Below are 54,576 nucleotides of genomic sequence, written 5' to 3'. Positions count from 1 at the left end.
CCCAGCGCCGGAACTCGTCCCGGTGCGGGTCCGCGTCCGCCCAGGTGTAGCCGTGCTCGGTGAAGGCGGCGACGAGGCGCGCTACCTTCAGATCGCAGTCCTCCCGGGCGAGTTCCTGGCTGTCGCGGCCGAGCAGCACGAGTTGTTTGCCGTCCGGGAATGCCAGCCGGATCTCGTCCCGCGCGAATTCCCGGGATGTGTCCCGGACGGTGAGCACCACACGGCTGTCGGAGACGCTGACGGAAAGCGACTCGTGCAGCGCGATGAAGGCCAGCAGCAGGCCCAGCAGCGCGCCGGCGGACACCGCACCGATGGTCAGTCCCGGCTCGGGGATCGATTCCAACAGCTTGGCCGGTCCTTTGAACGGCGCCCAGCGCAGGGTCACGAGCCAGCCCGCGAGCAGCCTGACCAGCTCGCCGAGTACGGCTCCGCACCCGACACAGACGGCCACGATGAACCAGGCCGATTCGGCGAGCACGGTTGGCTGGTCCGCCTGTGCGTCCGGCTCTTTCCGCATGTCCACCCTCATACGCCCTCCACCCGTGTTCTGCTGCGCAGCCCTCAGTGTGGTGAGCGGCGGGGCACCCGTCATCAGCCGATGGTCTACGGCGCCTGTGACTTTGGTATGCGGGTTTGTTTGTGGCGGCTACGCGTCCAGCGCCGCCCGCCACTCCCGGACAGCGGCCGCGGAGACCGGTCGTGTCCAGCCGCCGGGGCGGGCGGCGCCGCCGATGTGGAAGCCGTCGATGCCTGCGGCGCGCAGCTGCGGGACATGGTCGAGGCGGAGGCCGCCGCCGACCAGGAGCCGCGGCTCGTAGCCGGGTTCGCCGCGGCGGGCCGCCTCGGTGAGCAGTGTCGGCAAGCCGTCGTCCACGCCCGTGGCCGAGCCCGCCGTGAGGTAGGTGTCCAGGCCCGGCAGGTCCGCGAGCTGTTTGCGCAGGGCGTCACGGTCGGCGGCGCGGTCGATCGCGCGGTGGAACGTCCAGCGGCAGCCGTCCAGTTCGGCGACGATCCGCTCCACCGCGGCCACGTCCACGCCGCCGTCCGCGTCGAGGAACCCGAGCACGAACGCGTCGGCGCCCTCACCCCGCAGCTCCCGGGCCGCACGCACCAGGGCGCCGACGTCACCGGCGGCGAACCCGTTCCCGAGCCGCAGCATCACGCGCAGCGAGATGTCGACGGCGGCACGGATCTCCGCGAAGGTCCCGGCCGACGGGGTGAGCCCGTCGGCCGCCATGTCGGTGACCAGCTCGAGGCGATCCGCGCCCCCGGTCTGGGCGGCCACCGCGTCCTCGGCATCGAGGGCGATCACCTCCAGGACTGCACGCTCGCTCATGGGACCTCTTCTCTTGGGCGGCACAGGTCTAGTCCAATCCAAGAGTACGCCCAAGAGTCAGCCGAAGATATTGAGCTCCCCCTCCCTCGCCCCGGCCAGCTCGTACCGTGTCCCCACCAGGGGGCGCCCCGCATACAGCCGTACGAGCGTCGCCGCATCGCCGATGTACCGGGCCGGCGGCCGTTCACCGGAGACGTCACCGAGCCGCAGCGGCTCGTCCGTGTCGTCGAGGTCGGCGTGCAGCGGCAGATGGCCCCGTTCGCGGGTGAGGCGGGCGAGGAGGGGCAGAGCGTACGGGAGGCTTTCCCCCGCGTAGGCCCCCGGCTCACCGAAGGCTTCCCGTACGTCGCCGGCGTGCACCCACTCGCCGAGGGCGACCCCGTCGAGGACACCGCCCGCCTTGGCGATCACCGGGCCCGCCTCACCCATCCCCCGTTCCAGCTCGTCGACGACCCGGGCCACGGACCAGCCGTCGCGCTCGGCGATGTCGCGGTCGTTCGACTCGGGCGAGAAGACGCCCTCCTCGAACCGCCCCTCCACCACCCGTCTCAACGCCGCCCCGCAATGCGTCAGCACATGCCGCACGGTCCATCCCGGACAACAGGTCCGCAGCGCGAAATCGCTCTCCGGGCGGGCCCTGAGCAGCGGAATCAGCACGTCGCGTTCCGCCGTCAGCAGCTGTCCGGGCAGTTCGGGGTCTCGTTCGTCCGTGGCGCGGGCATCGGCAGGAGTCATGCGCTCACGCTAGGCGCGGTGAAGAACCGCGACAATGACCCCATGGCCGACTCCGACGCCCTGCGCACCCGCTGGCTCAACGCCCTGCGAGGGGCCCGCGGCAACACCCCCGGCACGAGCACCCCGGACCCCGTCCAGTACGCCGAGAACCTCCTCGCCCGCTGGTCGGAGCCGCAGCGCCGCTACCACACCCTCGACCACCTGACGGCGGTCCTGGACCACGTCGACGTGCTCGAGAAGTACGCGGACGATCCGGACCTGGTGCGCCTCGCGGCGTGGTTCCACGACGCGGTGTACCTCCCCGACCGCTCCGAGAACGAGGAACGCTCGGCGCGCCTCGCCGAACGCGCGCTCCCCGAGGCCGGCCTCTCCCCCGCCGCCACGGCCGAGGTCGCCCGTCTGGTCCGCCTCACGGTCACTCATGACCCGTCGGCCGACGACCACAACGGCCAGGTCCTCTGCGACGCCGACCTGGCGATCCTGGCGGCGCCCCCGGGGACGTACACCGCCTACACGGCCGCCGTCCGCGAGGAGTACTCCTTCGTCCCGTCCGAGGCCTTCCGCGAGGGCCGCGCGGCGATCCTGCGTCAACTCCTCGATCTCCCACGGCTGTTCCGCACCCCTTACGGGGCGGCGGAGTGGGAGGCGCCGGCGCGCCACAACATCGGCGCCGAGCTGGAACAGCTGCTCGACACCCCCAAGTGACCGACCGGCGCCGGGAATGCCGCCGTATTCCCGGCGGTTGCCCATGAATATGCCTTCCCCCTCCCCCTCCCCCTCCTCCCCCCGCGCCCCCGCTCGCACCGGTATGCCCGTAGCCGTCTACGTCCTCGGCCTGTCCGTGTTCGCGCTGGGCACCAGCGAGTTCATGCTCTCCGGTCTGCTGCCGGCCATCGCGGACGACATGAACGTGTCGATTCCACGCGCCGGTCTGCTGATATCGGCCTTCGCGATCGGGATGGTGGTGGGGGCGCCGCTGCTCGCCGTGGCGACGCTCCGCCTCCCGCGCCGTACCACCCTGATCAGCCTCATCACGATCTTCGGCCTGGGACAGATCGCGGGCGCCCTCGCCCCGACCTACGCCGTGCTCTTCGCGTCACGCGTCATCAGCGCTCTGGCCTGCGCCGGCTTCTGGGCGGTCGGCGCGGCCGTGGCCATCGCGATGGTGCCGGTGAACGCCCGCGCCCGCGCGCTGGCCGTGATGATCGGCGGCCTGTCGATCGCGAACGTCCTCGGCGTCCCGGCGGGCGCCTTCCTCGGCGAGCACCTGGGCTGGCGCTCCGCCTTCTGGGCGGTGGCCGCCGCCTCCGCGATCGCCCTCGTCGGGGTGGTCACCCTCATCCCGGCTATTCCCGTTCCCGACGAGAAGCCCCAGCTGGGGCGTGAGCTGCGGATCTACCGGGACCCCCAGACCTGGCTCACCATCTCGCTCATCGCGTTCGCCGCGGGCGGCGTCTTCTGCACGTTCAGCTATCTCGCGCCGCTGTTGACGGACGTGGCGGGCCTGGCGGAAGGCTGGGTGCCCACCGTGCTCGCGCTGTTCGGGATCGGCGCGCTCATCGGTACGACGATCGGCGGCCGGATCGCGGACGCGCACCTCTTCGGGGTGCTGCTCTCCGGCATCTCCGCATCGACCGTCCTGCTCATCACCCTGGCCCTGTTCGGCCAGTACGCGTTCGTCGCCGTCGCCCTCTCCCTCCTCCTCGGCGTCTCGGCCTTCTACACGGCTCCCGCCCTGAACGCCCGGATGTTCAACGTGGCCGGAGCGGCTCCCACCCTGGCCGGCGCCACCACCACGGCCGCCTTCAACCTCGGCAACACGGGCGGCCCCTGGCTCGGCGGCGCCGTCATCGACGCGGGCTTCGGCTACGCCTCGACCGCGTGGGCCGGTGCGGTCCTGATGGTCACGGCCGGGGCGGCCACTCTGGTCTCCCTGCGGCTTCATCGGCGTACGGCCTCCCGGGTCGTCATCGGAGCCGCGCCCGCCCCGGCCGGGGAGTCGGTTAATCAGTCCCATTCCGCGAACTGATCACCTATCGTCACCGCCATGCGAGACATGGGTGGGGATCAGGTGGAGGAGGCCGTCGCGGGCGCCGTGGCGTTACTGCGGACAGCGGCCGGGGAACGGGACTGGAGCGTGAACGCGGGCCGTCTCGACTGGAGTTGTCGCAGGACGGCGGAGCACATCGCGTCGGACCTCATCGCGTACGCGGGGCAGTTGGCGGGGCGCCCCACCGACCGGTACGTACCGTTCGACATCACCTTCGACGAGTGCGAGGGCGTCGAGGACGTCCTGGACGTGATCGAGGCGACCGGCGCCCTGCTCGCGGCCGCCGTCCGCACCGCACCGCGCGAGGCACGGGCCTTCCACCCGTACCCCTTCCGCAGCGCGAACCGCGAGGGCTTCGCCGCGATGGGTGTCGCCGAAGTGCTCCTGCACACGCATGACATCGCCGAGGGGCTGGGGATCGCGTACGAGGCCCCGGCCCAGCTGTGCGAGGACGTCCTCACCCGGATCTTTCCGCACATCCGGCCCGGCCCCGACCACTGGCGCACGCTCCTGTGGGCGACCGGCCGCGGCGAGCTGCCCGGCCGCGCCCCGGTCACCGAGTGGCGCTGGAACAACAATGTGGTGATCCCCGCCGAGCGGCTCACCCTGCAGGGGGTCACGCCCGCCGCCGCGGCCGATCTGCAGGCCGGCGGCACGGGCGGCTTCGAGTGGATCGAGGGCGGCCCCTGCGAGGGCACGCGCTTCGCCGCCGGGATGGTCGTGAAGGCGTACGAGACCGGAGTGCACCGCCCTCAGTGGGGCGTGTTCGTCCTCGTGCGCGCGGAGGACGGCCGCGCCGTCGGCGGCATGGGCTTCCACTCCGCCCCCGACGAGATGGGCCATGTCGAGGTCGGCTACGACGTGGTGGAGGCGGCCCGCAACAACGGCTACGCCACGGAGGCGCTGCGCGCGCTGTCCGCGTGGGCGCTGGAGCGCGACGACATGAAGCGGCTGATCGCGACCGTCGACCACGACAACACCCCTTCCCAGGGCGTGGTTTCGCGTGCGGGCTTCACCCGGGTGAGCGAGGGCGACGAGCAGTACGTGTACGAGCTCCGCAAGGACTGACCAGGCTCTGGTCCGGTTCCGGCTCTGATCCGGATCCGGGTCTGATCCGGCCGCTCAGCGGGATTGCGTGCGCCCCTTGGGTCTGCGCAGTCCCGCCTCGTTGAGCAGCCGCACCACCTCGCGGCTGCTCACCTCGACCGCTCCGGCCCGCACGGCGTCCGCGTACCGGTGCGAGGGAATGTCGTAGTGGTCCCGCTCGAAGGCCCGGCTCGGCACGCCCAGCTCCGCGGCGAACCGGTGCAGTTCGGCGTACGAGACGTCGCTGATCAGGTGGGACCACATGCGGCCGTGGCCCGGCCAGACGGGCGGGTCGATGTAGACCGTCACGAGGAGGGCGCCCCGCCGGCCGCGGTGCCGAGCGAGCCCACGGCGGAGACCTTCACGCCCGCCTTGTGGCACACCCAGTGCGGATCGGGCCCCAACTCCGGTTCGACGTCGAGGGCGTGCGGGTCGCCGGCGCCGCAGACGGGGCACAGGGGCCAGCGCCCGTACCGGTCGAGCAGCGCGTCCTGTACGTCCTGGGCGACCAGCCCCGCCACGTACGCGGCACCCTCCGGCCACTGCTCCACCCACCAGCGTCGCTGTACGACCGACTCCTCGACGAGCGAGACGACATCGGCCTCGGCGACCTGGCCCGCGACGAGATCGGCGAGCACGAGCGCGCGGGCCGCGTGCAGCGCCTGTTCCAAGGGACCGACAGGGGGCGGGGAGTCCGGGAAGTCCATGGGACCATTGTGCGCCAGGCGCACAACTCGGGCACGAACCTGCCCTGGCCCCTACCGACACCCTTGCCGAAAATGGATGACACTTTCCCGGAATGTGTCATCCACTCGCGTCGGGTCCCCCTCTTGACCGGGTGCGTGGGCGAAAATATCTTTCATGTGTGACACCAGACGTGAAGGAAATTTTCGCAGGTGAGGCGCCGCCCGCCCCGGCCGCCCTCGCGGCCAAGGTGCGCACGCTCGCCCCGTCGATGACCCGCTCGATGCAGCGGGTCGCCGAGACCGTCGCCGGGGATCCGGCCGGCTGCGCGGCCCTCACGGTCACCGGCCTCGCCGAGCTCACCGGCACCAGCGAGGCGACGGTGGTCCGCACCGCCCGCCTCCTCGGCTACCCCGGCTACCGCGACCTGCGCCTGGCCCTCGCGGGCCTCGCCGCCCAGCAGCAGTCCGGCCGGGCCCCCGCCGTCACGGCCGACATCGCGGTCGACGACCCGATCGCGGACGTCGTGGCGAAGCTGGCGTACGACGAGCAGCAGACCCTCGCCGACACCGCGGCCGGACTGGACACGACCCAGCTCGGTGCCGCCGTCTCCGCGCTCGCGGCCGCCCGCCGCATCGACGTCTACGGCATCGGCGCCTCCGGACTGGTCGCCCAGGACCTCCACCAGAAGCTCCTGCGCATCGGCCTCATAGCCCACGCGTTCAGCGACCCGCACCTCGCGGTCACCAACGCCGTGCAGCTGCGCGCCAAGGACGTGGCGATCGCGATCACGCACTCCGGATCGACGGGGGACGTCATCGAGCCGCTGCGCGTCGCCTTCGAGCGCGGTGCGACGACGATCGCGATCACCGGACGCCCCCATGGACCCGTCTCCCAGTACGCCGACCACGTCCTCACCACGTCCACGGCCCGCGAGAGCGAGCTGCGCCCGGCGGCCATGTCGTCCCGTACGAGTCAACTGCTGGTCGTGGACTGCCTGTTCATCGGAGTCGCCCAGCGGACCTACGAGACCGCGGCGCCGGCCCTGTCCGCCTCGTACGAGGCACTGGCCCACCGGCACCATGCACGCGGCGGCTCCCGGCGCTGAGCGGACACCGGAACCGACACTTGAACGCGCACCGGAAAGAGCCACCCCCCATGACCTCCACCGCCGACGCCTCCTCCCACCGCCGTGATGTGCGCGCGGAGTTGGAAACGCTGACCACCGAGGCGTTCCGTCCCGAGCTCTCCGAGATCGACCGGCTGCCCACCCTCGCGATCGCGAAGATCATGAACGGCGAGGACGCGACCGTACCGGTCGCCGTGGCCGAGCGGCTTCCGCTCATCGCCGCCGCGATCGACGCCACCGCGGACCGTATGGCGCGCGGCGGCCGTCTGATCTACGCCGGTGCGGGCACCGCGGGCCGCCTCGGCATCCTCGACGCCTCGGAGTGCCCGCCCACCTTCAACACGGACCCGTCCGAGGTCGTCGGCCTGATCGCGGGCGGGCCGAGCGCCACGGTCAACTCGATCGAGGGCGCCGAGGACTCCAAGGAGCTGGCGGCCGAGGACCTGGACGCCCTGGACATCACCGCCGACGACACGGTGGTCGGCGTCTCGGCCTCCGGCCGCACCCCGTACGCGATCGGCGCGGTCCAGCACGCCCGCTCACGAGGGGCGTTGACGATCGGACTGTCCTGCAACGCGGACAGCGCGCTCGCGGCGGCCGCCGACCACGGCATCGAGATCGTCGTGGGCCCGGAGCTGCTGACCGGCTCGACACGGCTGAAGGCGGGCACGGCCCAGAAGCTGGTCCTCAACATGATCTCGACGATCACGATGATCCGCCTGGGCAAGACGTACGGGAACCTGATGGTCGACGTCCGCGCCTCGAACGAGAAACTCCGGGCCCGCTCGCGCCGCATCGTCGCCCTGGCGACCGGAGCGTCGGACGACGAGATCGAACGCGCCCTCGCCGCGACGGACGGCGAGGTCAAGAACGCCATCCTCACCATCATCGGCGGAGTGGACGGACCCACGGCGGCTCGCCTCCTGGAGGAGAGCAAGGGGCATCTGCGGGCGGCGCTGGAGGCGGCGACCGCCCGCTGACTACTGTTGCCCCCTTGACCAAGGGGGAGGAGAACGGCGGATGACACCGACCACGTTCCGCATCGGCGGGGATCTGGAAGTGCGGCGGCTCGGATTCGGCGCCATGAAGCTGCCGACCGAACCCGGCGACGCCCGCAAGGCCTCCCTCGCGGTCGCCCGGCGGGCCGTGGAGCTGGGCGTCACACTGATCGACACCGCCCATATGTACGGCTGGGGAGCGAACGAGGAACTCCTCGCCGACGCCCTGCACCCGTACCCGGAGGAACTGCTCGTCACCACCAAGGTCGGCGTGACACGGTCGCCGTCCGGCGAGTGGGGGCTGGACGGGCGGCCGGACGTCCTGCGCGCCCAGGTCGACGAGGCCCTCCGCCGGCTCCGCGTCGACCGCGTCGAACTGCTCCAACTGCACCGCATCGACCCCGAGACGCCGCTCGCCGACCAGCTGGGCACCCTGCGGGAGCTGCGGACCGAGGGCAAGATCGGCCGGATCGGGCTGTCCGAGGTCACCGTCGCCGAACTCGACCGGGCGCGGGAGATCGTCGACATCGCGAGCGTGCAGAACCGCTACAACCTGCTCGACCGCGAGCACGAGCCGGTACTCGAAGCGTGCGCGGCGGCGGGCATCGCGTTCCTGCCGTGGCGGCCCGTCGCGCACGGAACGGCGGGTGCGACGGCCGAGGTCGCCGCCGTGGCGGCCGAACTCGGCGCGACGCCCACCCAGGTCGCCCTCGCCTGGCTCCTCGACCGCTCACCGGTCGTCCTCCCGATCCCGGGCACCGCCCGGACGGACCACCTGGAGGAGAACCTCGCCGCGGCCGACCTGCGCCTGACCCCGGCCCAGCGCGCCCGCCTCGACGGGCCGGCCGAGACCGGCTGACCCGGCGGGTGCGGCCCCGCTGTCAGTGGCACGTGCGATGCTCGTCCATGTCCGTACGGCACCGCCCGGGGAGGAGACCGACCACGGTGAACCACGCTCAACTGACCGCCCTCGGCCGCGCCCTGCGCCTTCTCGGTGAGCACGGCGAGTCCCTGACGACCGCCACGCCCGACGCGAAGCTGCACGAGGCCAAGGCCGACCTGAAACGCGCCCTGGACCTGCTCGACGAGACGGTCACGACCGCCGCGCCCACCACACGCTGCGCCGAGCACCCGAACGGCCCGGTCGACGAGGACGCCCCCGACCTCTGCCTGCTCTGCGAGACCCGCCGCCGCGCCGCCCGCCGCACCGAGGTCAACAGCACATACGGTTCGCCCAGGCCCACCGGCCCGGCCGCCCCCACCCCGTCCCGCTACGGGGTACGCGCCGACCGCCCCCAGCCCCAGCAGCGCTGGCTCCCCGAAGCCTGGAACGGCCAGGCCTGGCAGCTCTGCGGCACCCCACGCCGCGACCGCCACGAGGCCGAGCTCTACCTCGCCGCCCGACGTCGGGGCCCACGCCCGGCGTCGGCGTACCGCCTGGTCCACGAGTTCACGGACTACGAGGTACTGCGGGTGTGGGGCGAGCCGGTGCGGATCGACATCGAGCCGATGGGAAATCTGTAGCCGCACACGGCCGCCACGGGATCCTCCTCGTCAAGCGGCGGAGTCTGCCAGCAGCGCGTCGATCTGGCCCATGGCCGCGGTGATGCCCTCGACCATGCCCATGGACACCAGCTGCTCCATCGCCTCGGCGGTGGGGAAGGTGCTCTCGACCGTCATCACGGTGCTCGTCTCACCGTCCGCGGTGAGACGCACGCGGACACTCATCGTGGGCATGTCGGGGTTGGGGCGGCCGGCGTCGTCGGCGAAGCCGTCCTCGAACTCCAGCCCGTACGGGGCTTCGACGGACCGGACGCGCCACCAGCCGTGGTGCTTGTCGCCTTCCGGCCCGGTCATGAAGTACGTGACCGCACCGCCGGGCTTCAGTTCATGGTCGACCACGGTCGCGGGATAGGTCGGCGGGCCCCACCACCGCTCGAGCTTGCGGGGGTCCTGCCAGACCTGCCACACCCTCGCCGGTGGCGCGTCGAACCGCGCGGTGAGCGTCAGCGTGAGGGCTTCAGGGTTCTTCTGGACGTCGATCACGGTCATGCGCTTGCTCCTTGCCGTCTTCTGGGTCGGGATCGGCGAGGATCTCGCCGATCCGGTCGATGCGCCCTCGCCACACGGCCGTCAACTGGTCCAGCAGCCGATGAACCTCGCTCAGGGCGTCCGCGTTGCCTCGCACCCGCTGCTCCCGTCCCTGCCGCTCCTTGATGACCAGCCCGGCACGCTCCAGCACCGCCACGTGCTTCTGGACGGCCGCGAAGCTCATCGGGAACCGCCGGGCGAGCTCGGAGACCGAGTGATCACCGGTCAGGGTGAGGGCCACGATCTCGCGCCGCGTCGCATCGCCCAAGGCCTGGAAGAGGCGATCGGCGCGGTCGATGGATTCCTGACGTACAACCATTGAGTTGTACGTTACCGAGCACCACGACCCCCCGCAACCCCTCAGGGCAACCGCCCGGCCCCGCCGATCCGCGTCTGCCGCTCGGCGTGCCGCAGCCGCGCCCGCAGTACCTCCCCCGGCGACGCCTCGCGCAGCGCGTCCGGCGGACAGTCCCACTCCCGCCCACCCCCGACGGGCCGCAGCCGCACCCCGCCGCCGACATGCCCCACCACCTCGCCGATCCGCCCGTCCCGTACGTCCACGACGTGCGCACCGACCGCCGGCCTCTCCCCGCGCAACACCGAGGCCAGCCGCTCGGCCGTACGCACGTTGCAACGCCCCAGGTCGACGAGAGCGAACGGCTCGTCGCTCGCGCCGGTCACCGGATCCACGCCCAACGACGGCAGCGCGACACCCACACCCACGAGTGCCTCCCGCAACGACTCCACGACTTCCTCGGTCGATCGCACGCCCGTACTACCTCCACGTTGAGTTGATGATTCGCAACACAGCGTGTCGACAGCACGCCTAACCTGGCCAGACAGGGCGTCCCAACAACCTCTGTTGTGAGACCGGGAGTTGCCATGCCAGGACCGAAGGACCTCGATCCGTCGTCGTCACCGCGCGCCCTGCTGGGCGCGGAACTGCGCCACGCACGCGAGAAGGCCGACCTCAGCCAGGAGGAGTTGGGCCAACGACTTTTCGTGAGCGGCTCGTTCATCGGCCAGTTGGAGGCGGGCACGCGGCGGATGCAGCGGGAGTACGCACGGATGCTGGACGAAGTCCTGGGCACGGAGGACTTCTTCCAGCGGAACTGTGGGGCGGCGGCCAAGTCCAAGTATCCGGAGCACTTCGCGGAGGCGGCGGAGGCGGAGGCCGCCGCCACGGCGATCAGGCAGTACGCGCCACTCCTGATCCCCGGCCTGCTCCAGACGCCGGCGTACGCACGGGCCGTATTGCGCGCGTACCAGCCGACGGCTCCGGACGAGGCGATCGACGAGTTGGTGGCGGCCCGAATGGAACGGGCTCGCATCCTCGACGATCCAACGGGGACGTTGTTGTGGACGGTGATTGACGAAGCTGGACTGCGCCGAGTGACAGGTGGGCCCCAGGTGATGGTGGAGGCCTTGCGCCACATCATCGGCCTGATTCACCGGAACCGGATCATCGTGCAGGTACTGCCGTTCGAGGCGGGGGCTCACCCAGCCCTGGAAGGCGCCATCAAGCTGATGGACTTCGAGGACGCTCCTCCGCTGGTCTACTTCGAAGGCATCGGCACCGGACGGCTGGAGGACGACCCGACCACCGTGAGGCACCAGAGGTTCACGTACGAACTCCTCACAGCCTCAGCACTCTCGTCGGCGAACTCCCTGGCCCTGATCGAGGCTGTGGCGCAGGATTACGCCCATGACGAGCATTGTTGATTTCGCACTGGACGCGGCCACTTGGCACAAGTCCAGCTATAGCGGTGGCAGCGGCGGCGACTGCCTGGAAGTAACACCCGACTTCCCCACCCTCGCTCCCGTCCGAGACTCCAAGAACCCCCTTGGTCCAAAGCTCGTGTTCCGAGGGGAGGCGTGGTCCGCGTTCGTCGAAAACCTGAAGCGCGACTAACGCGACCAATCAAGGGGTCAATAGGTCAAGACCTGACCTACATGACTCCTAGCGTGTGGTCTACCGACGGAACAGCAATCCACGGAGGGCCCACACCATGACCGACACCCTGATCACCGACGAGCGCACCGACCTGCTGGAGACGCTGGCCAAGCACCGGCATTTCCTGCGCTTGACCACCCGTGACCTCACCGACGAGCAGGCCGGGCAGCGAACCACCGCCAGCGAACTGTGTCTCGGCGGCCTGATCAAGCACGTCACATCGGCGGAAGGCAAATGGGTGGACTTCATCCTGAACGGCCCGTCGGCGATGGGCGACTTCACCGCCATGACCGAGGCCGACTGGGCCCGGCGGGCCGACGAGTTCCGGATGCTGCCCGGCGAGACGCTGACCGGCGTGCTGGCCGACTACGCGGAGACGGCGGACCGGACGGACGAACTGGTAGCCGCGCTGCCCGACCTGAACGCCGCCCATCCGCTGCCCAAGGCACCGTGGTTCGAGGCCGAGGCACAGTGGTCGGCCCGCAGGGTGCTGTTGCACATCATCGCCGAAACCGCACAGCACGCTGGCCACGCCGACATCATCCGAGAGTCCCTGGACGGAGCCAAGAGCATGGGCTGACCTGCGCCCGAGGCTCAAGCAGCACGACGCTGTTGGCCACACCCCCTCTGCCCGGGGCACCAGCTGCGAAAGCGTGAACACTTTGCATGAAAGTGTTCACGCTTTCGCGGAGGGTATGCCTGGCGGGCCGATGGCTCTGCATGGACGGATCCGGTCCAACCTCGTTGACGGTGCAGATCGACGCGAACCCGTCGGCCGCGCTCAGGACGCCAGACGCCAGACGAGCGTGTACCGCCAGAACAGCCGACGACGCAGCCGGGCACCGGGCAGCACGCGCCGCACCTCCCGGACGATGTCGCCGAAGCTCGCCTCCGCCGGCCGGGTCACCGCGGTCATGGAGACCGGCCGCTGGACCGTACGCCCCCTGCTCTTGGCCCAGCCCACCGCGACGTTCGCCGGGACGGAGGCAAGGCCGAGCAGATAGTCCCCGACGGTCTCCTCGCGAGCCAGTCCGACCACCACCAGCGTTCCCCCAGGCCTCAGTTGCGCACGGAACCGCGCGAGCGCCTCGCTCAGCGGCAGGTGGTGGAGGACGGCAACGCAGGTGATGACGTCGTACGACCCGCCAGGGCCCGCGTCCAGCGCATCCGCGACGGTGTAGGTCACCGGAGCCGCCGAAGAGCCAGCCGGAGTCAACTCCCGTGCCCGGTCGACGATCTCCGGATCAGCGTCGATCCCGTGCACCTCCGCCGCCCGCACTGCCAACAGCCGCGCCAGATCACCACTCCCGCACCCGACATCCAGCGCACGGTCGAAACGCCGGGGCAACTGCCGCAGGATCCACGGGTGGTAGTGCGCGTTGTGGTCCCAGGGATGCGCCGCGTTGAAGCAATGCAGCGCTTGCAGGAGGCGGTACCGCGGGTTCGTCATACGGCCATTCGACCAGAGCGCAGGAACCGACCGGCCCCAGCCGTTTCAACACCACGGCAAACGCCACTAGCGTGACGGCATGCTCAAGGTCGAGGCCACCGAGATTTTTCCTTGCACACCGGACGAGTTGCTCGACTTCGTGATGGACGTCGAGCGGTACGCGCTGGTCGACCGCAAGCTCCGCCCCGTTCTGTGGACCCGGCGCGACGGAAACCTCCTCGAGTTCGCGTTCCGGCCCAGACTGGCAGGCCTCCCGGCCCCACGGACGGTGGCCCGAATGCGGCTGACCCCCGGCCACCGCATCGACATCGAACTCGCCCCGCCACCCGCCAACAGGCTGACGCGGCTGGCGTCCGACTTCGACGCCAGTTTCGTCTGCACCCCGGTCGAGGACGGGACCCGCCTCATACGCACCCTCAACTTCCGCTTCCTGCCCCCACTGCGATGGCTCGCGGAGCCCCTGCTCCGGCGCCCGCTGACCGCCGACGTACAGGAAGAGGTACGGCTGGCCAAGGAGTACATCCAACGACAGAAGGAGAACTCCTGAGAGCAGGCACGGGGGCACAGAGTCGCGAGGTACTCAACCGGCTGCGGCCCGCACCGAAACGGGCCGCCGCCGGCAACGGAAAACGGGGAACCGCTCAGCTCAGCGACCCCAGCGAAGCCGCGTCGTACGGTGCCAGTTCGTCGAAGCGGCCGTCCAGCACCTTTGCCGCCCACTGCGGATCGTGGAGCAGGGCACGGCCCACGGCCACCATGTCGAACTCGTCGGCCTCCAGGCGGTCCAGCAGGTCGTCGATGCCCTTGACCGGCGAGCCCTCGCCGGCGAACGCGCGGATGAAGTCGCCGTCCAGGCCGACCGATCCGACGGTGATGGTGGGCTTGCCCGTGAGCTTCTTCGTCCAGCCGGCGAGGGTGAGGTCCGAGCCCTCGAACTCCGGGAGCCAGTAGCGGCGCGTGGACGCGTGGAAGGCGTCCACGCCGGCTGCGGCCAGCGGGGTCAGCAGCGCCTCCAGTTCCTCCGGGGTCTCGGCGAGCTTCGCGTCGTACGCCTCCTGCTTCCACTGGGAGTAGCGGAAGAGGATGGGGAAGTCCGGGGACACCGAGTCCCGCACCGCCGCCGCGATCTCCGCCGCGAACTTCGTGCGGGCGACGAGGTCGCCGCCGTACGCGTCCGTACGGCGGTTGGTGCCGGACCACAGGAACTGGTCGATCAAGTAGCCGTGCGCGCCGTGCAGTTCGACGCCGTCGAAGCCGATGCGCTCCGCTTCGGCCGCGGCCTCGGCGAAGGCGGCGATGACGTCGTCCAGGTCCTGCTGGGTCATCTCCTTGCCGGTGCCGGGCGTGCCGTCGAGGCGCAGGCCGGAGGGGCCGACCGCCGGGGCGTCCGCGAACGGGGGCTCGCCCGCCTGGCGCACCATGCCGATGTGCCACAGCTGCGGCACGATCCTCCCGCCGGCCGCGTGCACGGCCTCCGCCACCTTGGCCCAGCCCGCGAGCTGCTCCTTGCCGTGGAAGCGCGGGATGCTGTCGCTCTGCCCGGCCGACTCATGGCCGACGTACGTGCCTTCGGTGACGATGAGGCCCACGCCCGCCGCGGCGCGGCGCGCGTAGTACGAGGCGACGTCCTCGCCGGGGATGCCGCCGGGCGAGAACTGTCGCGTCATGGGCGCCATCGCGATGCGGTTCGGGACGGTCAGGCCGTTCAGCGAGACGGGCCGGGACAGGATCTGGGCCGCGCGGTCGGCGGAGGCAGTGAGGGTCACGCGAGGGCTCCTCGAAAGGTAACGGTCGGTATGTGCGCATGCATTGACTTGCGCCTGCGTCAACCGCCCCACGCGGCATGGCATTCCGCCATTCCGCCCCGCCTCACTGTGATCCCGGATACGCCCGAGGGCGGCACCCCTGGAAGCAGGGGTGCCGCCCTCGGTCGCGTACTGCGGTGAACCGCCGATCCGTGAGTAACCGGATCAGAAGTCCATGTCACCGCCCGGCATGCCGCCACCGGCCGGGGCAGCGCCCGCCTTCTCCGGCTTGTCGGCGATGACGGCCTCGGTGGTGAGGAACAGCGCGGCGATGGACGCGGCGTTCTGCAGGGCGGAGCGCGTGACCTTCGCCGGGTCGATGATGCCCTCGGCGATCATGTCGACGTATTCGCCGGTCGCGGCGTTCAGACCGTGGCCGACCTGAAGGTTGCGGACCTTCTCCACGACGACGCCACCCTCGAGACCACCGTTGACGGCGATCTGCTTGAGCGGGGCCTCAAGGGCGAGCTTCACGGCGTTGGCGCCGGTCGCCTCGTCACCCTCGAGCTCCAGCTTCTCGAAGACCTGGGAGGCCTGGAGCAGGGCCACGCCACCACCGGCGACGATGCCCTCCTCGACGGCCGCCTTGGCGTTGCGGACGGCGTCCTCGATGCGGTGCTTGCGCTCCTTGAGCTCAACCTCGGTGGCGGCACCGGCCTTGATGACGGCCACGCCGCCGGCCAGCTTCGCCAGGCGCTCCTGGAGCTTCTCGCGGTCGTAGTCCGAGTCGGAGTTCTCGATCTCGGCGCGGATCTGGTTGACGCGGCCGGACACCTGGTCCGCCGAGCCCGAACCGTCGACGATCGTCGTCTCGTCCTTGGTGATGACGACCTTGCGAGCGCGGCCCAGGAGGTCCACGGTCGCGTTCTCCAGCTTGAGGCCGACCTCCTCGGAGATGACCTCGCCGCCCGTGAGGATGGCGATGTCGCCGAGCATGGCCTTGCGGCGGTCACCGAAGCCCGGAGCCTTGACGGCGACGGACTTAAAGGTGCCACGGATCTTGTTGACGACCAGGGTCGACAGGGCCTCGCCCTCGACGTCCTCGGCGATGATCAGCAGCGGCTTGCCCGACTGCATGACCTTCTCCAGGAGCGGAAGCAGGTCCTTGACGTTGGAGATCTTGGAGTTGGCGATCAGGATGTACGGGTCGTCGAGGACGGCCTCCATACGCTCCATGTCGGTGGCGAAGTACGCCGAGATGTAGCCCTTGTCGAAGCGCATACCCTCGGTGAGCTCCAGCTCCAGACCGAAGGTCTGGGACTCCTCGACGGTGATGACGCCTTCCTTGCCGACCTTGTCCATGGCCTCGGCGATGAGCTCGCCGATCTGGGTGTCGGCGGCGGAGATGGAGGCGGTCGAAGCGATCTGCTCCTTGGTCTCCACGTCCTTGGCCTGCTCGAGCAGCGCACCGGAGACCGCCTCGACGGCCTTCTCGATACCGCGCTTGAGAGCCATCGGGTTGGCGCCCGCGGCGACGTTGCGGAGGCCTTCCTTCACCAGCGCCTGCGCGAGGACGGTCGCGGTCGTCGTGCCGTCACCGGCGACGTCGTCCGTCTTCTTCGCGACCTCCTTGACCAGCTCGGCGCCGATCTTCTCGTACGGGTCCTCGAGCTCGATCTCCTTGGCGATGGAGACACCGTCGTTGGTGATCGTGGGGGCGCCCCACTTCTTCTCGAGGACGACGTTGCGGCCCTTGGGGCCGAGGGTCACCTTGACGGCGTCCGCGAGCTGGTTCATGCCGCGCTCGAGGCCTCGCCGCGCCTCCTCGTCGAACGCGATGATCTTGGCCATGTGAAGTGGTCCTCCCGGACTGGGGTGGATTGCTCCGGACCGCGCTGGCGCCCGCGACGGACGGCCTGCCTGCCTGTGGTTCCTTGCCCCACCCGGCCTGCGGGCCTCACCGACCCGGTCCTCGTTGTCACTCTCACCTTCAGAGTGCTAACGCCAATGATTAGCACTCGACCCCTTCGAGTGCAAGCGCCTCCCATTGATCGGGAAGAGCGCGCGGGCATGACGAAGGGCCCGCACCCCTGGGGGTGCGGGCCCTTCAAAGAAGAACGTGTCGCTGCAGATCAGTCGGCGCGTGCTTCAGCCGGCCACGCGGACCATGTCCGCCTGCGGCCCCTTCTGGCCCTGCGAGATCTCGAACTCGACCCGCTGACCCTCCTCCAGGGTGCGGTAGCCGTCCATCTGAATCGCGCTGTAGTGGACGAATACATCCGCACCACCGTCGACCGCGATGAAGCCGTACCCCTTCTCCGCGTTGAACCACTTGACGGTGCCCTGAGCCATGCCTAACTCCCCTATTACTGGCCCTTGCACAGATCCACACTTCGTGGATCCGGGTCAGACCTCACCCCCCAACGGTTGGGGGTGTGCGCCGGAACGCGTCGACCGCGGCTGAATGTATCTGTCCAACTGCCGTCTGCAACAGGTCAATCGGACGAGAAATCTGGACACCGCTCGATCGGGAGTATGCGGAGAATTTGCCCGAATTCAGGGCAAGCCGGGGCCCACAAATGTCGCAAACGGCTCAAAATGGCCGGGCAGTTTGGCTGCTTCTTGTCGGGCTTACGGCAGGAACTCATATGCGTTCGGCGTGCGGGGCGAAGCAGGTTCCCCAACTGTACCGCGCTCAACCATGCAGAATTGCCCCCTCCGTTTCTCTTACGGAGAGGGCAATTCGATGAACTCTGCGTGTTCGCCGTTACCGTCGGTAATAACCGGCCCGGTACCCGGAAACCCGGTCGGCGGTCAGCCTCCGGCGACGGCCGGGATGATCGAGACGCCGGCCCCGTCGGGCGTGGCCGTCTCCAGACCCTGCTCGAAGCGCACATCGTCGTCGTTCACGTACACGTTGACGAAGCGACGCAGCTTGCCCTGGTCGTCCAGGACGCGAGCGGCGATGCCCGTGTGGTTCTTCTCCAGATCGGCGATGACCTCGGCGAGAGTCGCGCCCTCGGCAGCGACCTCGGCCTGGCCGCCCGTGTAGGTGCGGAGGATCGTGGGGATGCGGACGTTGACGCTCATACGAGGCCAGCCTCTCGGAAAGAGTCCAGGTTGGGGCGGATGGTCGCGGTCAGGCCCGTGCCGGCCACCGCGTCCAGGGTCTTGAGGCCGTCGCCGGTGTTCAGTACGACGGTGGTGAGGGTCGGGTCGAGTACGCCGTTCTCGATCAGCTTGCGCGTCACGCCGACCGTCACGCCACCCGCCGTCTCGGCGAAGATGCCCTCGGTCCGCGCGAGCAGCTTGATGGCGTCCACGATCTGCTCGTCGTTGACGTCCTCCACCGCGCCTCCGGTCCGGCGCGCGATGTCGAGGACGTACGGCCCGTCGGCCGGGTTCCCGATGGCGAGCGACTTGGCGATGGTGTCCGGCTTCTGCGGCCGTACGACGTCCTGGCCCGCCTTGAAGGCGACGGACACCGGGGAGCAGCCCTCCGCCTGGGCGCCGAAGATCTTGTACGGCTTGTCCTCGACGAGTCCGAGCTTGATCAGCTCCTGCAGACCCTTGTCGATCTTCGTGAGCTGGGAGCCGGAGGCGATCGGCACGACGAGCTGGTCCGGGAGCCGCCAGCCGAGCTGCTCGCAGATCTCGTACGCCAGCGTCTTGGAGCCCTCGGCGTAGTAGGGGCGCAGGTTGACGTTCACAAAGCCCCAGCCCTCACCGGCCGGGTCGCCGATCAGCTCGGAGCAGAAGCGGTTCACGTCGTCGTAGTTGCCCTCGATGCCGACGAGCTCGCCACCGTACACCGCGGCCATGACGACCTTGCCCTGCTCCAGGTCGTGCGGGATGAACACGCAGGAACGGAAGCCGGCACGGGCCGCCGCGGCGCCCACCGCACCGGCCAGGTTGCCGGTCGAGGAGCAGGAGAGGGTGGTGAAGCCGAAGACGCGGGCGGCCTCCAGGGCCTGGGCGACGACACGGTCCTTGAAGGAGTGCGTCGGGTTGCCGGAGTCGTCCTTCACGTACAGGCCGCCGGTCACACCCAGCTCGCCCGCCAGGTTGTCGGCCTTGACGAGCTTGGTCCAGCCGGGGTTGATGTTCGGCTTCTCGGCCACGTCCGCGGGGACGGGCAGCAGCGGAGCGTACCGCCAGATGTTCGCGGGTCCCGCCTCGATGCGCTTGCGGAGGTCCTCGGTGTCGTACGCCGAGAAGTCGTACGCGATCTCGAGCGGGCCGAAACACTCCTCGCAGGCGAAGACCGGGCCGAGCGCCACCCGGTGCCCGCACTCGCGGCAGGAGAGCGCGGCGGCCGGACCGAGGTCCACGGAGGTGAGGGGGTTCGTGGTGCTTGCAACTGTCTGCGCAGCCATGTGAGGCGAGGCCCTTTCTCCTCATCTTCCCCACGACGCATCTCGCCGTGAGACGGAATTGGCACCTTCCCGAGCCGGGAGCCTCGCGGAGCCGATCACCATCGATCGGTACGAGAACCGGCTGGAGGGTTGCCGGGGCTTCAACGGGCCGTTTCCCTCTGCCCCTCTGGATGAGCGGTATTCGGTTGTAAGTATTGGTTGTGCACGCAACGACCCGCGACATGCGATGGTCATCAGCGTTGTTCAAGACTGTAACCGAAGGCCTGGATGGTGGAGAGAGCCGTCCGAGTCGCGAGATGAACAGTCACATCCGCCGTCGTCCGGACAGGCACTCGCAACCCCAGTCCAACGCAAGGAGAGCCGCACGTGCTGGAAGACGTCGAGCGCTGGCTGAGCACGCGCTCCTGGTCCGTGAGTGACCGCAAGTTGCACAGCCTGATCGCCGCGAAGCGCTCCGCGCGCTCCACGGTGAGCGTGGTCCTGCCCGCGCTCAACGAGGAGGCGACGGTCGGCGAGATCGTCTCCGTCATCCGCCGCGAGCTGATGACCAAGAAGGTGCCGCTCGTCGACGAGCTGGTCGTGATCGACTCGGGTTCCACCGACCGTACGGCCGAGGTGGCCGCCGAGGCGGGTGCCCGCGTGGTCCACCGCGACGAGATCCTGCCGCGCATACCCACCGTCCCCGGCAAGGGCGAGGTCCTGTGGCGCTCGCTGCTCGTCACGAGCGGCGACATCGTCTGCTTCGTCGACGCCGATCTGAAGGAGTTCTCCGCGGACTTCGTCTCCGGGATCGTCGGCCCGCTGCTCACCGAGCCCGGCGTCGACCTCGTCAAGGCGATGTACGACCGCCCGCTCGGATCCGCCGCAGGTCAGGGCGGTCGCGTAACAGAGCTGATGGCCCGCCCGCTGCTGAACATGCACTGGCCGCAGCTGGCCGGCTTCGTGCAGCCGCTCGGCGGGGAGTACGCCGCCCGCCGCTCCCTCCTGGAGCGGCTGCCCTTCCCCGTCGGATACGGCGTGGAGCTGGGCATGCTCATCGACGCGCTGCACCTGGTGGGCCTCGACGCCCTGGCCCAGGTCGACGTCGGCGTCCGCAAGCACCGCCACCAGGACGGGCAGGCGCTCGGCCGCATGGCCGCCGCGATCTACCGCACCGCCCAGCTCCGACTGGCCCGCGGCCATCTCCTGCGCCCCCGCCTCACCCAGTTCGAACGCGGCGAGACCGGCTTCGAGCCGCACACCCACTCGGTGGACACGGAGGAGCGCCCGCCGATGGCCGAGATCGCGGAGTACGCGGAACGAAGGGCGGCATAGGAGGACTGCGGGCTCGTCGGCTCTGCGGGCTCGTCGGCTCTGCGGGCTCGTCGGCTCTGCGGCCCCGCAGGGGGCCGCAGGGCACCAAGGGGCGCGGGGAACTGCGCGACCAGCCACAACGGGCCCGCATCCGCCACACAACAGTCCACCCCTAGCTCTCAGGCGCCCAGCGCACCTGTATACGGCTGAGGCGCACGTTTGAGCGGTTCCACCAAGGGCTAAGTTGAGCCGTATGGCAACTACGCACGGTGCCCAGATCCTCGTCGCCTCCAACCGCGGCCCGATCTCGTACACGCTCGACGAGGCCGGGACGCTCACCGCCAAGCGCGGCGGCGGCGGACTGGTCTCCGGTCTCTCGGCGATCGGCTCGGACGCCGACGCGCTGTGGGTGTGCTCGGCGCTGGGCGACGGTGACCGCGAGGCGGTGCGGCGCGGGGTCGGCGAGGCCGGCGTACGGATGCTGGACATCGACGCCGACGTGCACGCGGACGCGTACAACGGCATCGCGAACTCCGTGCTGTGGTTCGTCCACCACCTGCTGTACCAGACGCCGCTGGAGCCGGTCTTCGACGCGGAGTTCCGTCGTCAGTGGGCGTCGTTCGAGACGTACAACCGCGCCTTCGCCGAGGCCCTGGCCGAAGGGGCCGCGCAGGACGCCGCCGTGCTGGTGCAGGACTACCACCTGGCGCTGGTGCCCCGCATGCTGCGCGAGCTGCGCCCCGATCTGCGGATCGGGCACTTCTCGCACACGCCGTGGGCCCCGCCCGAGTACTTCCGGCTGCTGCCCGACGACATCGGCGCCCAGCTGCTCGGCGGGATCCTCGGCGCCGACCGGGCCGCGTTCCTCACCCAGCGGTGGGCGGACGCGTTCACCGACTGTTGTCACGCCGTGCTGGGCCCCGGTATTCCGTCGGGCACGCGGATCGGTGTGCACGGGCTCGGCGCGGACGCGGACTTCCTGCGCGAGCGCTCGCACCAGCCGGACGTGGACGACCGGATCGCCTCGCTGCGGGAGCAGATCGGGGTGGCCCCCGACGGCAGCCCCCGCAAGACGATCGTGCGGGTCGACCGGACCGAGCTGTCGAAGAACATCGTGCGCGGGCTGCTGGCCTACCGGCAGCTCCTGGAGGACCAGCCGTCGTGGCGCGAGCGCGTGGTGCACGTGGCGCTCGCGTATCCGTCGCGGCAGGACCTCGCCGTGTACCGCGACTACATGACCGAGGTACAGCGGATCGCGGATGAGATCAACGCGCGGTTCGCAACGGCCGGGTGGACCCCGGTCCTGCTGCATCTGAAGGACGACTTCGCCCGCTCACTTGCCGCGTACCGGCTGGCCGACGTGGCTCTGGTCAACCCCATCCGGGACGGGATGAACCTGGTCGCCAAGGAGATGCCGGTCGTCTCCGACGAGGGGTGCGCGCTGGTGCTGTCCCGGGAGGCGGGGGCGTACGAGGAGCTGGGCGAGGACGCCATCACGGTGAATCCGTACGACGTGGTCGCCACCGCCCGTGCGCTGCACGAGGCGCTGACGATGCCGTTGGGCGAGCGGGCGGAGCGTACGAAGCGGCTCGCCGCCGCGGCGACCGCGTTGCCGCCGGCCCAGTGGTTCCTGGACCAGCTGCACGCGCTGGACCCGCGGTAGCGGCGGGAGGGTTTCCTCGCCCCCGCCGCCCCTACCCGTCCCATCCCGTTCCTGGGGGCTCCGCCCCCAGACCCCCGCTGATCGGCCTGACGGCCTCGTCCTCAAGCGCCGGACGGGCTGATATACCCCGTCATCGCGGTCAGCAGGCGTACGAGTCCCTCGGGGCCGTCGACCACCAAGTCCGCGCGGTCCGCGAGCTCCCGCACCTCGGAGCTGCCGACGCACACCAGCAGGCCCGGGACACCGTCCGAGCGGAGTTTGTCGACGGCGGCGAAGGCGGGGATGTCGCCCAGGTCGTCGCCGCAGTACAGGACGGATTCGGCGGCCACTTCGCGCACGTACTCGGTCAGGGCGACGCCCTTGTCCATGCCCGGCGGACGCAGCTCCAGCACCATGCGGCCCGGTTCGACGATCAGGTCGTGGCGGGCGGCGAGCTCGGTGAGGGGCTCGCGCAGGGCCTCGAAGGCGGCCTGCGGGTCCTCCGCGCGACGCGTGTGGACGGCGACCGCGCGGCCCTTCTCCTCGATCCAGGTGCCGCGCCAGGATCCGATCTCGTCGAGGAAGCCGGGCAGTTCGGCGCGGACGGCGGCGACGCCGGGGTGCGGGGCGGGGGCGGTGACGGCGCCGCTGAGCGCGTCCCAGCGTTCGGCTCCGTAGTGGCCGAGGACGACAAGGTGCTCCAGGCCGGGTACGCCCGCGAAGCCGCCGTGGCGGACCGCGACACCGGCCGGGCGGCCGGTGACCACGGCCAGGGACGCGACCTTCGGCGCGAGTGCGGCGAGCGCCGGGACCGCGTCGGGGTGGGCGCGGGCCTGCTCGGGGTCGGGGACGATCGGGGCGAGGGTGCCGTCGAAGTCGAAGGCGAGTACGGCCCGGCGGGGTCGGGCGAGGAGGGCGTCGAGGCCGTCACGGCCCGCCTGGGTGGCTGGGGTCGGCAAGGGCGTCGGCATCGGCGGCCGTGAGGAGTCCGGGTGGCTGCTCATACGGTGACCCTATCCGCGCGGGGCCGGGATCACCCGTGGCTCGGCGCCGTCCGTCGCACCGTCCGTCGTGCTTTCCCTCGTGCCCTCCGTCAGCGCTCGGCCCGGCGGGCCGCGCGTATCCGGCGGAGCCGGTTGACGGTCACCGGGTCGTGGGCCAGGGCGCGGGGGGCGTCGAGGAGGGCGTTGAGCAGCTGGTAGTAGCGGACCGGCGCCATGCCCAGCTCCTCCCGGATGGCCCGCTCCTTGGCCCCGGGGCCGGCCCAGCCGCGCCGCTCCAGCGCGAGCACGTCTCGCTCCTGCCGGGTCAGCTCGTCGTCCATGCCCTGAACGGTAACGCCCGCCTCTGACAGCGTCTCTGACACCGCCAGTGGCCGGCGGCGGGCGCCGCGCGCGGTACTACTCGGAGTTCTCCGCGGCGGCAGCCGACCGCTGGAGCTGGCCGAGGATCGCGGTCGGACTGGCATTGGGGCTCACGGCCTTGCCGATCTGCTGCTTGATGTCGGCGCTGACCTGCGCCCAGGAGGTCTTGGCGACGGGGTAGAGCTCGGCGTTGGACAGTTCCTTGAGGAACGGGTCGAGCCGCTTGTCGTTCTTGTCGGCGGCCATCGCCTCGGAGGCGCCGGCGGTCACGGGCAGCAGGTCGTACGTGTGGGAGAACTCGAGCACGTTCTTCTTGTCGTAGACGAAGTCGAGGAAATCGCCGACCTGTTCCGCGTGGCCGTTCTGTTTGAACGCCATCATCCAGTCGGCGACGCCCATCGTGGCCTTGGACTTCCCGTTGATGCCGGGCATCGGCACCATGCCGAACTTCACCCCCTTCCTGGCGGCGGCCTGCATCAGCGAGGGGTGGCCGTTGAGCATGCCCACGTCGCCGCGGGTGAACGCCGCGAAGGCGTCGGCGCGGTTGAGCTTGCCGGGCGCGGTCGGCCCGGTGAGCCCCTTGGCGACCAGCTCGTTCTTGAGCCAGTCGAAGGTGTCGACGTTCTGCTCGGAGTCGAGGCCGTAGGAGCCGCTGCCGTCGACATAGCCGCCGCCCCCGCTCAGCAGCCACATCATGGTCTCGGCCTGGGCCTCCTCGTGCCCGAGGGGCAGCGCGTACGGGATCTTGACCCCGCGCGACTTGAGGACCTTGGCGGCGGCCGCGAGATCGCTCCAGCTCTGCGGCGGGGTGAGGCCCGCGTCGGCGAAGAGCTTCTTGTTGTAGAACAGCAGCCGCGTGGAGGAGGCGAACGGCATGCCGTACTGCACCCGCTCCACCTCGCCCGCCTCGGCGAGCCGGGAGACGAAGTCGGCCTGGACGGGTATGGAGAGCAGCTCGTCGACCTTGTACAGCTGGTTCTTGGCGGCGTAGTCGGCGTACGCGCCGATCTGCGCCATATCGGGGGCGTGCCCGTCGGCCACCATCTTCTTGACCTTGGCGTCGACGTCGTTCCAGGAGTAGACGCTGACGTCGATCTTGATGCCGGGGTGCTTCTCCTCGTACTCCTTCACGAGCTTGTCCCAGTAGTTCTGGGAGCTGTTCGCCTTGGAGTCGCCGTAGTCGGCCGCCACCAGCTTGAGCGTGACGTCCTGGGAGGCGCCGCCGGAGCTGCCGCAGCCACTGAGCGCCGCCGCCATGCCCAGGGCGGACATCACCGAGATCAGACCTGTCACTCGCCGCTGCACCGGTTTCCCCTGCCTGTCTTGCCTGTGGCTTGGCTGTCTTGCCTGGCTTGCTTGTCTTGCGGTGTCTTGCTGTCACGTGTCACGGCGGTGATGCCTGTCAGACGCCACGATCGTTGAATGTCTCAGCACGCGAACTATAGGTCTACACCACGTGAGTGGACTAGACCTCTCATGGGGTCAGGGGCGAGACTGTCCCCGTGAGACATGTCATCGCCCTCGATGTGGGCGGCACCGGGATGAAGGCCGCCCTCGTGGGGGCCGACGGCGACCTGCTGCACCAGGCCCGCCGAGGCACGGGCCGAGAGCGCGGCCCGGACGCCGTCGTCGAGTCGATCCTCGACTTCGCGGCCGAGCTGCGCGCGCACGGAGAGCGCCACTTCGGCGAGAGCGCGGCGGCCGCCGGCGTCGCCGTCCCCGGCATCGTGGACGCCGAGCGGGGCATCGCGGCGTACGCGGCCAACCTCGGCTGGCGCGACGTACCCCTGCGGGATCTGATCAGCGAGCGGCTGCACGGCATCCCCGTGGCGCTCGGGCACGACGTCCGCACCGGCGGGCTCGCCGAGGGCCGGATCGGGGCGGGCCGCGGCGCCGACCGGTTCCTGTTCGTGCCGCTGGGCACGGGGATCGCGGGCGCGATCGGCATCGACGGCCGCGTGGAGGCGGGGGCGCACGGTTTCGCCGGCGAGATCGGACACATCGTCGTACGTCCCGGGGGAACCCCGTGTCCGTGTGGGCAGCGCGGCTGCCTGGAGCGGTTCGCCTCCGCGGCGGCGGTCAGCCAGGCATGGGCCGAGGCGTCCGGCGATCCGGAGGCGGACGCGGCGGACTGCGCGAAGGCCGTCGAATCCGGGGACCCGCGTGCGCGCGCCGTGTGGCAGGAGGCGGTGGACGCGCTCGCCGACGGGCTCGTCACCGCGCTCACCCTGCTGGACCCGCGCACCCTGATCATCGGTGGCGGTCTCGCCGAGGCCGGGGAAACGTTGTTCGAGCCGCTGCGGGCCGCCATCGAGCGGCGCGTCACCTTCCAGAAGCTGCCGTCCGTCGTCCCCGCGGCACTCGGCGACACGGCCGGCTGCCTGGGCGCCGGGCTGCTGGCCTGGGACCTTCTCGCCACCCGATGACGGATCCGATGACCACGACGACCACGGCAACCACAACGACCCCGGCAACCACGACAACGACAACGACGACGACCAAAGCGATCACGACCACCACGGCGACCGACCACCCACGACTTTCCGGAGGTAACCACCTGATGGCCACTAGCAAGATTTACGCCGGTGCTCGGGTGGTGCTGCCTACCGGAATCGTGGACGGAGGCCGCGTGATCGTCGACGGCACGCGGATCGCCGGAAGCCCGCACGACGATTCCGAGGTGATCGACCTGTCGGGCCACTGGCTGGTCCCCGGCTTCGTGGATGTGCACAACCACGGCGGAGGCGGCGCGTCCTTCACCTCCGGGAGCGTGGAGGAGGTCCTGAAGGGCGTCCACACGCACCGGCTGCACGGCACCACGACGATCGTCGCGTCGACCGTCACCGGCGACATGGACGCGCTGGCCCAGCGCGCCGGTCTGCTCTCCGAACTGGCCGAGCAGGGCGACATCGCCGGCATCCACTTCGAGGGACCGTTCATCTCGCCGTGCCGCAAGGGCGCGCACTCCGAGGAGCTGCTGCGCGACCCGGACCCGGCCGAGGTGCGCAAGCTGATCGACGCGGCACGCGGTCAGGCAAAGATGGTCACGCTCGCCACGGAACTGCCGGGCGGCATCGCCTCCGTACGCCTCCTCGCCGAGCACGGCGTGATCGCGGCGATCGGGCACACGGACGCGACGTACGAGCAGACGATGGAGGCCATCGAGGCGGGCGCCACCGTGGCGACGCATCTCTACAACGCGATGCCCACCCTCGGGCACCGCTCGCCCGGTCCGATCGCGGCGCTGCTGGAGGACGAGCGGATCACGGTCGAGCTGATCAACGACGGCACCCATCTGCACCCGGCCTCCCTGGAGCTGGCGTTCCATCACGCGGGCGCGGACCGGGTGGCGTTCATCACGGACGCGATGGACGCGGCGGGCTTCGGCGACGGCCGCTACATGCTCGGCCCGCTGGAGGTCGAGGTCAGCGACGGCGTGGCGCGACTGGTGGAGGGCGGGTCGATCGCGGGCTCGACGCTCACACTGGACCTGGCCTTCAAGCGTGGCGTCACCGTCGACCGGCTGTCCGTCGAGGACATCGTCGCCGCCGTCTCCGCCACCCCGGCCAAGCTGCTCGGCATGTACGACCGGGTGGGCTCGCTGGAGCCGGGGAAGGACGCGGATCTGGTGGTCCTGGACGCCGACTTCGCCCTCAAGGGCGTGATGCGCCGCGGCGAATGGGTGGTTGAGCCCCAACTGGGCTGAATCCGACCTCTGTTGAGGGGGGCGGCGGCCTGTGGGACTGGGCCGGCCGCCTTCTCTTTGGCATGATCGGGCCTCCGGAACAAGTAAGCGCGTACTACTCGGGGGAGGCCCAGGTGATCCTCACGGTCACGCTGAACACCGCTCTCGACATCACCTATCGCGTGCGGTCGCTGCGCCCGCACACCTCGCACCGGGTGACCGAGGTGACCGAACGGCCCGGCGGCAAGGGCCTGAACGTGGCCCGGGTGCTCGCGACGCTCGGCCACGAGGTGACGGCCACGGGTTTCGTGGGCGGTGCGACGGGCCGCGCCCTCCAGGACCAGCTGACGGCGTTCGCCGGCGTCACCGACGCGCTGGTGCCGGTCGAGGGCGGCACGCGCCGCACCATCGCCGTCGCGGACGACACCAGCGCAGACACCACCCAGCTCAACGAGCCGGGCCCGCCCGTCTCGTCCGCGGAGTGGTCGGCGTTCCAGGAGGCGTACGAGGATCTGCTGCGCTCCGCCTCGGCGGTGGCCCTGTGCGGCAGTCTGCCGCCCGGGGTGCCGGTGGGCGCGTACGCCCAGTTGATCCGCACCGCCCGCACGGCGGACGTCCCGGTCCTGCTGGACACCAGCGGCGAACCCCTGCGGCGCGGGGTGGCCGCCCGCCCGGACATCGTCAAACCGAACGCCGACGAACTGGCCGAACTCACCGGCTCCCACGAACCCCTGCGTGCCACCCGCGACGCCCGCCGCCGCGGCGCCCACGCGGTCGTCGCGTCCCTGGGCCCGGAGGGCCTGCTCGCCCACACGCCCCAGGGCCACTGGCGCGCCGCTCCCCCGCACCCCGTCCGGGGCAACCCCACGGGCGCGGGCGACTCGGCGGTCGCCGGGTTGTTGTCGGGGCTGGTGGAGCAACTGCCGTGGCCGGACCGGCTGGCCCGCGCGGCGGCCCTGTCCGCGGCCACGGTACGGGCGCCCGTGGCGGGCGAGTTCGATCGCGCCGCGTACGAGGACCTGCTGACCCGGGTGACGGTGACGGACGAGGCCAGCGCGGCCTGAGGCGGCCCTAGGGCCTATCCGACCCTGATCCGCCGGACAGGCCCTAGTTCTTGACCTTGCCTTCCTTCAACGACAGCTGGTCAAGCAGCACATCGCACTTGTCGCCGTCCTGGCAGGAGATCGAGATCGTGTTCGTGCCCTTGTTGAGGCTGGGCCACGCGTAGGTCTCCGTCCAGCCCTTCTCGAAGTCACCCTGCGGGGCGCCTGCGAAGTTGCCCAGGTTCAGCTTGCTGCCGAACGGCTTGCCGTTGACGGTGAGCGTCATCTCGGCGTCCTCGCCGGCGGCGCTGTATCCGGCGAAGAGGGTGTAGACGCCGTCCTTCGGGATGCCGTTGACGGTCCAGGTGACCTGGGCCCCGGGCGTGTTGAGGCCCGCCACATAGGTACCGCCCGCCGACTGGGCACCCTTGACGTCCGACGCCGTCGTCGCGCCGCCGTCCAGCTTCAGCGCCTTCGCGTCGATCGTGGGCAGGTCGGCCTTTTCTTCGTCGGCCGGCTTCGTCGCCGTCTCGCTCGGCTCGACGCTCTGGGCGGCCGACGGCGTGGAGCCCGCGTCATCGGTGCCCTTGTCCTCGTCGCCGCTGCCGATCATGGCCGCGCCGATGCCGATGACGACCACGGCGACGACGGAGATCGCGCCGATCAGCAGGCCCTTGGTGTTGGGGCCACGGCGGCCGCCACCGCCGCCGTGCAGCGACTGGCGCGTGGTGGGCGCGCCGCCGGGGAACGTCTCGGGCGCCTGGTAGTGAGCGTTGGGCTGGCCCTGCGAGCCCTGCTGCGGCGCCTGCTGCTGGCCGTACGGAGCCTGCGCGTACTGCGCGGTCTGGGCCTGCTGGCCCTGCTGGCCGTACTGGCGCTCGCCGACCGCCCGCACCCGGTTGACCGAGCCGGGGTAGCCGTAGCCGCCGCCTCCGCTGGGCGGCGTGGCTCCGGCGTCCCGTCCGTCGGCGTACAGATAGCCGAACGGGTCGTCGTCCTCGGGCGTGCTCGCGCCGTTGTTGCCGGGCGTCATCCCTAGGTACTCCTCAACAGGTGCGGTTCAGATGCGTACGTGAGTAGAAGTGCGAGCCTACCCGCTCGGACTGGGCCAAACGTGTGCTCTTCGTCCCACTATGCCGCTGACCTGCGGTTCAACCCGCCCGCCGGTGCGTTTTGGGACGAGACCGTTTCTCGACGTACATCCGTTCGTCAGCTGACTTCAACACTTCGTCCGCGGTCATGCCGCAATGTGCCCATCCGATGCCGAAGCTCGCGCCGACCCGCATCCCGCGGCCGTCTACCCGTATCGGCTGGATGATCTCGTTGCGCAGCCGCACCGCGAGGTCCTGCGCGTCGGCCCGGCCGAGCCCGTCGGCGAGCACCACGAACTCGTCGCCGCCGAGCCGCGCGACCGTGTCCCCGTCGCGTACGCCCCTGCTCAGCCGTCGCGCCACCTCGATCAACACCGCGTCGCCCGCGTTGTGCCCGAAGCGGTCGTTGATCGACTTGAAGCCGTCCAGGTCGCAGAAGAGGACCGCGAGCCCCTTGGTCCCGTCGTCCGTCTCGCCGTCCGGCGCGACGGTGTGCACATGGTGGTCGTACGCGCCGAAGGCCTCGGGCGCCGGCGGGAAGTCGAAGGCGTTCGCCTTCGCGTTCGCGTTCACGTTCGCGCCGAACGCGGGCGGCCCGCTCTGCCCCCGGTGCTCATCGTTCTTGCTGTGCTGTCCGTAGGCCGCGTCCAGCGTGTCCACCGCGCTCGGCGCCACGGCCTGCGGGCGGCTGCACAGACGGGCGGAGAGCCGGGAGCGCAGCTCGGCGGAGTTCGGCAGCCCGGTGAGGGAGTCGTGCGAGGCGCGGTGGGCGAGCTGGAGCTCGCGTCGCTTGCGCTCCTCGATGTCCTCGACGTGGGTGAGCAGGAAGCGCGGCCCGTCGGTGGCGTCCGCGACCACGCTGTTGCGCAGCGACACCCAGAGGTACGTCCCGTCCCGGCGCCCGAGCCTGAGCTCGGCGCGTCCGCCCTCGGCGGACGTACGCAGCAGTGTGCCGATGTCCTCGGGGTGGACCAGGTCGGAGAACGAGTAGCGGCGCATCGCGGAGGCGGGGCGGCCGAGGAGCCGGCACAGCGCGTCGTTCGTCCGCAGGATCCGCCCGTGCTGGTCGCCGCCCATCTCGGCGATGGCCATGCCGGACGGGGCGTACTCGAAGGCCTGACGGAAGCTTTCCTCGCTGGCGCGCAGGGCCTGCTGTTCCCTCTCCAGGCGGACGAGCGCGCGCTGCATGTTTGCGCGCAGCCGGGCGTTGCTGATCGCGATGGCCGCCTGGAACGCGTACATCTGCAGCGCCTCGCGCCCCCACGCGCCCGGGCGCCGCCCGTTGCGCGGCCGGTCGACGGAGAGGACGCCGATCAGTTCGCCGCACGAGCCGCCCGGCACGCCCGGCGTGTACATGGGCGCGAAGAGGCGGTCGGAGGGGTGCCACTCGTCCTCGAAGCGGGGCGCGGGGCCGTCGGTGTACCACTGCGGGACGTCGTCCTCGTCGAGGACCCAGCCCTCGGTGTGGGGTATGAACCGCAGGTCTCCCCATGCCTCGCCCATGGTCAGCCGGCGTTCCCAGGAGGCGCGGGAGCCGACGCGTCCGGTGATGAGAGCCTCGGCCGCGGAGTTGCCCGCGAGGGCGGCGACGACGAGATCCCCGTCGGGGCGTACGAGATTGACGCAGGCCAGTTCGTAGCCCAGGCCCGTCACGACTCCGTCGGCGACCGTCTGCAGGGTGTCGGCGAGGCTGCGCGCCGTGTTCATGTCCGCCATGACCTGATGCAGCTGCCGCAGGGTCGCAAGACGGACGTACGGCTCCGACTCGGTCTCCATGCTCGCTCTCCCCGAGACCTCGACAGCAACTCCAGAGTTATCCAGGCTCGTCGTCTTGATTCGTCTGCACTCGTCTGTACTGATCGCCTACTGGTCGCATACTGGTCGACTACTGACCGTCCGCTGATCGCCTATCGATTGCAGCGTCCCCGCCACTGAATCACAGCGCGCTGCCCACTCGGTACACAGGGTCAACAAAATATGGCTCCTGTGACTCAAGTCACAGCTCAACGTGGGCAACTGTGGAGAGTTTCTGTGTTTTCACAGTGCGTTTACTGAGCGCATATATGTGGAGTATGCGTGGTCGTGTCTGCACAATGATGGTCTCTCCCGCACAGTGAAAAAGATCACCTGCACCCCTCCATACGGCGTTGGATCCTATGGGTCCTCTATGGGGCCTCTATGGGTTCTCTGTGGGTTCTCCGTGGGTTCTCCGTGGGTCCTACGCGGGTCCTAGGACCCGGCTCGGGCGCTGGTCCGATGTGCCGACCGAGGCGAGGAGACTAGCGTTTTCCCGTGCCGACGACTCCCCCTGCCCCACCCGTGCCCCTGACTCCCTCCCCTGACAGGCATCCTGATGGGGTGAGTGACGACGAGTTCCGCGCCGCCATGTCCCGGCTGGCCGCGGGCGTGGTGCTGGTGACCGCGTTCGAGCCCCCGCTGGACCCCGAGGGTCCGGGCGGCGAGGACGTGGGCATGACGGCGACCTCCTTCATGTCCGTGTCCCTGGATCCGCCCCTGGTCCTGGTCAGCCTGCGCGAGGGCTCCCGCATGGACGACCTGCTCGCCGAGCAGCCCGTGTGGGCGGTCTCCGTCCTGTCCGAGAGCCAGCGTCACATCGCGGGCCGCTTCGCCATGAAGGGCCGCATCTCCGACCGCCTCCTCTTCGACGACATTCCGTACGTACGGGGAGAGGTCTCCGGGGCACCACTGGTGGGCGGCGCGCTGGCGACCCTGGAGTGCCGCACGGAGCAGCGTGTGACCGCCGGCGATCACACGCTGGTCATCGCGCGGGTGCTGACGGCGGCGGTGCCGAGTGCGGAGGGCGGACCGCTGGCGTATTTCCGGGGCAGGTACCGGCAGTTGGGGTAGCGGGCGAACACGTCTTGCCGGCTGGCGACTGCCGGTCGGAGACTACCGGCCAGCGGCTGGCGGCTGGCGGCTGGCGGCTGGCGGCTGTGGGAGCCCTATCCCCAATCCCGGCCGGAGCGTCCGCGCTTGGTGTCGCTCCGCTGTTTCTTCTCCCGCAGGCGACGTTCGTTGATGCCGCGGGGGATGCGGGTGGGCCGGCGCGGTTTGGGCGGCGGGGCGGTGGCCTCGGCGAGCAGCGCGGCCAGCCGTACGGCCGCGGTCTCGCGGTTGCGCCACTGGGAGCGGTGCTCGGAGGCGCGGACGACGACGACGCCGTCGACGAGCTTCGCGGCGAGCCTCTCGAGGGCCCTGGCCCGCCAGACCGGAGGCAGCGCCTCCGTCTTCGCCAGGTCGAACCGGAGCTCGACCTGCGAGTCACTGGTGTTGACGTGCTGTCCGCCGGGCCCCGAGGAGCGCGAGAAACGCCACATGAGCTCGGCCTCGGGGAGCGAGACGGAGCCGCGGATGACGTAGGGACCGGACATGGCTCCATGGTCGCGCGCCTGTCCGGTCCGCGTCACCCCGTTTTCGCCCGTGCCTCTGGGTTCCAGGTAAAGAAAGTAAAGACCAACGGAACCCGAGGGACCCTCCTCGGCGTTGGTACGGGTGACGGTAGCTTCGTCCCCAGTACGAAGCCCAACGCTCCGCACCGTCGTACGTATGTCAACGAGGGAAGGACTCCCAACAATGGCTGTAAGCCTGTCCAAGGGTGGCAACGTCTCGCTCACCAAGGAGGCTCCGGGCCTGACCGCCGTCACCGTGGGCCTCGGCTGGGACGTCCGGACCACCACGGGTACCGACTTCGACCTGGATGCCTCGGCCATCGCGGTCAACACGCAGGGCAAGGTCTACTCGGACGGTCACTTCGTCTTCTTCAACAACAAGCAGACCCCCGACCAGACCATCGTCCACACCGGCGACAACCGCACGGGCGAGGGCGCGGGCGACGACGAGGCGATCAACGTCAACCTGGCCGGCCTCCCCGCCGACGTCGACAAGATCGTCTTCCCGGTTTCCATCTACGACGCCGAGACCCGCTCCCAGAACTTCGGCCAGGTCCGCAACGCCTACATCCGCATCGTGAACCAGGCCGGCGGCACGGAGATCGCCCGCTACGACCTGTCGGAGGACGCCGCCACCGAAACGGCCATGGTCTTCGGCGAGCTGTACCGCAATGGCGCGGAGTGGAAGTTCCGCGCCGTGGGCCAGGGCTACGCGTCCGGCCTGGTGGGCATCGCGCAGGACTTCGGCGTCAACGTCTGACGCCCACCCGCGACACACGTCACCGGCCGCCCGGCCAGGCAGAGCTCCCTGGCCGGGCGGCCGCGGGGCGAGTTCTACGCGTGCCTGACGGCCCGGTGCGGTGAGTGTTTGCGGCTCGCTGAGGCGAGATCTCCAGCATGACGAGACCCCGCGCCCTGGCGCGGGGTTTCGGGGTTTCAGGGTTTCGGGGCGAGCTTGTTCGGTGTCGGCGAGGCGCGGGGCGTGGCCGCGCTCCCGCACCAACCCGTTCAACCCGTTCAACCCGTTCAACCCGCGGACGCGGCGCGCAGGAGGCGGAGTTGGCCGATCTCGGCGGCGTTCTTCATCAGTTCCGAGTTCACCCAGGCGACCATGTGGGCGACGGTGTGCTCGGGGTCGTTCTGCCAGGGGAACGGGGCCGTGGCCTCCAGGTCGGCGTCGGTGAGCCCGTCCAGGACCGCCAGCCAGTCCCCGCGCAGGCCGCGCAGCCACTCGACGGCCGCACGCCCGTCGCCCGGCCAGGTGATCTCGGTCCGCTCCCGAGGCGTTCGTCCCCGTGCGTGGTCGATGGTCACACTCCACCACCAGCCGATGTGCCAGCTCACCCAGCCGATCGTGGGGACCGGGACGGGCTCGGGCTCGGTCTCCGCCCAGTCCGGCACCCACGTCCCGCCGGCGTCCTGACGCACCGTCCAGCAGTGCGGCGCCGGTTCCCACAGGAAGTCCTCGGGCTCCAGCCGCTCCAGGTGGTACTCGAAAAGCGACCAGGTCAGCTCGAACTGCCAGCGCAGCAGCTCACGTCGGGATTCATCCATCGGCCGACCCTGGCACACCGTCACTCCGCCCGGAAACCGGTTATCCGTGATGACTGCCCCGTCACGAAGTCACGGAATAGCTCAGATCCTTTGCCGTCAGCGAAGTCGGCACCAAACGCAGCCACATCGTGCCTCGTTCACCCGGATCGTCGTGCAGATAGTGCACGAAGCGCGCATCCCACAGGGATTCGTCCGTCCCTAGGTAGCGGACAAGCTTGCGCCGCCCCCTTTCCACGTCGAAAGGCACGAGTTCCGCACGCCCCCGGGCGATCACCTGACGAACACGCCCCGTCGCGAGATCGCATTCGTCCACCACAAGCGCGACGCTCGGATCTTCTTTCACGCGGTCGAACAACCGAGCCCACGGACCTGTCAGGACCCAGAACGCTCCGGACTCCCAGAGGAACCAGACAGGACGCACGGTCGGCCCGTTCGTCGCCATCCGAGCCGTGAGCGGCTGCTGAAGGAACTCGTCCACATCGAAACGCTGAGATGTCACAACATCAATCATCCGACGCCTCATGCCTCCTGCACACCGACCTCAGACCTAGGTCCCGAGCCTCAACGTGACTCAAACCAGCTCGGGTTGCGGTTCCGGTTGCTGCGCTGGTGCGGCCTTCAAGTCCCAGAGCTTGGTGGTGCGCACGTAGCCGTGGACCACTGAGATCATCGCCAGAATGAGAAGTGGTCCAAACACCCACGGATGTCTGGCCATCTCCATCGGCAGATAGCGATAGGACACCAAGAGCACAGCGAAGACCGTGGCGCCGTAGGTGACCCGCTGGATTCCTGACCGGTCCCAGCCACGTTCGTGCGAGCGCAGCGCTTCCTCGATCGTGAGCGCGAACACCACGCCGGCAATGAGATCCACGCCGTAGTGGTAGCCGAATCCCAGCGTCGCGCTGAGCGTGGCAATCAGCCAGAACGCGCCTGCGAATCGCAGAATCCGTGGGCCTTTGCGGGAATGAATGAAGATCGCGGTGGCCCACGCCGTGTGCAGGCTGGGCATGCAGTTGCGAGGGGTGACCTCGTCGTATGACATCGGCTGCGGGGTATTGATCGGCGGCAGCGTGTCCGGCCACAGGTTGGCCAGCGCCCAGTGCCCGCCGCCGGTGCCGAAGGCTCCGGTGCCGTAGGTGAAGATCGGTCCGACCACCGGGAAGATCATGTAGATGCCCGGCCCGAGGAGGCCTATGACCAGAAAGGTTCGCACCAGATGATGGCCCGGGAAGCGGCGCTCGACCGCCACGTTGCGCAGCTGGTACAGCGCGACGATGGCCGCGGCCACCGCAAGCTGTATGTAGACGAAGTCGAGAACATGGGCGCCGATCGGGCCGGTGGCCGTGACAATCCGGCCTGCCAGCCACGACGGGTCACCCAGCGCGTGATCGGCGGTTGCCACGTACTGGTCGAGCACCACCGGGCGGGTCTTGGCCGTGATGAGTAGCCAGGTATCGCCAGTCTTACGGCCGGCCACCAGCAGCAGGCCCAGCCCGACGCCCTTCAGCAGCAGGACACGTTCCTGGCCTGTGCGGCGCGTGACGGCGATGACCGCACAGCCCAGAATCACCCACAACGCGCCGTTGCCGAAGGGGTGGCCGTCGGTCGTCTTGGCGTCGGCCGCCCACCGCACCAGCACGAAGGCGACGTCGATGCCGATCGCGGCAGCAGCCGCGATGAACCGTTGCCGCCAGGTGAGCACCACCATCATCAACGCCATACTGGCGTACAACAGGAACCCCGACTGGGGGGCGAATATCAACTCTCGTGCCTGGTTGGTGATCGGCCCCGGCAGGCCGTAGCGACGCGCGGCGATCTCCAGCGTGATGAGGAACCCGAGGGCCGCCACACCCGCCGTGGCCCACAGTATCGCCCGTGGCTGACGCCACGCGGCGAACGTAGTTCTGCAGCTTGTTCGCGAAAACAACCGCGATGCTATAGGTATCAATTCTTTTGGCCGATTTGTTAGTTGTTAGTAAAATTGATCACTTTTCGTGCTAGATAGCATGGTTTTCTACTGAAGGACGACCGATGAGGGCGCTCGTCATGAGCCGATCATGTTATCGGAGCAGTGCGGGGGTTTCGCTGGTCGCGCTCGCGGCTGTCCCTCAGGGACTGCTCGGTCTGCCGTCGCCGTACAGCCAGTCGTCCCAGATCTCGCTGAAGTCCTCGTCCGGCGCCGCCTTCTCCACGTACGTCGTGAAGTCGTCGGTGTCCGCGTTGCCGTGGCGGTGGGCGGCCGCCCAGCCCTGGATGATGTCGTAGAACGTGTCGTCGCCGACGGTCTCGCGGATCTTGTGGATGACCATGGCGCCGCGGTCGTAGACAGGGCTGTCGGAGATGCGTGCGGCGTCCGGGGGCTCGGCGGGCGGGAAGGCCCACACCGCCTCGTTGTCCGACGCGGTCTCGTAGTAGTCGCCCTCGTACAGCGCGTCGAAGGTGTCCTGGGCCGTGTCGCCGCCGTGGTCCTCCCGCCAGAGCCACTCCGCGTAGGTCGCGAAGCCTTCGCTCAGCCACATGTCACGCCAGGTCTTGGGGGTGACGGAGTTGCCGTACCACTGGTGCGCCAGTTCGTGGACGAGGAGTTCAGTGTCGGGAGCGCCGGGGAAGACGGGGCGCGTCTGGGTCTCCAGGGCGTAGCCCGCGTCGTGCACGCGGTCGACGATCGCCCCGGTCGAGGAGAAGGGATACCGGCCGAAGTTCAACTCCGCCCACTCCATGACCTCGGGGATACGGCCGAGAACCTTGGCGCTCGCCCTGGACTGGTCGGGGTCGACGGCCACGTACACCGGGAGACCGTCCGCGGTCTTGGAGCGGCGCGTGTCGTAGTCGCCGATCGCGACCGTCGCCGCGTACGTCGCCATCGGATCCGCCATGTGCCAGGCGAAGGTGGTACGTCCCCGCTTCGTCTCCTCGCGCCGCAACTCGCCGTTGGACACCGCCTTCAGGCCCTCGGGCACGCTGACCGTGATGTCGTACGCGGCTTTGTCGCTCGGGTGGTGGTTGCCGGGGAACCAGGCCATCGAGCCGGTGGGCTCGCCGAGGGCGAGGGCGCCGTCCGCCGTCCTCAGCCAGCCCTCCCGCGAACCGTCCGGATCGGTGATCGTCTCCGGGACACCGGAGTAGCGGACGGTCGTGCGGAAGGCCGTGTCCTCGTCGAGGACGTCGCGCGGCCGGACGGTCAGCTCCTGGCCGTCACGGCTGAACCCGGCGGACCTGCCGTCCACGTCCACGGATTCGACCTTCAGTCCCTCCAGGTCGAGGTGGAACGCGCTGAGGTCCTGCTCGGCGCGCGCCTCGATCTCCGCCTTTCCCGTCAGGCGACGCGAGGCGGGGTCGTAGGCAAGGGTGAGGTCGTAGTGCGTGACGTCGTATCCGCCGTTGCCCGACTTCGGGAAGTACGGGTCTCCCGCACCTTCGGCTCCGGTCGTCCGCGCACCGCCGCCGCACGCGGTGAGGGCGAGGGCCAGGGTGAGGGTGAGGGCGAGAAGGAGGACGAGCGGGACAAGGGGCGCGGACCGGGACATGGCTTCGATCCTATGAGGCCCCCATGACACCATCACCTACGTGCTCGACATCGGCTACGCCCTCTCCTTGCGCTTCCCGGACCCCCCGCAGACCGACTACCGCCGGGCGGACGTGCACGCGCTGCGGCACGACCTGTTCTGCGGGGACGTGTATCTCGCCGACACGAAGGCGGACCGCGAGCTGTCCACAGCCTGGGGATGGGTGCCGGTGCTCGACTTCGCGTGGGCGCTGTGCGACATCGTCGAGCGGCTCGACCAGGACCCGCTCGGCAGCCGCGCCGCCCGCCCCCAGCACGCCGAGCTGGACTTCACCGAGTCCACCGACCGCATGCTCTTCGAGCGCCGCTTCGGCTGGGTCGACATCGAGGCGGAGTGGCTGCCGCCGGATGAGCCGCCGCTGACCTTCGCCCATGCCGAACTGCGCCGGGAGGCCCGGGACTTCCTGCACGACGTGATCGCCGACCTCGTCGATCTGCACGAGGCGCTCCGCGAGAATCCGGTGATCTGGACGCTGGAGGCCCGCTTTCCCAGGGTGCCCTGAGCTGGCGCCGACCCCCCGAGGGCTCCGCCCCCAGACCCCAGCATCGGCCTGAACGGCCTCGGGGGGGGGCCCCCGGCGGGCGGGGGGGGGGGGGGGGGGGGGGGGGGTAAAGCGCGGGTGGGCGGCGGCCTATCGGCCTCAACGGCCCCGTCCCCAAACGCCGGACAGGCTGATTGTGCCGGCCCGTGCTCAGCAAGTCCCTGCTCGAGAGCTCCTTACTCCGCTGTGCCCTATTCGAGCGCCTCCACCCTCACCCCCATCGCCGCCGCCAGCACCGGTGCCAAGTCCAGCAGTTGAGCCGGGCTGATCACCGCACCCGCCAGTCGGTCCACTCCCCGGGCGATGTCCACCTCCGCCGCCGCTCTCAGGTCCACATCCACCAGGGTCACCGCGTTGAAGTCCGCCCCCTTCAGCACACAGTCCACGAACTCCACCCGCTCCAGGCGCGCACCCCCGAAGTCCGGTTCGACCAGGACGCATCCCTCGAAGACGACGTCCTTGAGCCTGGCCTTGCGCAGGTTCAGGTAGTCGATCTTTCCGCCGCGGATCACCACCCGCTCCAGTACGGAGCCGTGCAACTGCACGCCGCCCAGCCGCGCGTCCACCACCTCCACGTCACGCAGGGTCGCCTCGCCCAGATCGGTGCCGACACCCCGTATGCCCGTGAGGACGGAGTCCAGCAGCCGCGCACGATGCAGCCGCGTCTCGTCCAGCGCGCACCCCGTCAGCGCGCAGTCCATGAAACGGGCGCCCCCGCCGTCCTGCGCCACGAAGGCCGCCTCACGGAACTCCAGCCCGTCGTAATCCCCGTCCGGCTCCAGCTCACCGCCCTCGTACGCCACCAGCGGCGGCAGCCGCACCTCGGGCCGCCGCGCCCCCTTCACCCCCGCCTGGGCCCGCGCCGTCCGCCCCGCATCGGCCGCTCCTTTTCGCACCATGGCCCCATAGTGCATCCCGCCACTGACAATCCCCCTGACCAGCAAGAACGACATTCACCAGCCCTCGATGTCACATTCCGAGGCCGTCCACGTGTCGTACATACAAAGCCACCGGAGCAGAGGGAGCCCCCAGCCATGCACCGCATCACCGTCGTCGGCGGCGGCTTCGCCGGACTCACCGCGGCCATCACCGCCGCCGAGGCGGGCGCCAAGGTCACCGTGTACGAAGCCCACCACACCCTCGGCGGCCGCGCCCGCACCGCGGAGGGCCCGTACAAGACGAACGAAGGTCCGCACGCCCTCTACAAGGGAGGCCCGCACTGGACCTGGCTCAGGCAGCGCGACCTGATCGGCGAACTCGCCCCGATCCCACCCCTGGAAGCGGCCCGGATACGCCTGCGCCACAAGGACGCGCTGCGCCGCACCCCGCCGTTCGCGATGCTCAAACTCCTGCGCCGTACGCCCGAACAGGCGCCCGTGGACACCGACTTCAGGACCTGGGCCACCGGTCTCGTGGGAGAAGAGGGCGCGAACGCGGCGGCGTACTACTCCGCCGTCGCCCTCTTCCATCACGACCCGGGCGCGCTCTCGGCGGCCTTCGTGCAGGAGCGGCTGCGGCGCGCCACGAAGCTGCCGCCGGAGGCGGCCTACCCGCGCGGCGGCTGGGCCTCGGTCATCGACCGGATGGCGGCCCGCGCCTGGAACCTGGGCGTGCGCATGGAGACCCTCTCCCGCGTCGACACCCTCCCTGAGACCAAGGACGGCCCCGTCATCGTCGCCACCTCGCTCGACGCCGCCCGCCGCCTCCTCCGCGACGACTCTCTGACCTGGACGAGCGGCCGTACGGTACTGATCGATCTGGCCGTACGCACCCGTCGGGGCGACGCGTTCGCCGTGTCCGACCTCGACGCGGCCGGCTGGATCGAGCGGTTCACCGCCCAGGACCGTACGCTCGCGCCGGCCGGCGAGCAGCTCGTCCAGGGGCAGATCCCGATCGCACCGGACGACGCGCGGGCCGTCGGCATCGCCCGCGCCGAGGAACTCCTCGACCTCGCCTTCGCGGGCTGGCGCGACCGCGTGACCTGGCGCCGCGAGGCGCTCGCGGTCGGCCGCACGGGGGCCGTGGACCTCCCCGGCACCAGCTGGCGCGACCGGCCGGCCGTCAACCGCGGCGGTGGCGTCTACCTCGCGGGCGACCAGGTCGCGGCGCCCGGCGTGCTCTCCGAGGTGTCCTTCAACAGCGCTCTGGAGGCCGTGTCCCTCGCGTTCGACATCCGGGGCAGGGCCGGACTTGACCTCAAGCATGCTTGAGGTATGAGGCTGACTCCACCACGGCGCACCTACACCGACGGCCGATCGAGGAGCCTCCCATGCACGCCATCCGTCTGCACGCCTTCGGCCCGGCCGAGAATCTCACGTACGAGCGGGTCGAGGACCCCGAACCGGGCCCGGGGCAGGTCCGTATCTCCGTGGTCGCGGCGGGGGTTCACCTCCTCGACACCGCGCTCCGGGAGGGCATTCAGGGCCCGCTCCCGGAGCCGCCGGTCCTCCCCACCGTCCCGGGCCGTGAGGTCGCCGGCACCGTCGAGTCCGTCGGCGAGGGCGTCGCCGAACTCTGGCGCGGCAAGCGGGTCGTAGCGCATCTGGGCTTCCACCCGGGCGGGTACGCCGAGCTCGCCGTCACGGACGTGGACCGGCTCCACGAGGTCCCCGAGAACCTGGACTTCGCGCAGGCCGTCGCGATGATCGGCACGGGGCGTACGACGATGAGGATCCTCCAGTTCGCCGAGCTCGGCCCGGACTCCGTGGCCGTGATCCCGGCGGCCGCGGGCGGCATCGGCACCCTCCTCGTGCAGTACGCGCGCCACGCCGGCGCCACCGTGATCGGTCTCGCGGGCGGTCCGGAGAAGGTGGCACGCGTCGAGAGGAACGGGGCCGATCTCGCCGTCGACTACATGGAGCCGAGCTGGCCGGATCGCGTCAAGCGGTTCCTCGGGGGGCGGAGCGCCACGGTCGTCTTCGACGGCGTAGGGGGTGAGGTCGCCCGGACCGCTCTCGGTCTCCTCGGACCGGGCGGCAGGCATCTCGTGTTCGGCTGGTCGGGGGAGGGCCTGCGCGGCGGCGCTCCGCTGCTTGTCGAGGGTGTGTCGGAGCAGGTGCTCGGGCCGGTGATGATGCGGAAGGCGGGCGGGGCGAATCCCGTACGTACGCTGGAGCTTCGGGCGCTGGGTGAGGCCGCGGCGGGGCGGCTCGTGCCGGCCGTCCAGCGCTTCCCGCTTCGCGCGGCCGCGGCCGCCCACCGGGCCCTGGAGACCCGCGGCACGATCGGCAAGGTGGTCCTGGAGCCCTGACCCGGGGGTGGGTTTCCTCGCCCCCGCCGCCCCTACCCTCCCCCAAGCTCTCGGCTTCGCTCGAGCAGGGGGGACCCCCATCATCCCTGGGGGCTGCGCCCCCAGACCCCCGCTATCGGCCTGAACAGCCTCGTCCTCAAACGCCGGACGGGATGCTTGATGCCGGCCTCGGCTGAAAAATTTCAGCCGGGGCCGAAGGCTCCCGGGCCGCGCGTCAGTACGCGCGTGACGCTGCCGTCGTCCTCCGCGATGTCCCGGACATGCTCGAAACCGATCCTGCGCAGCAGGGTGAGTGAAGCCTGGTTGCTCGAATCCACCGTGGCGTGCACCTCGGTCAGCCCGAGCGTGTCGAACCCGTAGGCGACGATTTTCTCGGCCAGCTCGGTCCCCAGGCCGGTTCCCCACTCGGCGGGAGCCAGGGCGTAGACGATCTCGTGGCCTCCGACGGTCTCGGTCGGTTTGATCTCGGCGTGCCCGATCAGGCGTCCGTCCCGGCGCACGGCCCACACCTTGAAGAGGTCCTGGGCATAGACCTTTGTGAAGATCCGCCCGAACAGGGCCCGGTCCTGCGCCTCGGTGGCAGGACCGTCGCCCATCCATCGGGACACCCTCGTGTCCTGGAACAGAGCGACGAAGCTCTCTTCGTCTTCGGGTGTGTACGGGTCCAGGAGCAGCCGCGCGGTCCGCAAGGTCGGGGTCACGGACAGCGACGCTACTCACGTGAGATTCAGGGCACCAACCAATTACCCGTTACCAACCACCGGTTACCAACCACCAGTTACCCGGAATCCCGCACCCGCCGGCCGATCTCCAAGTGGTCCGCCGCGGGCGGTCGTCCGGACTCGATCTCCCACAGTGCGTTCTGCAGCACACGCCCCAGCGTCCAGGCCCGCGCCCGCGCCCGGTCGAGCCCCAGAACGTCCGTCATGGCATCGAAACGCCAGAGGATTTCGTCCGCCTCGAAGCGGTTGTGCAGCGCGGGGAACAGCTCGAAGCCCGGGTCTCCCGCGAGGGGTTTGGGATCGATGGCGAGCCACGGCTCGCGGTCCGAGCCGAGGACGTTGTCGAAGTGGAGGTCCCAGTGCAGCAATTGGTCGCCGGGCTCGTCGGCAACCTCGCGGAGCGCCGCCGCGCAGTCCTCCAGAAGCCGCCGGTCCGCCGCGTCGGCGACCCGTCGCAGCGCCCCCGGCACCTGCCCCAGCATCCCCGCCGCGATGTCCCCGAGCCGTCGCATTCCCGCCGGCGCGGGCACCGCCGTCAGCCGCGCCAGCAGCCGCGCGATCACGAGCACCGCCTCCCGCGAGTCCGGCAGGTACGTCAGCATCCGTGCCGCGTCGAGCCGTTCGAGCAGCAGCGTGCCGGTGGCGTCGTCGCCGTCCAGCAGCCGTACGGCCCCGTCGCCGCCCCACAGGCGCAACGCGACGGGCTCACCCACGTTCTCCTCGTCCAGGTGCTGGAGCTTGAGCACGGCCTCGCTCCCGTCGGCACGCACCACCGGCAGCACCAGCGCGCATTTCCCGTGCATCGAGGGCCCGTTCACCCGAAGTGCCCAGCGCTCCAGGAACCGGTCGACCCGCTCGGGCAGCGCGGCGATGAACGCCCGCCCCGCTTCGCCGCCCAAGTCGTGCTGCGAGGCCACCAGCTCGTCCGGAACATCGATCACCTATACGACCTTACTCACGGCCGTGAAGCGGTTCACACGACCAAGCACGGTATCGGTGGAGACACCCACGGCCCGCAGAGGCTAACGTCCCGCGCATGAGCAGCACGGAAAGCGCGGGCAGCACGGAAAGCGCGGGCAGCGCAGGAAGCACCACCGGCGCGTCCCGCACCGTCAACGGCGGCATATCGCTCTGGCACGCGCAACAGGCCGCCCCCACACCCCGCGAGCCCCTCGCCGGGAACGCGAGCGCCGATGTCGTCATCGTCGGCGGGGGCTACACCGGCCTGTGGACCGCGTACTACCTCAAGAAGGCGGTCCCCTTCCTGCGCATCACCGTCCTGGAACAGAAGTTCTGCGGCTACGGCGCCTCCGGACGCAACGGCGGCTGGCTCTACAACGGAATCGCGGGCCGCGACCGCTACGCGCGCGTGCACGGCCACGACGCCGCCGTACGCCTCCAGCAGGCCATGAACGAGACGGTCACCGAGGTGATCAGGGCCGCGGCGGAAGAGCACATCGAGGCGGACATCCACCAGGGCGGCGTACTCGAAGTCGCGTACACACCCGCCCAGTTGGCCCGTCTCAAGGACTTCCACGCGACGGAACTCTCGTACGGGGAGAAGGACCGCGAGCTGTACGGCGCCCGCGAGACCGCCGAGCGCGTCCGCGTGGCCGACGCCGTCGGCTCCACCTGGACGCCGCACGGCGCCCGCCTCCACCCGGTCAAACTGCTGCGCGGACTCGCTGCCACCGTCGAGGCACTCGGCGTCACCCTCCATGAGTCGACCCCCGTCACCGAGATCAGACCGAAGCACGCGGTCACGCCATACGGGACGGTCCGAGCGCCCTACATCCTGCGCTGCACCGAGGGCTTCACCGCCTCCTTGAAGGGCCACAAGCGCACCTGGCTCCCGATGAACTCGTCGATGATCGCCACCGCCCCGCTCACGCCCGAGCAGTGGGACACCATCGGCTGGGAAGGCCGCGAAACCCTCGGCGACATGGCCCACGCCTACATGTACGCCCAACGCACCGCCGACGACCGCATCGCCCTCGGCGGCCGCGGCGTCCCGTACCGCTTCGGCTCCCGCACCGACAACGACGGCCGTACGCAGCCGTCGACGATCGAGGCGCTGCGCTCGACCCTGCTCCGCTGCTTCCCGCAACTCGCCGGCGTCGAGGTGACCCACGCCTGGTCCGGCGTCCTCGGCGTCCCCCGCGACTGGTGCGCCACCGTCACCCTCGACCGCTCCACCGGCCTCGGCTGGGCGGGCGGCTATGTCGGTTCCGGCGTCGCCACCACGAACCTCGCCGCCCGCACCCTCCGCGACCTGATCCAGCAGGACTCCGGCCAGTCGGGCGCGACCGAGCTGACCAGCCTCCCCTGGGTCAACCACAAGGTCCGCAGGTGGGAACCCGAGCCGTTGCGCTGGATCGGGGTACAGGGCATGTACGCCACGTATCGAGCCGCCGACCGCCGCGAACGCACGACGCACTCCGCCGAGTCGTCGCGCCTCGCACGGGTGGCCGACCGCATCGCGGGCCGCTGACAACAGCGGACCGCGGCGGACCGCCGACCGACGACAACGGCGACGGCGACGTCGGCGACAGCGACGGCGGGCAACAGGGGACATGGAGACAGGGGACAAGGGGACACCGATGAGCACCGCAATACTGGACACCGTCCGCTACACGTCCGACGGCCAACTCCTGGACATTCACGGTGCGGCCGCCCCCGACGCGCCCACCGTGCTCCTCTGGCACGGCCGTGGTCCGGCCGAGCGCGATGTCCTCGGCGGTCTCGCCGCGGCCGTCGCGCGCCTCGGCGCCACCGTCCTCGTCCCCGACTGGCGTCCCGACGCCCCCGACGGCGGCCGCCCCCACCTCGCGGCGTCCCTCCGCTTCGCCTGGGACTTCGTGCGGGACCCCGCCCGGATCGTCCTCGTCGGCTGGTCCCTCGGCGGCCGCGCCGCCATGGCCACCGCCCTGCAGCCGAACCCCCCGGAAGGCTGGCGCCCCGCAGCCGTTGTCGGTATCGCCGCCCGCTACAACCAGCCCGAACCCCTCCTCGCCCTGCCCTCCCCCATGGACGTCTGCGCCACCGCTCCGCCCCTCCCCATCCATCTGGTCCACGGCACCGCCGACAAGGTCTGCGCCTTCGAGAACGCTCACGCGTTCCAGTCGGTCCTCGCCTCCCACGGCCGCCAGGCCCCGCTCACCGAACTCGGCACCGACCACGCGGGCGCGGTCATGGCCGAGTACGTCCTCGAACTGGGCCGCTGCCGCCCCGCCCAGTCCGGATCACCCTTCCGCGAGGGCCTCCGCACGGCCCACGTCATCGCCGAAGCAGCGGGCCTGCCCCAAAAGTGATTGGCCTGAAATCTACGTCGCCAAATACACGTATCCGGTGAACCGGACAACGCGGACCTCAAGGACCCGTCGGCCAACCACCGGAAACTGCCGGAAAACCGCCGGAAAATCGCGGGACAACCGTCGGACAACCGTCGGTGAATCGCCGGTGGGGGCCACCGAAAACCAGCCGGATATCCACCTGGCCACGGAGAGAATCAACGGGGCGCCTCGCAGCAGAGTTTCGCATTGAGGTTTCCCATGAAAAGGGCCGACTGTCCTGTTGACAGGACAGTCGGCCCCAAGGACCGGTGGCATGAACCGGCCGAGAACGCGTTACTGGCTGACCATGGCGGATCGTTACTGTCGGGGCGCGCGGGCGCCATTCCATCCCATGGCTCACCCAATGGCGGGCATGGCTTCGCGGTCGGGCTCGGCGCGCGCCAACGGGGGCACGGCAGCCGGTGGTTCGGCGAGGGCGGTCCCCTCGTCGGCACCCCTGACAGCACGCTCGTCGGCGCCCTTGACAGCGCCCTCGACAACGCCTTCGACAGGGCTCTCGACAGCGCTCTCGATGACCAGCTCAGCGGCGGAGTCGAGGGTGGAGAGCACCCATGCGTCCACGTCTGCGCCGCTGCACTCGGCAGCCTTGAGCCACCGCTCGAACCGGTCGCGCGGGACTGCCAGTTGGCGGACGGCGGCGGCACTCTCGGACTTCGCGCCTCCTCCGCCTCTGGCCTCCCGCAGGGCACTGCGGAGCTGCTTCGTCGTCCACGACAGTTCCTCGGCCCGGCTGAGCCATTCGTCCTGCTCCGCGACCGGCAGAGAGGCCACCTCGGCGTGGTGCTGGAAGGTCAGCCGCGCGCGTCGCCTGCCCACGTCGAACCGGCGGGCCACCCATGCGTAGTTGCGCAGCGTCTGGTAGCGCAGGCCGGCGGTCTGTATGCCCTGCTGATACCGGTCGGAGTAATGGTCTTTTCCATAGGTCAGCCAGTCACCCAGCCACCACGAGGACGAATCCAGGACGCCCGCCAATTGGCGTCCCGCCCGCTCCCATTCCTCGAAGGTGAGCACGTCCGGCAGCTGCAGTCCCACCCTCGTGGTCAGCACCTGGTCGGCCCTCGGGTTGCCATTTCGTGCGCCGCCGCGCTGCGGAATAATCCTCGCCATCCGCGGTGGGGTCGGTGGAGGCTCCCTCGTTCCGCCATCCGTTCCGCCATCGACACCATTGGCTAAGATCACGTACATGACCCCCGTCTCGGTCAGTTTTGGTACGCGGTCGATTTATTGCTTTTTGCACTCCCGTTGAAATCGAGGAAAGCAGCCGGGTCGTTACATTGTCAAGATCATGTGCAGGTTCTGAACAATGGGACATTCCCCGGCCCCGCGGTCCCGAGATCACAAGCGCGCAGAACACCCGAGCACCGGCATGAACGAAGCTTCCGGCGCTCGAATTGTCGATCAGGTTGGACTCACATCACGAGGAGCTTTGGATTCCGCTCTGTCCCTCGACGATTGACGCCATACGCGAGCACGCGCACGGAGCAATCGATACCCCGTCCCCTTCGGCCGCCGGCCTCGCCCGGCCCGCTGCCGACACCCCATATTACTCAAGGTGGTACCGGCGCCAGGGGGAAAGCTCCGGGCCCTGGGCCCCACTCCCGGGAGGGATCAACATAAGCGTCAGGCCACGCGATTCAGAATCCGTCGCCGCGGCTCCTCCCGGATGCTGAGAGGGACCGTCAACGCCTGCTGATCTGTCAGATAACGCAGCACGGCGAGTACTCGACGGTTGTCACTGGGGCTGCCGGGGATGTCCAGCTTGTCGAAGACCGCCGCCACCCGCTTCTCCACCGTTCCCTGGGAGACGATGAGCCGCTCGGCGATCGCGCCGTTGGTGCGGCCCTGCGCCATGAGCGAGAGAACCTCCAACTCCCGTTCGCTGAGCGCGTCGAGCCCGGCGGCGCGAGCGTCGCCGCGTCGGTTCGCGGTGCCGGCGGCCAGGGCTCCGACCATGCGCGGGTCGACGACCGTGCCGCCCACCGCGATCCGGGTGAGCGTGTCCATCAGCTCGTCGGCGTCGGTCATACGGTCCTGGACGAGGTACCCGAGACCGGCGCCGTCCCCCGAGAACAGGCGGGCGACATGCTGCGGTTCGGGTGTCGCGGAGAACAGCAGGACGCCGATGCCGGGGTGCCGGCGGCGGGCGTCGAGTGCCGCCGCCACCCCCTCGTCGGTCCAGCTCGGCGCCAGCCGTACGTTGGCGACGAGGATGTCCGGACGGTGCGTGGCGACCAGGGCGGGCAGCACCCTGGCGTCATGGACGGCCGCGGCCAGCTGGTGGCCTCGGTCGCCGAGCACGTGTGCCAGGCCTGCCCGCAGGATCGCGGAGCCTTCGGCGATGACTAGACGCATGGCGGATCACTTCCTCGGCCAGGGCCTGGACGGATCGGCGCCACCCGTCCGGTTCCACGGTGCGAGGGGCGGATTCGGCGAACCGGCCCGTCGCGGGTGCGGGCAGCCGGCCAGGCACGGCCTCGGCGCCCGCTCATACGGCGCTCCCACAGCGATACGCATCTCAACCACCGACAGCCGCGACCCCGGAGACCCGGACAGCCGCGCCCCCGGAGACCCCGACGGCCGCGGCCCCGGAGACCGTGAGCCGCTGGTCCAGCAGGTCCGCCAGATGAGTCAGGGAGGGAGTCCGCGCGAACTCGCCGATGGTCAGGCGACGCTCCAGCGCGATCACCAGACGGGCCGCGGCCCTCGACGTACCGCCGATCTCGAAGAAATTGTCGGTGCGTCGGATGCGCTCGACGGGAACGCCGAGCACGTCGGCCCACAGGGCGGCCAGCTTGCGCTCGCTGTCGGTCACGGGTCGGCCGGAGTCCTCGAGGTTCTCTTCGCCGGTCATGTACGTCGCCTCCACCTGGGGTATTCACTCCACCGTGAGCCGGTCCGGCATCACGTCTTCATACAGGTAGAGGCTATGGAACAGCCTTATCGACGGAATATCGCCCGAGTTCCGGCTGCTTTCCGTATGCTTTCCGGCTGCTTTCCCTCCGCTTTCCGGCTTCTTGTTCCGGCTCGTGAACGCGTCAGTCCACGCCCTCCAGGAGCCGCTGCAGGGCTCCGACCCGCCGGCTGAGCTCGGTCAGTTCGGTGCGCAGCTCCTGCTGGTGCACCGTGGAACGCTCGGCGGCCGTACGCCGCTCCCGCGTCCCCGCCGAGGCCCAGAGCAGCCCCGTGGCGACGAGCGTCGTCGTACTCAGCATCACCGAACTCGCGATCACCGCACCAGCCATGGATTCCATCGTGCCGCCTCCCTCCGGGGCCCCGGTCCGGGCCCCACTCACACAAGTGGGAGTAATGAATTTACGCCGCGGCAGGCATGCGCACCATGGAGGAAATCCTCCGATAGAGCGGACGGCCCGAGAATGCGACCCGAGAATGCGGCCCGGGTATACGGCCCGAGAACCGTCCGCGAACGGTCCCAGAATTCAACGTACAACTATCCTTTTCCCGCCGGGCATGACCGTAGGCCCTCAGGGTATTTCCCGAGGGCCTACGGTCATATGCGCCAAGTACGTCGGCTCAGAAGTCAGAGCGGCTTTTCCACGGCTTCGAGGGCCTGGAGGACTCCGGCCGCGGCCGGCACCAGGTCGCGTTCCGCGCGCCGCTGGACGATGGAGTCGGCGATCTCACCGCTGCGTATGGCGATGTTCGACAGCAGGGACGACGTCAGTCCGTGCGTGTGCTCCGTACCTCCCTGGAGATAGATGCCGCAGGTCAGTTCCGGCGTGGTGACGAGCCTGTAGTCACGTGTCACCCGGTGGCGCCCCGACTCGTCGCGCAGGCAGTAGCGGTCGAGGTCGCCGAGCAGACGGGTCGGGTCCATGGTGTCGTAGCCGGTGGCGAAGACGATCGCGTCCACGTCGAGCAGCGGCGGCTCGGCGGCGTGGTGCGCCGACTTCAGCAGTACCCGCGTCCCGTGCCCGTCGCGCACCACGGACTGAACCTTCGTCAGATTGCGGAAGTGCAGCCGCTTGACGCCGGTCAGGTCCTCGTCGTAGGCGATCTGGTAGAGGTGCCTGATGTCCGCGTCGTCCACCACCCCGTAGTTGGTGTTGCGGTGGTAGCGCCAGAAGGCGTCCCGCGCCGGCTCGTCTCCGAAGTAGTAGTCGTCGACCGCGTCGGCGTCGAACACCTGGTTGGCGAAGGGGGTGTCGTCCGCGACGGAGTACCCGTACGACGGCAGGATCGCGTGTACCTGGGCGTGCGGGAGCTTCTCGTAGAAGAACTTGGTGATCTCGGCCGCGCTCTGGCCGGCGCCGACGACCGCGACGCTCTTCAGCTCCCCGTGGTCGGCCCTGCCGAACTTGTCGAGGAACTCCGAGCTGTGCCAGACCCGTTCGTCCCGCACCACGCCGTCCGGCATGCGCGGCTCGAGCCCCGTCGAGATGACGACGTTCCGGGCGCTGACCCACCGCGAGCCGCCGCCGGCGGTGTCGCGGATCTCCAGGCGCAGAGAGTCTGGAGACGTGTGGGCGCGTTCTCGCGGGCCGCGTATCGCGGTGACGGCCGAGTTGTAGGAGACGACGTTGGACATGCCGGCCGCCGCCCACTCCAGGTACTGGTGGAACTCCTGCCGGGTCGGGAAGAACTCCTTCCTGTTGACGAACTGGGCGAGCCGGCCCTGGGCGTGCAGGAACGGCACGAAGCCGAACCGCGACACCGGGTTGCGGAAGGTGACCAGGTCCTTCAGGAAGGAGATCTGCATGGTCGCCGACGGCAGCAGCATGTTGCGGTGCCAGCCGAACGACGGCTGACGCTCGAAGAAAGCGGCGGTGATCGGGTCGGTCAGGACGTTGGCGTGATGCTCTTCCAAAGAGATGGCCAGCGACAGATTGGACGGGCCGAATCCGATGCCGACCACGTCGTAGGTGTCGTTTTCGCGAGCACTCATGGTTACTCTCCCGCTTGCGGAGCTGTGACTTTGACAGGGCTTGGCGTCCGCGACGCCGCGGTGCCGGGTAGGACGGCGTGGGACGGTGTGGGACGGGTGTGCCGGGTCAGGCCGCGGCCCGGTGGCGGATCTCCAACGTGCAGCACTTCACGCTGCCGCCCGCCTTGAGCAGTTCGGACAGGTCCACGCCGACGGGCTCGAACCCGCGGTCGCGCAGCTGCCGGGCCAGTCCCGTCGCGGTGTCGGGCAGGAACACCCTGAGACCGTCGGAGACCGCGTTGAGGCCGAAGGCCTCCGCGTCCGCCTCGTCGACGAGGATCGCGTCGGGGTGGAGCTCGCGCAGGATGGCGAGGCTCTCCGGGGAGAAGGCCCCCGGGTAGTACATGACCTCGGTGTCGGAGAGCACGGCGAGCGCCGTGTCCAGGTGGTAGTAGCGCGGGTCGACGAGGTTGAGGGTGATCACCGGGCGGCCGAGGGCCCGCTCCAGCTCGGCGTGGGCGCGGGGGTCGGTACGGAAGCCGGTGCCCGCCAGGATGGTCCGGCCCACCACCATGTAGTCGCCCTCGGCCTCGTTGACGTACTCGGCCGGGTGGACCTCCGGGTAGCCCCGGGACGTGAACCACTCCTGGTAGGCCGGGGCCTCCGCGGCGCGCTCCGCGTGGCGGAACCGGGCGACCAGTACGCGGTCGTCCACGACGGTCGCGCCGTTGGCGGCGAAGACCATGTCCGGCAAACCCTCGACGGGGTCGATGAGATCGACGGTATGTCCGTACTCCAGGTACAGCCGGCGCAGTTCGTCCCACTGCTCCGCCGCGAGAGCGGCGTCCACCGGCTTGTCGGGGTTCATCCAGGGGTTGATCGCATAGGTGACGTCGAAGTACGTCGGACGGCACATCAGATAGTGACGGGGTGTGGCCTCACGAACGGCCGTGGACTGGAACAAGGCAACTCTTCCTCTCAGTCGGTGTAGCTCGGGTTGTGCCGTGCCGTTGGTGCGACCGCTCCTCCGCGCCGGCCGCCGACCGTGGGCAGACTCATGGACAGGGCGTCACCCTCGATGAGGCGGCTCATGCGGCGTCGCGCTCGACGGGGCAGCTCATGCAGCGGGGACCGCCGCGGCCCCGGCCGAGCTGGTCGCCCCTGATCCGCAGCACCTCGATGCCGTTCTCCTCGAGCATCCGGTTGCTGTTCTCGTTGACCTCGTAGGCGATGACGCTGCCGGGAGCCACGGCCAGGAGGTTGCAGCCGTCGTTCCACTGCTCGCGCTCGGAGCGGTACGAGTCCTGCTCGGTCTGCAGGACGCGGACCGTGTCCAGACCGAGCGCCGCGCCGATCTCGGCGAAGAAGTCCTTGTTCTCGGTGACATCGGGGACCTGGCCGGTGCCCGGGGTCAGCGTCCAGGACCTCAGCGCGCGACGGTCGAGGCCGGCGAAGAGGGTGAAGGCGTCCCTGTCCACCATGGTCATCACGGTGTCGAGGTGCATCAGGGCGCGGGCCTTGGGCAGTTCCACGGCGATCACGCGCCGGGCGGAACCGGCCTGGAAGAGACAGCGGGCCAGGATCTCCACGCCGGCGGGAGTGGTGCGCTCGCCGAGGCCGACGACGACGGTGCCGTTGCCGATCACCTCCACGTCGCCGCCCTCGATCGAGGCCGGCGCCATCGCCTCGCCGTCGATCCAGCGGTGCGCCCCGCCGCCCTCCGCGAACATCGGGTGGAAGTTGTAGATCGCCTCGTAGTTGACGGTCTCGCGCTTGCGTCCGGCCTTCATCATCGGGTTGACCGAGACACCGTCGTAGACCCAGCAGCTGGTGTCGCGGGTGAAGAGGGAGTTGGGCAGCGGCGGGAGGATGAAGTCGTCGTCCGCCAGCAGGTCGAGCCCGAGGGAACGGCCGCCGTGGGGACGCTCACCCAGCGCCTCGACGAGCTCGCGCTTGTTCAGGCCGCCGAGCAGGTGGGTGGCCAGCTCGTCCGGGCCCATCGCGGTCAGTACCCGCTCGGTGATCCGGCCGAGGGCGGCGCCCAGATGGGGCTGCCGGTCGTCCAGGATGCGGTCGAGTACGAAACCCACCGCCTCCTCTCCCTTGACCGTCTCGGCGAGCAGATCGCGCAGGAGATGGACCGTGACTCCCCGGTCGCGCAAGAGCTGTTGGAAGGCCTGGTGCTCCTCGCGCGCCCTGGACACCCACACGACGTCGTCGAAAAGCAGCTCGTCCTTGTTGCCGGGAGTCAACCGCTCGAGGTCCAAGCCGGGTTCGTGCAGGATGACTTGTTTCAGCGCACCGACCTCAGAATTCACATGGAACATGTTTTCTCCTGACTTCGACCCTGTGCAGTGACTACTCGTCCATCGAAGTTATGGGGCCCGGTTTCCTTTTCGTTATCGAACTCTTTTCGGCCAAAGCGAAGCCCGATCAATAACGAGTCGAAAAGACACGTGGCTAGCTTTCTCGGCAGACAGCACAAGCCGCAGCTCGAGCCGTACCCGAAAGGAGCGGTCCCCGATGTTCGTTCCCCCGCCCTACCGAGAACCGGACGGTTCCTGGATGGCCGACGTGATCCGCAACAACCCGCTGGCGCTGCTGGTGAGCAACGGCGGCTGGGCCGAGAGCCCGTTCGCCACGCACCTCCCCGTGATCCCCGACCCGGAGTCGGCGGGCGAGTGGTCCGGCGACCTGTCGGGAGCCGTCCTGCTCGGGCACATGAACCGGGCGAACCCGCACTGGGACGCCCTGAAGCCGGGCGACGTGGCGCTGCTGACCTTCACGGGACCGCATGCCTATGTCTCGCCGACGGTCTACCAGTTGACGCCGGCCGCCCCGACGTGGAACTTCACCTCGGTGCACGCACGCGGCACGATCGAGAAGATCGAGTCGCCCGAGGAGACGCTGGACGCGGTGACGTCCACCGTGCGCGCCTTCGAGGCCGCATTCGGCACCGGCTGGGACATGACCGAGTCCCTTTCCTACTTCCGCAGGCTCCTGCCGGGCGTGGGCGGATTCCGCTTCACCGTCTCCGGTGCGGACGGCATGTTCAAGCTCAGCCAGGAGCAGGCGCCCGAAGTCAGGGACCGCGTCCGGCAGTCGTTCAGCGAGCGCCCCTGCGGCCGCCACCAGGCGACCGCCTCACTGATGAGCCGGCTGTCATGAGCCGGGCCATGCGCGTATCGCAGCAGGTTTCCCTGATGCACGACTTGGGATTCCGCAGTACGTCCCTGGCCGCGGCCAGAATTCTCGCGGCCGGCCTGCGCAGGGTTTCCCGGCGCAGCGTCAAGAGAAGCGGATCGCACCGTCAGCCGGACGCCGCGATGTCCCTTCTCCGTAATTCGACCTGATGCACACACCCATTTCTGCAAGGAGGAATGCCATGTCGGCCTACCAGGCCAGTGACTCCCGGACATCCGGAACGGCTGCGGCGATCAGTGCTGTGGGGCTGGTGAAGGCGTATGGGGAGCAGCGGGTGCTGGACGGGGTGGATCTTCAGATCCCGCAGGGCTCGGTGTTCTCGCTGCTGGGTCCGAACGGGGC

Annotated in this window: 58 protein-coding genes, 1 pseudogene and 1 riboswitch (1 of these 60 only partly in view); of the genes and pseudogenes, 25 read left to right on the top strand and 34 right to left on the bottom strand. The window is 69.8% G+C overall.

From position 1 onward, the window contains the following. The 3 genes from FE633_RS37345 to FE633_RS37335 all read right to left on the bottom strand — a co-directional run. Positions 1-529: the 5' portion of a YqeB family protein gene (locus tag FE633_RS37345; protein WP_246114007.1), read on the bottom strand. Its footprint begins 182 nt before the window's first position; 529 of the gene's 711 nt are visible here — the first part of the coding sequence; it begins with the start codon at positions 527-529; its stop codon lies off the left edge, out of view. A gap of 117 nt (positions 530-646) precedes the next feature. After that, on the bottom strand, positions 647-1,336 hold the full coding sequence (locus FE633_RS37340) for a copper homeostasis protein CutC (protein ID WP_138049600.1): 690 nt from the start codon (positions 1,334-1,336) through the stop codon (positions 647-649). Between the two features lie 57 nt (positions 1,337-1,393). Next, positions 1,394-2,071, bottom strand: a complete 678-nt coding sequence (locus tag FE633_RS37335; RefSeq protein ID WP_138049599.1) for a maleylpyruvate isomerase family mycothiol-dependent enzyme — start codon at positions 2,069-2,071, stop codon at positions 1,394-1,396. A gap of 42 nt (positions 2,072-2,113) precedes the next feature. Here FE633_RS37335 and FE633_RS37330 point away from each other — a divergent pair, with 42 nt between their 5' ends. The 3 genes from FE633_RS37330 (at position 2,114) to FE633_RS37320 (ending at position 5,189) form a co-directional block, all read left to right on the top strand. Continuing rightward, positions 2,114-2,776 carry an HD domain-containing protein gene (locus FE633_RS37330; protein WP_138049598.1) on the top strand — a complete coding sequence of 221 codons (663 nt, stop codon included), beginning with the start codon at positions 2,114-2,116 and terminating at the stop codon, positions 2,774-2,776. A gap of 103 nt (positions 2,777-2,879) precedes the next feature. After that, on the top strand, positions 2,880-4,100 hold the full coding sequence (locus FE633_RS37325; protein WP_171060285.1) for a Cmx/CmrA family chloramphenicol efflux MFS transporter: 1,221 nt from the start codon (positions 2,880-2,882) through the stop codon (positions 4,098-4,100). An 18-nt stretch (positions 4,101-4,118) separates the two neighbouring features. Further along, positions 4,119-5,189 (top strand): GNAT family N-acetyltransferase, encoded by a 1,071-nt coding sequence (locus FE633_RS37320; RefSeq protein ID WP_138049596.1) that lies wholly within the window; start codon positions 4,119-4,121, stop codon positions 5,187-5,189. A gap of 54 nt (positions 5,190-5,243) precedes the next feature. Here the strand turns inward: FE633_RS37320 and FE633_RS37315 are convergent, their stop codons facing one another. Further along, positions 5,244-5,516: a DUF4031 domain-containing protein gene (locus FE633_RS37315; protein WP_138049595.1), complete on the bottom strand. Its 273-nt coding sequence runs from the start codon at positions 5,514-5,516 to the stop codon at positions 5,244-5,246. Continuing rightward, positions 5,513-5,914: a hypothetical protein gene (locus FE633_RS37310; RefSeq protein ID WP_138049594.1), complete on the bottom strand. Its 402-nt coding sequence runs from the start codon at positions 5,912-5,914 to the stop codon at positions 5,513-5,515. Before FE633_RS37310 ends, FE633_RS37315 begins: the two co-directional genes overlap by 4 nt. 158 nt (positions 5,915-6,072) lie before the next feature. On the opposite strand from FE633_RS37310, the gene FE633_RS37305 reads away from it, so the two are divergent. From FE633_RS37305 to FE633_RS37290, 4 genes are all read left to right on the top strand, one after another. Next, positions 6,073-6,999: a MurR/RpiR family transcriptional regulator gene (locus FE633_RS37305; RefSeq protein ID WP_138049593.1), complete on the top strand. Its 927-nt coding sequence runs from the start codon at positions 6,073-6,075 to the stop codon at positions 6,997-6,999. Between the two features lie 50 nt (positions 7,000-7,049). After that, positions 7,050-8,000, top strand: a complete 951-nt coding sequence (gene murQ, locus FE633_RS37300) for an N-acetylmuramic acid 6-phosphate etherase (protein WP_138049592.1) — start codon at positions 7,050-7,052, stop codon at positions 7,998-8,000. Positions 8,001-8,040: 40 nt separating this feature from the next. After that, positions 8,041-8,877: an aldo/keto reductase gene (locus FE633_RS37295; RefSeq protein WP_138049591.1), complete on the top strand. Its 837-nt coding sequence runs from the start codon at positions 8,041-8,043 to the stop codon at positions 8,875-8,877. An 86-nt stretch (positions 8,878-8,963) separates the two neighbouring features. Continuing rightward, the gene (locus FE633_RS37290) at positions 8,964-9,542 is read left to right on the top strand and encodes a hypothetical protein (RefSeq protein ID WP_138049590.1); all 579 of its coding nucleotides are present in this window, start codon (positions 8,964-8,966) and stop codon (positions 9,540-9,542) included. Positions 9,543-9,572: 30 nt separating this feature from the next. Here FE633_RS37290 and FE633_RS37285 read toward each other — a convergent pair whose 3' ends face one another. From FE633_RS37285 to FE633_RS37275, 3 genes are read right to left on the bottom strand one after another with little or no spacing between them, the layout of a single operon-like run. Further along, on the bottom strand, positions 9,573-10,070 hold the full coding sequence (locus tag FE633_RS37285; RefSeq protein WP_138049589.1) for an SRPBCC family protein: 498 nt from the start codon (positions 10,068-10,070) through the stop codon (positions 9,573-9,575). Next, the gene (locus tag FE633_RS37280) at positions 10,039-10,428 is read right to left on the bottom strand and encodes an ArsR/SmtB family transcription factor (RefSeq protein ID WP_138049588.1); all 390 of its coding nucleotides are present in this window, start codon (positions 10,426-10,428) and stop codon (positions 10,039-10,041) included. The genes FE633_RS37285 and FE633_RS37280 overlap by 32 nt, the downstream gene beginning before the upstream one ends. Before the next feature lie 41 nt (positions 10,429-10,469). After that, positions 10,470-10,877 carry a hypothetical protein gene (locus tag FE633_RS37275; protein ID WP_138049587.1) on the bottom strand — a complete coding sequence of 136 codons (408 nt, stop codon included), beginning with the start codon at positions 10,875-10,877 and terminating at the stop codon, positions 10,470-10,472. A gap of 114 nt (positions 10,878-10,991) precedes the next feature. Between FE633_RS37275 and FE633_RS37270 the strand changes: the two genes are divergently transcribed. The 3 genes from FE633_RS37270 (at position 10,992) to FE633_RS37260 (ending at position 12,643) form a co-directional block, all read left to right on the top strand. Beyond that, positions 10,992-11,831 (top strand): helix-turn-helix domain-containing protein, encoded by an 840-nt coding sequence (locus tag FE633_RS37270; RefSeq protein WP_138049586.1) that lies wholly within the window; start codon positions 10,992-10,994, stop codon positions 11,829-11,831. Beyond that, positions 11,815-12,021: a DUF397 domain-containing protein gene (locus FE633_RS37265; RefSeq protein WP_138049585.1), complete on the top strand. Its 207-nt coding sequence runs from the start codon at positions 11,815-11,817 to the stop codon at positions 12,019-12,021. The genes FE633_RS37270 and FE633_RS37265 overlap by 17 nt, the downstream gene beginning before the upstream one ends. Before the next feature lie 97 nt (positions 12,022-12,118). Then, the gene (locus tag FE633_RS37260; RefSeq protein ID WP_138049584.1) at positions 12,119-12,643 is read left to right on the top strand and encodes a DinB family protein; all 525 of its coding nucleotides are present in this window, start codon (positions 12,119-12,121) and stop codon (positions 12,641-12,643) included. Positions 12,644-12,844: 201 nt separating this feature from the next. Here the strand turns inward: FE633_RS37260 and FE633_RS37255 are convergent, their stop codons facing one another. Further along, positions 12,845-13,513 carry a class I SAM-dependent methyltransferase gene (locus FE633_RS37255; protein WP_138049583.1) on the bottom strand — a complete coding sequence of 223 codons (669 nt, stop codon included), beginning with the start codon at positions 13,511-13,513 and terminating at the stop codon, positions 12,845-12,847. Positions 13,514-13,592: 79 nt separating this feature from the next. Here FE633_RS37255 and FE633_RS37250 point away from each other — a divergent pair, with 79 nt between their 5' ends. Further along, positions 13,593-14,060 (top strand): SRPBCC family protein, encoded by a 468-nt coding sequence (locus FE633_RS37250; RefSeq protein ID WP_138049582.1) that lies wholly within the window; start codon positions 13,593-13,595, stop codon positions 14,058-14,060. Between the two features lie 94 nt (positions 14,061-14,154). Here FE633_RS37250 and FE633_RS37245 read toward each other — a convergent pair whose 3' ends face one another. The 5 genes from FE633_RS37245 to thrC all read right to left on the bottom strand — a co-directional run bounded on the left by FE633_RS37245 (position 14,155) and on the right by thrC (position 19,634). Next, complete coding sequence (locus FE633_RS37245; protein WP_171060284.1) at positions 14,155-15,279, bottom strand: NADH:flavin oxidoreductase; 1,125 nt, start codon at positions 15,277-15,279, stop codon at positions 14,155-14,157. A 204-nt stretch (positions 15,280-15,483) separates the two neighbouring features. Next, complete coding sequence (gene groL / locus FE633_RS37240) at positions 15,484-17,109, bottom strand: chaperonin GroEL (RefSeq protein ID WP_119103017.1); 1,626 nt, start codon at positions 17,107-17,109, stop codon at positions 15,484-15,486. Between the two features lie 297 nt (positions 17,110-17,406). Then, complete coding sequence (locus FE633_RS37235) at positions 17,407-17,610, bottom strand: cold-shock protein (protein WP_003986833.1); 204 nt, start codon at positions 17,608-17,610, stop codon at positions 17,407-17,409. A gap of 462 nt (positions 17,611-18,072) precedes the next feature. Then, a complete protein-coding gene (locus FE633_RS37230; protein ID WP_119103018.1) occupies positions 18,073-18,348 on the bottom strand; it encodes a MoaD/ThiS family protein in 276 nt (91 codons plus the stop codon). Next, the gene (gene thrC / locus FE633_RS37225; RefSeq protein WP_138049580.1) at positions 18,345-19,634 is read right to left on the bottom strand and encodes a threonine synthase; all 1,290 of its coding nucleotides are present in this window, start codon (positions 19,632-19,634) and stop codon (positions 18,345-18,347) included. The genes FE633_RS37230 and thrC overlap by 4 nt, the downstream gene beginning before the upstream one ends. An 18-nt stretch (positions 19,635-19,652) precedes the next feature. Next, positions 19,653-19,811, bottom strand: a riboswitch (SAM riboswitch). A gap of 189 nt (positions 19,812-20,000) precedes the next feature. Between thrC and FE633_RS37220 the strand changes: the two genes are divergently transcribed. Further along, entirely contained in the window at positions 20,001-20,948 is a 948-nt protein-coding gene (locus tag FE633_RS37220; protein WP_138049579.1) for a glucosyl-3-phosphoglycerate synthase, read from the top strand. 232 nt (positions 20,949-21,180) lie between these two features. Continuing rightward, on the top strand, positions 21,181-22,590 hold the full coding sequence (locus FE633_RS37215) for an alpha,alpha-trehalose-phosphate synthase (UDP-forming) (RefSeq protein WP_138049578.1): 1,410 nt from the start codon (positions 21,181-21,183) through the stop codon (positions 22,588-22,590). Positions 22,591-22,691: 101 nt separating this feature from the next. Here the strand turns inward: FE633_RS37215 and otsB are convergent, their stop codons facing one another. From otsB to FE633_RS37200, 3 genes are all read right to left on the bottom strand, one after another. Then, a complete protein-coding gene (gene otsB, locus FE633_RS37210; RefSeq protein ID WP_138049577.1) occupies positions 22,692-23,573 on the bottom strand; it encodes a trehalose-phosphatase in 882 nt (293 codons plus the stop codon). Positions 23,574-23,662: 89 nt separating this feature from the next. Continuing rightward, positions 23,663-23,893 (bottom strand): DUF3263 domain-containing protein, encoded by a 231-nt coding sequence (locus FE633_RS37205; protein WP_138049576.1) that lies wholly within the window; start codon positions 23,891-23,893, stop codon positions 23,663-23,665. A gap of 76 nt (positions 23,894-23,969) precedes the next feature. Then, positions 23,970-25,238, bottom strand: a complete 1,269-nt coding sequence (locus FE633_RS37200) for an ABC transporter substrate-binding protein (protein WP_484422054.1) — start codon at positions 25,236-25,238, stop codon at positions 23,970-23,972. A gap of 197 nt (positions 25,239-25,435) precedes the next feature. Between FE633_RS37200 and FE633_RS37195 the strand changes: the two genes are divergently transcribed. The 3 genes from FE633_RS37195 to FE633_RS37185 all read left to right on the top strand — a co-directional run bounded on the left by FE633_RS37195 (position 25,436) and on the right by FE633_RS37185 (position 28,682). After that, positions 25,436-26,359 (top strand): ROK family protein, encoded by a 924-nt coding sequence (locus tag FE633_RS37195; protein ID WP_138049575.1) that lies wholly within the window; start codon positions 25,436-25,438, stop codon positions 26,357-26,359. Positions 26,360-26,493: 134 nt separating this feature from the next. Then, complete coding sequence (nagA, locus tag FE633_RS37190) at positions 26,494-27,639, top strand: N-acetylglucosamine-6-phosphate deacetylase (protein WP_138049574.1); 1,146 nt, start codon at positions 26,494-26,496, stop codon at positions 27,637-27,639. A gap of 113 nt (positions 27,640-27,752) precedes the next feature. Further along, positions 27,753-28,682, top strand: coding sequence for a 1-phosphofructokinase family hexose kinase (locus tag FE633_RS37185; RefSeq protein ID WP_138049609.1), 930 nt, complete (start codon positions 27,753-27,755; stop codon positions 28,680-28,682). Between the two features lie 43 nt (positions 28,683-28,725). Here the strand turns inward: FE633_RS37185 and FE633_RS37180 are convergent, their stop codons facing one another. Both FE633_RS37180 and cdgB read right to left on the bottom strand, forming a co-directional pair. After that, complete coding sequence (locus FE633_RS37180) at positions 28,726-29,694, bottom strand: carbohydrate-binding protein (protein ID WP_138049573.1); 969 nt, start codon at positions 29,692-29,694, stop codon at positions 28,726-28,728. 118 nt (positions 29,695-29,812) lie between these two features. After that, positions 29,813-31,528 (bottom strand): diguanylate cyclase CdgB, encoded by a 1,716-nt coding sequence (gene cdgB, locus FE633_RS37175; RefSeq protein ID WP_138049572.1) that lies wholly within the window; start codon positions 31,526-31,528, stop codon positions 29,813-29,815. A 516-nt stretch (positions 31,529-32,044) separates the two neighbouring features. On the opposite strand from cdgB, the gene FE633_RS37170 reads away from it, so the two are divergent. Beyond that, positions 32,045-32,620, top strand: coding sequence for a flavin reductase family protein (locus FE633_RS37170; protein WP_246114006.1), 576 nt, complete (start codon positions 32,045-32,047; stop codon positions 32,618-32,620). Positions 32,621-32,715: 95 nt separating this feature from the next. Here the strand turns inward: FE633_RS37170 and arfB are convergent, their stop codons facing one another. Next, positions 32,716-33,144, bottom strand: coding sequence for an alternative ribosome rescue aminoacyl-tRNA hydrolase ArfB (arfB, locus tag FE633_RS37165; protein ID WP_138049571.1), 429 nt, complete (start codon positions 33,142-33,144; stop codon positions 32,716-32,718). A 202-nt stretch (positions 33,145-33,346) separates the two neighbouring features. Between arfB and FE633_RS37160 the strand changes: the two genes are divergently transcribed. Further along, positions 33,347-33,922 carry a TerD family protein gene (locus FE633_RS37160; protein WP_138049570.1) on the top strand — a complete coding sequence of 192 codons (576 nt, stop codon included), beginning with the start codon at positions 33,347-33,349 and terminating at the stop codon, positions 33,920-33,922. Positions 33,923-34,188: 266 nt separating this feature from the next. Here the strand turns inward: FE633_RS37160 and FE633_RS37155 are convergent, their stop codons facing one another. From FE633_RS37155 to FE633_RS37140, 4 genes are all read right to left on the bottom strand, one after another. Next, entirely contained in the window at positions 34,189-34,716 is a 528-nt protein-coding gene (locus FE633_RS37155) for a DinB family protein (protein ID WP_138049569.1), read from the bottom strand. A 61-nt stretch (positions 34,717-34,777) separates the two neighbouring features. Beyond that, complete coding sequence (locus tag FE633_RS37150) at positions 34,778-35,227, bottom strand: pyridoxamine 5'-phosphate oxidase family protein (protein WP_138049568.1); 450 nt, start codon at positions 35,225-35,227, stop codon at positions 34,778-34,780. 60 nt (positions 35,228-35,287) lie between these two features. Beyond that, positions 35,288-36,643, bottom strand: a complete 1,356-nt coding sequence (locus FE633_RS37145; RefSeq protein ID WP_138049567.1) for a phosphatase PAP2 family protein — start codon at positions 36,641-36,643, stop codon at positions 35,288-35,290. A gap of 181 nt (positions 36,644-36,824) precedes the next feature. Beyond that, positions 36,825-38,243 carry a M1 family metallopeptidase gene (locus FE633_RS37140; protein WP_138049566.1) on the bottom strand — a complete coding sequence of 473 codons (1,419 nt, stop codon included), beginning with the start codon at positions 38,241-38,243 and terminating at the stop codon, positions 36,825-36,827. A gap of 40 nt (positions 38,244-38,283) precedes the next feature. Between FE633_RS37140 and FE633_RS37135 the strand changes: the two genes are divergently transcribed. Then, positions 38,284-38,784, top strand: a complete 501-nt coding sequence (locus FE633_RS37135) for a hypothetical protein (protein WP_138049565.1) — start codon at positions 38,284-38,286, stop codon at positions 38,782-38,784. A 230-nt stretch (positions 38,785-39,014) separates the two neighbouring features. Here the strand turns inward: FE633_RS37135 and FE633_RS37130 are convergent, their stop codons facing one another. Further along, positions 39,015-39,722, bottom strand: coding sequence for a pentapeptide repeat-containing protein (locus FE633_RS37130; protein ID WP_171060283.1), 708 nt, complete (start codon positions 39,720-39,722; stop codon positions 39,015-39,017). 135 nt (positions 39,723-39,857) lie between these two features. Between FE633_RS37130 and FE633_RS37125 the strand changes: the two genes are divergently transcribed. Further along, entirely contained in the window at positions 39,858-41,033 is a 1,176-nt protein-coding gene (locus FE633_RS37125) for an NAD(P)-binding protein (protein ID WP_138049564.1), read from the top strand. A 59-nt stretch (positions 41,034-41,092) separates the two neighbouring features. Beyond that, the gene (locus tag FE633_RS37120) at positions 41,093-42,073 is read left to right on the top strand and encodes a zinc-binding dehydrogenase (protein WP_138049563.1); all 981 of its coding nucleotides are present in this window, start codon (positions 41,093-41,095) and stop codon (positions 42,071-42,073) included. A 182-nt stretch (positions 42,074-42,255) separates the two neighbouring features. On the opposite strand, the gene FE633_RS37115 is transcribed toward FE633_RS37120, so the two are convergent. Both FE633_RS37115 and FE633_RS37110 read right to left on the bottom strand, forming a co-directional pair. Beyond that, positions 42,256-42,774, bottom strand: coding sequence for a GNAT family N-acetyltransferase (locus tag FE633_RS37115; protein WP_138049562.1), 519 nt, complete (start codon positions 42,772-42,774; stop codon positions 42,256-42,258). 77 nt (positions 42,775-42,851) lie between these two features. Further along, positions 42,852-43,736: an aminoglycoside phosphotransferase family protein gene (locus FE633_RS37110; RefSeq protein WP_138049561.1), complete on the bottom strand. Its 885-nt coding sequence runs from the start codon at positions 43,734-43,736 to the stop codon at positions 42,852-42,854. A gap of 95 nt (positions 43,737-43,831) precedes the next feature. Between FE633_RS37110 and FE633_RS37105 the strand changes: the two genes are divergently transcribed. Together FE633_RS37105 and FE633_RS37100 are read left to right on the top strand one after the other, a co-directional pair. After that, a complete protein-coding gene (locus FE633_RS37105) occupies positions 43,832-45,286 on the top strand; it encodes an NAD(P)/FAD-dependent oxidoreductase (protein ID WP_138049560.1) in 1,455 nt (484 codons plus the stop codon). A 109-nt stretch (positions 45,287-45,395) separates the two neighbouring features. Continuing rightward, positions 45,396-46,106, top strand: coding sequence for an alpha/beta hydrolase (locus FE633_RS37100; protein WP_138049559.1), 711 nt, complete (start codon positions 45,396-45,398; stop codon positions 46,104-46,106). Between the two features lie 378 nt (positions 46,107-46,484). On the opposite strand, the gene FE633_RS37095 is transcribed toward FE633_RS37100, so the two are convergent. The 7 genes from FE633_RS37095 to FE633_RS37065 form a co-directional block, all read right to left on the bottom strand. Continuing rightward, positions 46,485-47,255 carry an LmbU family transcriptional regulator gene (locus FE633_RS37095; protein ID WP_171060282.1) on the bottom strand — a complete coding sequence of 257 codons (771 nt, stop codon included), beginning with the start codon at positions 47,253-47,255 and terminating at the stop codon, positions 46,485-46,487. Positions 47,256-47,768: 513 nt separating this feature from the next. Then, positions 47,769-48,500, bottom strand: a complete 732-nt coding sequence (locus tag FE633_RS37090) for a response regulator transcription factor (RefSeq protein ID WP_138049558.1) — start codon at positions 48,498-48,500, stop codon at positions 47,769-47,771. A 163-nt stretch (positions 48,501-48,663) separates the two neighbouring features. Further along, a complete protein-coding gene (locus tag FE633_RS37085) occupies positions 48,664-48,999 on the bottom strand; it encodes an acyl carrier protein (RefSeq protein WP_138049557.1) in 336 nt (111 codons plus the stop codon). A 184-nt stretch (positions 49,000-49,183) separates the two neighbouring features. Beyond that, positions 49,184-49,399, bottom strand: coding sequence for a hypothetical protein (locus FE633_RS37080; protein WP_138049556.1), 216 nt, complete (start codon positions 49,397-49,399; stop codon positions 49,184-49,186). Positions 49,400-49,686: 287 nt separating this feature from the next. Further along, positions 49,687-51,051, bottom strand: a complete 1,365-nt coding sequence (locus tag FE633_RS37075) for a lysine N(6)-hydroxylase/L-ornithine N(5)-oxygenase family protein (protein WP_138049555.1) — start codon at positions 51,049-51,051, stop codon at positions 49,687-49,689. 106 nt (positions 51,052-51,157) lie between these two features. After that, positions 51,158-51,994, bottom strand: coding sequence for a dimethylargininase (gene ddaH, locus FE633_RS37070; RefSeq protein ID WP_342791247.1), 837 nt, complete (start codon positions 51,992-51,994; stop codon positions 51,158-51,160). A gap of 124 nt (positions 51,995-52,118) precedes the next feature. Continuing rightward, positions 52,119-53,357 (bottom strand): arginine deiminase, encoded by a 1,239-nt coding sequence (locus FE633_RS37065; protein ID WP_138049554.1) that lies wholly within the window; start codon positions 53,355-53,357, stop codon positions 52,119-52,121. A 196-nt stretch (positions 53,358-53,553) separates the two neighbouring features. Here FE633_RS37065 and FE633_RS37060 point away from each other — a divergent pair, with 196 nt between their 5' ends. Further along, positions 53,554-54,198 carry an FMN-binding negative transcriptional regulator gene (locus tag FE633_RS37060; protein ID WP_138049553.1) on the top strand — a complete coding sequence of 215 codons (645 nt, stop codon included), beginning with the start codon at positions 53,554-53,556 and terminating at the stop codon, positions 54,196-54,198. Positions 54,199-54,415: 217 nt separating this feature from the next. Continuing rightward, a pseudogene (locus tag FE633_RS48880) lies at positions 54,416-54,576 on the top strand (ABC transporter); the annotation flags it as partial.

Origin of the sequence: Streptomyces montanus (assembly GCF_005786655.1) — a bacterium.
Taxonomy (GTDB): Bacteria; Actinomycetota; Actinomycetes; order Streptomycetales; family Streptomycetaceae; genus Streptomyces; species Streptomyces sporangiiformans.
The sequence above is the reverse complement of the archived record's forward strand: the minus strand, read 5'-3'. Positions and strand labels throughout refer to the sequence as shown.

Coding starts and splice junctions, on each gene's coding strand:
- FE633_RS37340 (WP_138049600.1), bottom strand. CDS start 1,336: ATGAGCGAGCGTGCAGTCCTGGAGGTGATCGCCCTCGATGCCGAGGAC.
- FE633_RS37335 (WP_138049599.1), bottom strand. CDS start 2,071: ATGACTCCTGCCGATGCCCGCGCCACGGACGAACGAGACCCCGAACTG.
- FE633_RS37330 (WP_138049598.1), top strand. CDS start 2,114: ATGGCCGACTCCGACGCCCTGCGCACCCGCTGGCTCAACGCCCTGCGA.
- FE633_RS37325 (WP_171060285.1), top strand. CDS start 2,880: ATGCCCGTAGCCGTCTACGTCCTCGGCCTGTCCGTGTTCGCGCTGGGC.
- FE633_RS37320 (WP_138049596.1), top strand. CDS start 4,119: ATGCGAGACATGGGTGGGGATCAGGTGGAGGAGGCCGTCGCGGGCGCC.
- FE633_RS37310 (WP_138049594.1), bottom strand. CDS start 5,914: ATGGACTTCCCGGACTCCCCGCCCCCTGTCGGTCCCTTGGAACAGGCG.
- murQ (WP_138049592.1), top strand. CDS start 7,050: ATGACCTCCACCGCCGACGCCTCCTCCCACCGCCGTGATGTGCGCGCG.
- FE633_RS37295 (WP_138049591.1), top strand. CDS start 8,041: ATGACACCGACCACGTTCCGCATCGGCGGGGATCTGGAAGTGCGGCGG.
- FE633_RS37285 (WP_138049589.1), bottom strand. CDS start 10,070: ATGACCGTGATCGACGTCCAGAAGAACCCTGAAGCCCTCACGCTGACG.
- FE633_RS37280 (WP_138049588.1), bottom strand. CDS start 10,428: ATGGTTGTACGTCAGGAATCCATCGACCGCGCCGATCGCCTCTTCCAG.
- FE633_RS37270 (WP_138049586.1), top strand. CDS start 10,992: ATGCCAGGACCGAAGGACCTCGATCCGTCGTCGTCACCGCGCGCCCTG.
- FE633_RS37265 (WP_138049585.1), top strand. CDS start 11,815: ATGACGAGCATTGTTGATTTCGCACTGGACGCGGCCACTTGGCACAAG.
- FE633_RS37260 (WP_138049584.1), top strand. CDS start 12,119: ATGACCGACACCCTGATCACCGACGAGCGCACCGACCTGCTGGAGACG.
- FE633_RS37255 (WP_138049583.1), bottom strand. CDS start 13,513: ATGACGAACCCGCGGTACCGCCTCCTGCAAGCGCTGCATTGCTTCAAC.
- FE633_RS37250 (WP_138049582.1), top strand. CDS start 13,593: ATGCTCAAGGTCGAGGCCACCGAGATTTTTCCTTGCACACCGGACGAG.
- groL (WP_119103017.1), bottom strand. CDS start 17,109: ATGGCCAAGATCATCGCGTTCGACGAGGAGGCGCGGCGAGGCCTCGAG.
- FE633_RS37235 (WP_003986833.1), bottom strand. CDS start 17,610: ATGGCTCAGGGCACCGTCAAGTGGTTCAACGCGGAGAAGGGGTACGGC.
- FE633_RS37230 (WP_119103018.1), bottom strand. CDS start 18,348: ATGAGCGTCAACGTCCGCATCCCCACGATCCTCCGCACCTACACGGGC.
- thrC (WP_138049580.1), bottom strand. CDS start 19,634: ATGGCTGCGCAGACAGTTGCAAGCACCACGAACCCCCTCACCTCCGTG.
- FE633_RS37215 (WP_138049578.1), top strand. CDS start 21,181: ATGGCAACTACGCACGGTGCCCAGATCCTCGTCGCCTCCAACCGCGGC.
- otsB (WP_138049577.1), bottom strand. CDS start 23,573: ATGAGCAGCCACCCGGACTCCTCACGGCCGCCGATGCCGACGCCCTTG.
- FE633_RS37205 (WP_138049576.1), bottom strand. CDS start 23,893: ATGGACGACGAGCTGACCCGGCAGGAGCGAGACGTGCTCGCGCTGGAG.
- nagA (WP_138049574.1), top strand. CDS start 26,494: ATGGCCACTAGCAAGATTTACGCCGGTGCTCGGGTGGTGCTGCCTACC.
- FE633_RS37180 (WP_138049573.1), bottom strand. CDS start 29,694: ATGACGCCCGGCAACAACGGCGCGAGCACGCCCGAGGACGACGACCCG.
- cdgB (WP_138049572.1), bottom strand. CDS start 31,528: ATGGAGACCGAGTCGGAGCCGTACGTCCGTCTTGCGACCCTGCGGCAG.
- arfB (WP_138049571.1), bottom strand. CDS start 33,144: ATGTCCGGTCCCTACGTCATCCGCGGCTCCGTCTCGCTCCCCGAGGCC.
- FE633_RS37160 (WP_138049570.1), top strand. CDS start 33,347: ATGGCTGTAAGCCTGTCCAAGGGTGGCAACGTCTCGCTCACCAAGGAG.
- FE633_RS37155 (WP_138049569.1), bottom strand. CDS start 34,716: ATGGATGAATCCCGACGTGAGCTGCTGCGCTGGCAGTTCGAGCTGACC.
- FE633_RS37150 (WP_138049568.1), bottom strand. CDS start 35,227: ATGATTGATGTTGTGACATCTCAGCGTTTCGATGTGGACGAGTTCCTT.
- FE633_RS37140 (WP_138049566.1), bottom strand. CDS start 38,243: ATGTCCCGGTCCGCGCCCCTTGTCCCGCTCGTCCTCCTTCTCGCCCTC.
- FE633_RS37130 (WP_171060283.1), bottom strand. CDS start 39,722: ATGGTGCGAAAAGGAGCGGCCGATGCGGGGCGGACGGCGCGGGCCCAG.
- FE633_RS37125 (WP_138049564.1), top strand. CDS start 39,858: ATGCACCGCATCACCGTCGTCGGCGGCGGCTTCGCCGGACTCACCGCG.
- FE633_RS37120 (WP_138049563.1), top strand. CDS start 41,093: ATGCACGCCATCCGTCTGCACGCCTTCGGCCCGGCCGAGAATCTCACG.
- FE633_RS37105 (WP_138049560.1), top strand. CDS start 43,832: ATGAGCAGCACGGAAAGCGCGGGCAGCACGGAAAGCGCGGGCAGCGCA.
- FE633_RS37100 (WP_138049559.1), top strand. CDS start 45,396: ATGAGCACCGCAATACTGGACACCGTCCGCTACACGTCCGACGGCCAA.
- FE633_RS37095 (WP_171060282.1), bottom strand. CDS start 47,255: ATGGCGAGGATTATTCCGCAGCGCGGCGGCGCACGAAATGGCAACCCG.
- FE633_RS37090 (WP_138049558.1), bottom strand. CDS start 48,500: ATGCGTCTAGTCATCGCCGAAGGCTCCGCGATCCTGCGGGCAGGCCTG.
- FE633_RS37085 (WP_138049557.1), bottom strand. CDS start 48,999: ATGACCGGCGAAGAGAACCTCGAGGACTCCGGCCGACCCGTGACCGAC.
- FE633_RS37080 (WP_138049556.1), bottom strand. CDS start 49,399: ATGGAATCCATGGCTGGTGCGGTGATCGCGAGTTCGGTGATGCTGAGT.
- FE633_RS37075 (WP_138049555.1), bottom strand. CDS start 51,051: ATGAGTGCTCGCGAAAACGACACCTACGACGTGGTCGGCATCGGATTC.
- FE633_RS37065 (WP_138049554.1), bottom strand. CDS start 53,357: ATGTTCCATGTGAATTCTGAGGTCGGTGCGCTGAAACAAGTCATCCTG.
- FE633_RS37060 (WP_138049553.1), top strand. CDS start 53,554: ATGTTCGTTCCCCCGCCCTACCGAGAACCGGACGGTTCCTGGATGGCC.